General features: G+C 70.7%; 48 protein-coding genes (1 of these 48 only partly in view). 20 read left to right on the top strand and 28 right to left on the bottom strand.

What is annotated here, in order from left to right; all coding sequences use genetic code 11:
• Positions 1–745, top strand: partial view of an ABC transporter ATP-binding protein gene (locus ACFWYS_RS08690; RefSeq protein ID WP_384765058.1) — the 3' portion only. Its footprint begins 68 nt before the window's first position; the window shows 745 of its 813 coding nt (coding positions 69–813); its start codon lies off the left edge, out of view; it ends in the stop codon at positions 743–745.
• On the opposite strand, the gene ACFWYS_RS08685 is transcribed toward ACFWYS_RS08690, so the two are convergent.
• The 13 genes from ACFWYS_RS08685 to ACFWYS_RS08625 all read right to left on the bottom strand — a co-directional run bounded on the left by ACFWYS_RS08685 (position 714) and on the right by ACFWYS_RS08625 (position 15,586).
• Positions 714–2,855, bottom strand: a complete 2,142-nt coding sequence (locus tag ACFWYS_RS08685; protein ID WP_384765056.1) for a discoidin domain-containing protein — start codon at positions 2,853–2,855, stop codon at positions 714–716. The genes ACFWYS_RS08690 and ACFWYS_RS08685 overlap by 32 nt on opposite strands.
• A gap of 78 nt (positions 2,856–2,933) precedes the next feature.
• Entirely contained in the window at positions 2,934–4,538 is a 1,605-nt protein-coding gene (locus ACFWYS_RS08680) for a glycoside hydrolase family 13 protein (RefSeq protein ID WP_384765053.1), read from the bottom strand.
• A 33-nt stretch (positions 4,539–4,571) separates the two neighbouring features.
• Positions 4,572–5,432: a carbohydrate ABC transporter permease gene (locus ACFWYS_RS08675; protein ID WP_384765051.1), complete on the bottom strand. Its 861-nt coding sequence runs from the start codon at positions 5,430–5,432 to the stop codon at positions 4,572–4,574.
• Complete coding sequence (locus ACFWYS_RS08670; protein WP_384765049.1) at positions 5,429–6,385, bottom strand: carbohydrate ABC transporter permease; 957 nt, start codon at positions 6,383–6,385, stop codon at positions 5,429–5,431. Before ACFWYS_RS08670 ends, ACFWYS_RS08675 begins: the two co-directional genes overlap by 4 nt.
• A 6-nt stretch (positions 6,386–6,391) precedes the next feature.
• Positions 6,392–7,741, bottom strand: a complete 1,350-nt coding sequence (locus tag ACFWYS_RS08665; protein ID WP_384765046.1) for an ABC transporter substrate-binding protein — start codon at positions 7,739–7,741, stop codon at positions 6,392–6,394.
• A gap of 120 nt (positions 7,742–7,861) precedes the next feature.
• The gene (locus ACFWYS_RS08660; RefSeq protein ID WP_384765044.1) at positions 7,862–8,860 is read right to left on the bottom strand and encodes a LacI family DNA-binding transcriptional regulator; all 999 of its coding nucleotides are present in this window, start codon (positions 8,858–8,860) and stop codon (positions 7,862–7,864) included.
• Positions 8,861–8,963: 103 nt separating this feature from the next.
• The gene (locus tag ACFWYS_RS08655) at positions 8,964–9,668 is read right to left on the bottom strand and encodes a GntR family transcriptional regulator (protein ID WP_384765042.1); all 705 of its coding nucleotides are present in this window, start codon (positions 9,666–9,668) and stop codon (positions 8,964–8,966) included.
• Between the two features lie 85 nt (positions 9,669–9,753).
• Entirely contained in the window at positions 9,754–10,755 is a 1,002-nt protein-coding gene (locus tag ACFWYS_RS08650) for a proline racemase family protein (protein ID WP_384765041.1), read from the bottom strand.
• A 34-nt stretch (positions 10,756–10,789) separates the two neighbouring features.
• Positions 10,790–11,686: a dihydrodipicolinate synthase family protein gene (locus ACFWYS_RS08645; RefSeq protein ID WP_384765039.1), complete on the bottom strand. Its 897-nt coding sequence runs from the start codon at positions 11,684–11,686 to the stop codon at positions 10,790–10,792.
• A gap of 69 nt (positions 11,687–11,755) precedes the next feature.
• On the bottom strand, positions 11,756–13,279 hold the full coding sequence (locus ACFWYS_RS08640) for an NAD(P)/FAD-dependent oxidoreductase (RefSeq protein WP_384765038.1): 1,524 nt from the start codon (positions 13,277–13,279) through the stop codon (positions 11,756–11,758).
• Positions 13,272–13,562 carry a (2Fe-2S)-binding protein gene (locus ACFWYS_RS08635; protein ID WP_384765037.1) on the bottom strand — a complete coding sequence of 97 codons (291 nt, stop codon included), beginning with the start codon at positions 13,560–13,562 and terminating at the stop codon, positions 13,272–13,274. The genes ACFWYS_RS08640 and ACFWYS_RS08635 overlap by 8 nt, the downstream gene beginning before the upstream one ends.
• A gap of 62 nt (positions 13,563–13,624) precedes the next feature.
• Entirely contained in the window at positions 13,625–14,776 is a 1,152-nt protein-coding gene (locus tag ACFWYS_RS08630) for an NAD(P)/FAD-dependent oxidoreductase (RefSeq protein WP_384765035.1), read from the bottom strand.
• Between the two features lie 138 nt (positions 14,777–14,914).
• Positions 14,915–15,586 (bottom strand): hypothetical protein, encoded by a 672-nt coding sequence (locus ACFWYS_RS08625; protein WP_384765034.1) that lies wholly within the window; start codon positions 15,584–15,586, stop codon positions 14,915–14,917.
• 223 nt (positions 15,587–15,809) lie between these two features.
• Between ACFWYS_RS08625 and ACFWYS_RS08620 the strand changes: the two genes are divergently transcribed.
• Positions 15,810–16,460 (top strand): helix-turn-helix domain-containing protein, encoded by a 651-nt coding sequence (locus ACFWYS_RS08620; RefSeq protein ID WP_384765033.1) that lies wholly within the window; start codon positions 15,810–15,812, stop codon positions 16,458–16,460.
• Between the two features lie 39 nt (positions 16,461–16,499).
• Positions 16,500–17,024: a toxin-antitoxin system, toxin component gene (locus tag ACFWYS_RS08615; RefSeq protein WP_384765112.1), complete on the top strand. Its 525-nt coding sequence runs from the start codon at positions 16,500–16,502 to the stop codon at positions 17,022–17,024.
• Positions 17,025–17,063: 39 nt separating this feature from the next.
• Here the strand turns inward: ACFWYS_RS08615 and ACFWYS_RS08610 are convergent, their stop codons facing one another.
• Positions 17,064–18,107, bottom strand: a complete 1,044-nt coding sequence (locus tag ACFWYS_RS08610) for an alpha/beta fold hydrolase (protein ID WP_384765032.1) — start codon at positions 18,105–18,107, stop codon at positions 17,064–17,066.
• A gap of 234 nt (positions 18,108–18,341) precedes the next feature.
• Here ACFWYS_RS08610 and ACFWYS_RS08605 point away from each other — a divergent pair, with 234 nt between their 5' ends.
• Positions 18,342–18,572 carry a hypothetical protein gene (locus ACFWYS_RS08605; protein WP_384765030.1) on the top strand — a complete coding sequence of 77 codons (231 nt, stop codon included), beginning with the start codon at positions 18,342–18,344 and terminating at the stop codon, positions 18,570–18,572.
• Between the two features lie 6 nt (positions 18,573–18,578).
• On the opposite strand, the gene ACFWYS_RS08600 is transcribed toward ACFWYS_RS08605, so the two are convergent.
• Positions 18,579–19,259 (bottom strand): 4'-phosphopantetheinyl transferase, encoded by a 681-nt coding sequence (locus ACFWYS_RS08600; protein WP_384765029.1) that lies wholly within the window; start codon positions 19,257–19,259, stop codon positions 18,579–18,581.
• A complete protein-coding gene (locus tag ACFWYS_RS08595) occupies positions 19,256–20,116 on the bottom strand; it encodes a metallophosphoesterase family protein (protein WP_384765027.1) in 861 nt (286 codons plus the stop codon). Before ACFWYS_RS08595 ends, ACFWYS_RS08600 begins: the two co-directional genes overlap by 4 nt.
• A gap of 259 nt (positions 20,117–20,375) precedes the next feature.
• On the opposite strand from ACFWYS_RS08595, the gene ACFWYS_RS08590 reads away from it, so the two are divergent.
• Together ACFWYS_RS08590 and ACFWYS_RS08585 are read left to right on the top strand one after the other, a co-directional pair.
• Positions 20,376–21,500, top strand: a complete 1,125-nt coding sequence (locus ACFWYS_RS08590) for an ATP-grasp domain-containing protein (protein WP_384765025.1) — start codon at positions 20,376–20,378, stop codon at positions 21,498–21,500.
• 200 nt (positions 21,501–21,700) lie between these two features.
• On the top strand, positions 21,701–23,386 hold the full coding sequence (locus ACFWYS_RS08585; protein ID WP_384765023.1) for a carbohydrate binding domain-containing protein: 1,686 nt from the start codon (positions 21,701–21,703) through the stop codon (positions 23,384–23,386).
• 45 nt (positions 23,387–23,431) lie between these two features.
• Here the strand turns inward: ACFWYS_RS08585 and ACFWYS_RS08580 are convergent, their stop codons facing one another.
• From ACFWYS_RS08580 to ACFWYS_RS08550, 7 genes are all read right to left on the bottom strand, one after another.
• Positions 23,432–24,553, bottom strand: coding sequence for a hypothetical protein (locus ACFWYS_RS08580; protein WP_384765022.1), 1,122 nt, complete (start codon positions 24,551–24,553; stop codon positions 23,432–23,434).
• The gene (locus tag ACFWYS_RS08575) at positions 24,550–26,307 is read right to left on the bottom strand and encodes a hypothetical protein (protein ID WP_384765020.1); all 1,758 of its coding nucleotides are present in this window, start codon (positions 26,305–26,307) and stop codon (positions 24,550–24,552) included. Before ACFWYS_RS08575 ends, ACFWYS_RS08580 begins: the two co-directional genes overlap by 4 nt.
• Complete coding sequence (locus ACFWYS_RS08570; protein WP_384765019.1) at positions 26,300–27,424, bottom strand: hypothetical protein; 1,125 nt, start codon at positions 27,422–27,424, stop codon at positions 26,300–26,302. Before ACFWYS_RS08570 ends, ACFWYS_RS08575 begins: the two co-directional genes overlap by 8 nt.
• 402 nt (positions 27,425–27,826) lie before the next feature.
• A complete protein-coding gene (locus ACFWYS_RS08565) occupies positions 27,827–29,077 on the bottom strand; it encodes an alpha-L-fucosidase (RefSeq protein ID WP_384765017.1) in 1,251 nt (416 codons plus the stop codon).
• Positions 29,078–29,081: 4 nt separating this feature from the next.
• Entirely contained in the window at positions 29,082–32,141 is a 3,060-nt protein-coding gene (locus tag ACFWYS_RS08560) for an alpha-mannosidase (protein WP_384765015.1), read from the bottom strand.
• A gap of 88 nt (positions 32,142–32,229) precedes the next feature.
• Positions 32,230–33,570 carry a 6-phospho-beta-glucosidase gene (locus ACFWYS_RS08555; protein WP_384765014.1) on the bottom strand — a complete coding sequence of 447 codons (1,341 nt, stop codon included), beginning with the start codon at positions 33,568–33,570 and terminating at the stop codon, positions 32,230–32,232.
• Entirely contained in the window at positions 33,567–34,331 is a 765-nt protein-coding gene (locus ACFWYS_RS08550; protein ID WP_384765012.1) for a DeoR/GlpR family DNA-binding transcription regulator, read from the bottom strand. The genes ACFWYS_RS08555 and ACFWYS_RS08550 overlap by 4 nt, the downstream gene beginning before the upstream one ends.
• Before the next feature lie 127 nt (positions 34,332–34,458).
• On the opposite strand from ACFWYS_RS08550, the gene ACFWYS_RS08545 reads away from it, so the two are divergent.
• From ACFWYS_RS08545 to ACFWYS_RS08510, 8 genes are all read left to right on the top strand, one after another.
• Positions 34,459–35,478, top strand: a complete 1,020-nt coding sequence (locus ACFWYS_RS08545) for a carbohydrate kinase family protein (protein WP_384765010.1) — start codon at positions 34,459–34,461, stop codon at positions 35,476–35,478.
• Positions 35,479–35,547: 69 nt separating this feature from the next.
• Positions 35,548–36,834, top strand: a complete 1,287-nt coding sequence (locus tag ACFWYS_RS08540; protein WP_384765008.1) for an ABC transporter substrate-binding protein — start codon at positions 35,548–35,550, stop codon at positions 36,832–36,834.
• Positions 36,834–37,793, top strand: a complete 960-nt coding sequence (locus ACFWYS_RS08535) for a carbohydrate ABC transporter permease (protein WP_384765006.1) — start codon at positions 36,834–36,836, stop codon at positions 37,791–37,793. The genes ACFWYS_RS08540 and ACFWYS_RS08535 overlap by 1 nt, the downstream gene beginning before the upstream one ends.
• A gap of 12 nt (positions 37,794–37,805) precedes the next feature.
• A complete protein-coding gene (locus ACFWYS_RS08530; RefSeq protein ID WP_384765004.1) occupies positions 37,806–38,645 on the top strand; it encodes a carbohydrate ABC transporter permease in 840 nt (279 codons plus the stop codon).
• The gene (locus tag ACFWYS_RS08525; protein ID WP_384765002.1) at positions 38,642–41,602 is read left to right on the top strand and encodes a glycoside hydrolase family 2 TIM barrel-domain containing protein; all 2,961 of its coding nucleotides are present in this window, start codon (positions 38,642–38,644) and stop codon (positions 41,600–41,602) included. The genes ACFWYS_RS08530 and ACFWYS_RS08525 overlap by 4 nt, the downstream gene beginning before the upstream one ends.
• Before the next feature lie 82 nt (positions 41,603–41,684).
• On the top strand, positions 41,685–43,523 hold the full coding sequence (locus ACFWYS_RS08520) for a LamG-like jellyroll fold domain-containing protein (protein ID WP_384765000.1): 1,839 nt from the start codon (positions 41,685–41,687) through the stop codon (positions 43,521–43,523).
• Between the two features lie 18 nt (positions 43,524–43,541).
• Entirely contained in the window at positions 43,542–45,227 is a 1,686-nt protein-coding gene (locus tag ACFWYS_RS08515) for a PHP domain-containing protein (RefSeq protein WP_384764998.1), read from the top strand.
• On the top strand, positions 45,227–46,069 hold the full coding sequence (locus ACFWYS_RS08510) for a hypothetical protein (protein ID WP_384764996.1): 843 nt from the start codon (positions 45,227–45,229) through the stop codon (positions 46,067–46,069). Before ACFWYS_RS08515 ends, ACFWYS_RS08510 begins: the two co-directional genes overlap by 1 nt.
• Positions 46,070–46,080: 11 nt before the next feature.
• On the opposite strand, the gene ACFWYS_RS08505 is transcribed toward ACFWYS_RS08510, so the two are convergent.
• The 4 genes from ACFWYS_RS08505 to ACFWYS_RS08490 are packed head-to-tail and all read right to left on the bottom strand — an operon-like array spanning position 46,081 to position 49,859.
• A complete protein-coding gene (locus ACFWYS_RS08505) occupies positions 46,081–46,536 on the bottom strand; it encodes a MaoC family dehydratase (protein WP_384764994.1) in 456 nt (151 codons plus the stop codon).
• The gene (locus tag ACFWYS_RS08500; protein WP_384764993.1) at positions 46,533–48,044 is read right to left on the bottom strand and encodes a long-chain fatty acid--CoA ligase; all 1,512 of its coding nucleotides are present in this window, start codon (positions 48,042–48,044) and stop codon (positions 46,533–46,535) included. The genes ACFWYS_RS08505 and ACFWYS_RS08500 overlap by 4 nt, the downstream gene beginning before the upstream one ends.
• 10 nt (positions 48,045–48,054) lie before the next feature.
• On the bottom strand, positions 48,055–48,942 hold the full coding sequence (locus tag ACFWYS_RS08495) for an amidohydrolase family protein (RefSeq protein ID WP_384764991.1): 888 nt from the start codon (positions 48,940–48,942) through the stop codon (positions 48,055–48,057).
• On the bottom strand, positions 48,942–49,859 hold the full coding sequence (locus tag ACFWYS_RS08490) for an SDR family NAD(P)-dependent oxidoreductase (RefSeq protein ID WP_384764989.1): 918 nt from the start codon (positions 49,857–49,859) through the stop codon (positions 48,942–48,944). The genes ACFWYS_RS08495 and ACFWYS_RS08490 overlap by 1 nt, the downstream gene beginning before the upstream one ends.
• Before the next feature lie 246 nt (positions 49,860–50,105).
• On the opposite strand from ACFWYS_RS08490, the gene ACFWYS_RS08485 reads away from it, so the two are divergent.
• The 5 genes from ACFWYS_RS08485 (at position 50,106) to ACFWYS_RS08465 (ending at position 55,503) form a co-directional block, all read left to right on the top strand.
• Entirely contained in the window at positions 50,106–50,531 is a 426-nt protein-coding gene (locus ACFWYS_RS08485; RefSeq protein WP_384764986.1) for a MarR family winged helix-turn-helix transcriptional regulator, read from the top strand.
• A 7-nt stretch (positions 50,532–50,538) separates the two neighbouring features.
• On the top strand, positions 50,539–51,294 hold the full coding sequence (locus ACFWYS_RS08480; protein ID WP_384764984.1) for an IclR family transcriptional regulator: 756 nt from the start codon (positions 50,539–50,541) through the stop codon (positions 51,292–51,294).
• Between the two features lie 113 nt (positions 51,295–51,407).
• The gene (locus ACFWYS_RS08475; protein WP_384764982.1) at positions 51,408–52,601 is read left to right on the top strand and encodes a sensor histidine kinase; all 1,194 of its coding nucleotides are present in this window, start codon (positions 51,408–51,410) and stop codon (positions 52,599–52,601) included.
• Complete coding sequence (locus ACFWYS_RS08470; protein WP_384764980.1) at positions 52,598–53,266, top strand: response regulator; 669 nt, start codon at positions 52,598–52,600, stop codon at positions 53,264–53,266. The genes ACFWYS_RS08475 and ACFWYS_RS08470 overlap by 4 nt, the downstream gene beginning before the upstream one ends.
• A gap of 131 nt (positions 53,267–53,397) precedes the next feature.
• A complete protein-coding gene (locus ACFWYS_RS08465; protein ID WP_384764978.1) occupies positions 53,398–55,503 on the top strand; it encodes an MMPL family transporter in 2,106 nt (701 codons plus the stop codon).
• 43 nt (positions 55,504–55,546) lie between these two features.
• On the opposite strand, the gene ACFWYS_RS08460 is transcribed toward ACFWYS_RS08465, so the two are convergent.
• Positions 55,547–55,828: a DUF1905 domain-containing protein gene (locus tag ACFWYS_RS08460; RefSeq protein ID WP_384764976.1), complete on the bottom strand. Its 282-nt coding sequence runs from the start codon at positions 55,826–55,828 to the stop codon at positions 55,547–55,549.
• Positions 55,829–56,024: 196 nt separating this feature from the next.
• Here ACFWYS_RS08460 and ACFWYS_RS08455 point away from each other — a divergent pair, with 196 nt between their 5' ends.
• On the top strand, positions 56,025–57,419 hold the full coding sequence (locus tag ACFWYS_RS08455; protein ID WP_384764974.1) for a glycoside hydrolase family 16 protein: 1,395 nt from the start codon (positions 56,025–56,027) through the stop codon (positions 57,417–57,419).
• Positions 57,420–57,461 lie beyond the last annotated feature (42 nt).

Raw genomic sequence — 57,461 nt, 5'->3', positions numbered from 1 at the left:
CCTCACCTTCACCGTCGACGCCGGAGAACTGGTCTGTCTCGTCGGGCCGTCGGGCTGCGGCAAGACGACCCTGCTCAAGTGCATGGGCGGTCTGCTCGCGCCGACGAGCGGTGAAGTGCTGCTGGAGGGGCACAGGGTGAGCGGGCCGCCGCCCGGGATGGCGTTCGTCTTCCAGGAGTACGGGCGCAGTCTTTTCCCCTGGATGCGGGTGGGCGAGAACGTCGAACTCCCGTTGAGAAAGAAGGACTTGGGCAAGGCGCGGCGCCGGGAACTGGTGCGGGACGCGCTGGAGTCCGTGGGGCTGGCGGATGCCGTGGGGGCGTACCCCTGGCAGCTGTCCGGCGGAATGCAGCAGCGTGTCGCCATCGCCCGCGCGCTGGCGTACGAGCCCCGTGTGCTGCTGATGGACGAGCCGTTCGCGGCGGTGGACGCCCAGACGCGGGCCGATCTGGAGGACCTGGTGCGGGGGCTGTGGCAGGAGCGTGGCATCACGATCCTGTTCGTCACCCACGACATCGACGAGGCGGTGTACCTGGGCGAACGGGTGATCGTGCTGTCCGCCTCCCCCACCGTCGTCCAGGAGCAGCTGAAGATCGAACTGCCCGCCGAACGCGACCAGTTGCACACCCGCGTGGACCCGCGCTTCGCCGAGCTGCGGACCCGTGTGTACGCACAGATCCAGGCGGCGAAGCGCGGGGTGGTGCGGGACTCGGTCACGAAGTCCGATACGCCTCCACCTCACTGAACTGGCCTGCGGGCCAGCCGGTGTTGGCGCTGACGGTCAGCCGCAGATAGCGCAGGCTGGTGGAGTCGGGCAGGGAGACGGTGGCCGTGTTGCCGGTGGCCGGGTCGAAGCGGTAGCCGGCGGCGCCGACGACCGTCGAGTAGGTCGAGCCGTCGGTGCTGCCCAGCACCGTGACGGTCTGGGTGCGCGCACCCCAAGCCGAGGACGGCGGCAGTTTCAGCACCAGTCGGCGCACCGCCTCGGCCGAGCCGAGGTCGACGGTCCAGGACTGCGGGAAGGCGTTGTTGGTGGACTCCCAGTAACTGCCCGGGTCGCCGTCGACCGCCTTGCCCGGTGTGTAGACGTCCTGTGAGCCGGTGGCCGTGGCGGGCCGCCCCTTGGCGAGGTTGCGATTCGGATCCGGGTCCGGGTTGCCCTGGCCGGGCTGCGGCCAGGTCGAGCAGTCGGACCAGGTGCTGGACCAGCCGGAGTTGCCGCCGCCGTCGGTGAGGGTGAAGGTGCCGGAGTTGGCGGGGTAGGGGCAGTTGTAGATGCCGGCGGCCCCTACGCCGGTCGCGGTGACGTTGCGGAAGGTGGCGGCGCCCTGTGTCTCGGCCTGGACGACGACCGTGCCCGTGTTGCGCACGGTGGCGCCGTCGACGGTGATGTTCTTCGCCGCGAAGCCGCGCCCGCTCCCCGACACGAACTCGAAGGCGCTGTACGGGCTGTCGGTGACGGTCGTGTCGGTGATCCGGACGTTGGCCTCGATGGCGCTGTCGTACGAGTCGACCCGCAGGGCGCCCATGGGGTGGTTCCAGTTGGGGTTCATCGCACCGGTGCGGACCAGTGTGTTGCCGTCGACCGTGATGGTGCCGGCGAGCGGGTGGAAGGGGTCCAGGAACTTCTGGTTGGAGATCGCGATGCCGCTGCCGAGGGCGTTGGTGTCGGAGATCAGGTTGTCCTTGACGGTGATGTCGGTGCCGCCGTAGATCGCGATGCCGTTGGCCAGGTTCGGCTGGGTGATCGTGTTGTTCTCGAAGCTGCTGTTCGTGTCCGGCGCGTACAGCGACCACATGGCGAGCGCGTCGTCCCCCTGGTTGCGCAGGAAGTTGTGGCGGACGCGGACGCCGCGCGCGTTGCCGTTGAGGTCGAGGCCGTCGGCCGTCATGTCGAGGAAGCGGTTGTTCTCGACGACGAGGTTGTCGTTGCTGCCCATCAGCCAGAGGCCGACCTTGAGGTGCTGGAGCCACATGCCGGAGACGGAACTGCCGGGCCCCAGCGAGCCGTTGACGAAGTTGTCGGGGTTGGAGTCGACGCGTTCGGTGACCTCGCCGATGACCGCGAAGTCCTTGATGTGGACGTTGCCGGAGGAGCTGGACTGGTCGATGAAGCGGGAGGTGTGCACCACGGAGTGCCAGTGGCCGGCGCCCTGGAGGGTGACGTTCTGTACGCCGCTGAGGGAGGACGTCAGCTTGTAGTCGCCCGGCGGGATCCAGACCACTCCCCCTTGGGCGGCGGAGATCGCGTCCCGGAAGGCCTGCGTGGAGTCGCCGTTGCCGCTGGGGTCGGCGCCCTTGGAGGTGACCGAGACCGAGCCGGCGGGCTGGGTGGCGGCCGCGTCGGCCTGCTCGAAGTCGGCGACGTCGACGGTGACTTGGGTGCCGGTCGCCTCGAAGGCGACCTTGTCGCCCGCCTGGATGCTCTGACCGAGCAGAAGACGGGTGTTGTCGAAGAAGTGGTGGGTCTTGGCACCGGGGATCCAACCGGTGTCGATGTACGAGTACTTGGAGGTCACCGGGAGCCTCTTGGTGAGCTTGGTGCCGTTGACGTACACGTCGAGCGTGCCGGACTGGCCGTCCGGGACGCTGTAGGCGAGGTTCACGGCGTTGGCCGCGCGCGGCACGGTGAACTCGACGCGCTGGCCGGAGGTGAGCCGTACGGCCTGGCGTCCGGAGGCCTCGGAGGCGAGTGTGCCCTGGGTGTGGTCGGGGCCGATCCTGGTGCCGGTGGTGGTCGCCGACTCGGCCTCGACGGAGGTGAAGGGGAGGGTGGCGCCGGAGGCCGCTTGGGCGTACGGGGCCGTTGCGGTGAGCAGGCCGGCGGAGAGCGCGACGACCATTACTGCTGGCATGCCCCTGACAGTTCTGTGCATGTGCTGATCCCTTCGATGTGGGGGTGCGGGGATAGCGGGGGTGGATACGGTGCGGTCTCAGGCGCGCAGCCAGACCGCGGTGTCCTGCGGCAGCCGTCCCTCGGGGTCCAAGGGGCCGCTGGCCAGGAGCAGTTGGGTGTGGGCGGGCAGGTCGGCCGGAGTCTCCGCGAGGTTGACCACGCACAGGACGCCGCCGTCGGCGCGGGCGAAGGCGAGAACGCCGTCGGGTGCGGTCAGCCAGGTGAGCGGGCCGCCACCGAAGACGGGACGGATCGTGATCGCCGTACGGTAGAGGCTCAGCATCGAACCGGGGTCCTGGGCCTGGCGGTCGACCGCGTACGACGCCCAGTCCTCGGGCAGCGGCAGCCACGGCCCCTCGCGGGAGCCGAAGCCCGCGTACGGTGCGCCCGCTTCCCAGGGCAGCGGCACCCGGCAGCCGTCGCGGCCCGGATCGGTGCCGCCGGAGCGGAAGTGCATCGGGTCCTCGATGCGGGCGCGGGGGATGTCGGCCTCGGGCAGCCCCAACTCCTCGCCCTGGTAGACGTAGACGGCGCCGGGCAGGGCGAGCGACAGCAGCGCCGCCGCACGGGCCCGCCGGGTGCCGAGGGCGAGGTCGGTCGGGGTGCCGAAGGCCTTGGTGGCGAAGTCGAAGCCGGTGTCGGAGCGGCCGTAGCGGGTGACCGTACGGGTGACGTCGTGATTGCACAGCACCCAGGTGGCGGGGGCGCCGACGGGTGCGTGCTCGGCGAGGGTGGTGTCGATCGACGCCCGTAGCCGCTCCGCGTCCCAGGGGCAGGACAGGAAGGCGAAGTTGAAGGCGGTCTGCAGTTCGTCGGGGCGCAGATAGCGGGCGAAGCGCTCGGGGTCGGGGAGCCAGACCTCGCCGACGAAGACGCCGTCGTGGTCGTCGGCGACGGTCCGCCAGGAGCGGTAGATGTCGTGGAGTTCGTCCCGGTCGACGAAGGGGTGCGGGTCGGGTGCTCCGGCGAGGTCGGGCAGGGCGGGGTCCTTGGCGAGGAGGGCGGCCGAGTCGATGCGTACGCCGGCCACGCCCCGCTCGAACCAGAAGCGCAGGATGTCCTCGTGTTCCTGGCGGACCACGGGGTGGGCCCAGTTGAGGTCGGGCTGTTCGGGGGTGAACAGGTGGAGGTACCAGTCCCCGTCGGGGAGCCGGGTCCAGACGGGCTCGGTGGAGCCGGCGAACTGGGACGGCCAGTCGTTGGGCGGGAGTTCGCCGTGCGGGCCGCGCCCGGGGCGGAAGTGGAACAGCTCCCGCTCCGGGCTGCCGGGTCCGGCGGCCAGGGCCGCCCGGAACCACGGGTGCTGGTCGGAGACATGGTTGGGCACGATGTCGACGAGGGTGCGGATGCCCAGCTCGGCTGCCTCCGCGATGAGCTTCTCCGCCTCGGCGAGGGTGCCGAACGCCGGGTCGATCGCACGGTAGTCGGCGACGTCGTAGCCGCCGTCCTTCATCGGTGAGACGTACCAGGGCGTGAACCACAGCGCGTCCACGCCGAGTTCCGCGAAGTACGGCAGCCGGGCGCGGACGCCCGCGAGGTCGCCGGTGCCGTCGCCGTCGCCGTCCGCGAAGCTGCGGACGTAGACCTGGTAGATGACGGCGGAGCGCCACCACTGTGCGGCGGCATGACGGGGCTGTGCCACGGTGTGGCCCCTTCTGTGAGTACGGGTAGGACGTCAGCCCTTGGTGCTGCCCGCGCCGATTCCGGCGATGATGTGCCGCTGGAAGACCAGGAACATCGCGACCATGGGGATGCTGGCGATGACCATCGCGGCGATGAGCACGGTCAGCGGGATGTTCTGCGAGAGCTGGACGAGCGCGACGCTGATCGGCTGTTTCTCGGTGTCGGAGAAGACCATCAGCGGCCAGAGGAAGTCCTGCCACACGGCCACCAGGGCGAAGATCGACACCACGCCCAGGACCGGACGGGACATCGGCAGCACGATCGACCACAGGGTACGCAGCCGCCCGGCGCCGTCGATCTCGGCGGCTTCCAGGACGTCGCGCGGGAGCTGGTCGAAGAACCGCTTCAGCAGGTACAGGTTGAAGGCGTTGGCGACGGCCGGCAGCCAGATGGCGAGCGGGTCGTTGAGCAGTCCGAGGTCCGCCACGGTCAGGTACTTCGGCACGACGAGGGCCTGCGCGGGGACCATCAGCGTGGCCAGGATGCCGCCCAGGAGCACCTTGCCGAAGACGGGCCGCAGCTTGGACAGCGCATAGGCGGCGGCCGTACAGAACACGATCTGGAACAGCCAGGCGCCGGCGGCCTGGACGACCGTGTTCCACAGATGGGTCGGCAGCTGCATCAGGTCCCAGGCGTCGGTGTAGCCGCCGAGGTGCCACTGCTCGGGGACGAGTGTGGGCGGGGTCTTCGCCACCTCGTCCGGCGACTTCATCGCGCCCGTCACCATCCAGTACACGGGGAACAGGAACGCGAGCGTGAACAGCACCACTGTGGCGGTGAACACGGACCAGTAGGCGGCCCTGCCGCGCGGCCGGGCCAGGGTCGCCGGGGAGACGAGGGTACGGGTGCTCACGCGTCCTCACCTCCGGTGCGGGTCAGTCGCAGGTATACGGCGGAGAAGGCGCCGAGGAGGGCGAGGAGCAGGACGCTCAGCGCGCAGGCGCCGCCGAAGTCGTTGTAGAGGAAGGCGTACTTGTAGATCAGGTAGAGGACGGTCACCGTGGCGTTCTCCGGGCCGCCGCCCGTGATGACGAACGGCTCGGTGAAGACCTGCATCGTGGCGATGATCTGAAGGAGCATCAGCATCAGGATGACGAAGCGGGTCTGCGGGATCGTGACGTGCCGGATGCGTTGCGGCAGGTTCGCGCCGTCGAGTTCGGCCGCCTCGTAGAGCTCGCCCGGGATGGACTGGAGCGCCGCGAGGTAGATCAGCACGGTGCCGCCCATGTTGGCCCAAGTGGCCACGAGGACAAGGGAGATGAGGGCGGTGTCGGCTCCGTTCGACCAGTTCGAGGTCGGCAGGTGCACAAAGCGCAGCGCCTCGTTGGCGAGTCCGGTGCCGGGGTCGTAGAACCACTTCCAGAGCAGGGCGCTGACCACCGGCGGGATCATCACCGGCAGATAGACCACGACCCGGAAGAACGCCTTGGCGTGCCGCAACTCGTTGAGGACGAGGGCGAGTACGAAGGGGATCACGAAGCCGATCAGCAGGGCGAGCAGCGTGAAGACGAGGGTGTTGCGCCAGGCGGCGGCGAACTCCGGGTCGGCGAAGACGCGGGTGAAGTTGGCGGTGCCGACCCATTCGGGGTCGCTGCCGGGCGTGTACTTCTGGAAGGCGATCACGACGGCGCGGATCGCCGGGTACCAGGAGAACAGGGCGAAGCAGACGAGGCCGCCGAGGAGGAAGCCGTAGGCGCGGGCCTGGTCGGCGAGGCGGCGCCGCCTGCGGTCCCGTGCCGGGGGCGGCGCCTGCACCGGGCGGATCGGGACCTTCGGGACGGTCCGTCGCTGAGCCGTCTTGGGCATGGTCCGTCAGCCTCGGGCCAGGATGCCGTCGATCTTTCCGGAGGCGTCCTTGAGGAGTTGGTCGATGTCGGCGTCCTCCTTGGTGAGGACGGCGGAGACGACGCCGTCCAGGACGGAGTAGATCTGCTGGGCGTGCGGCGGCTCGATCTTCATGTCGAGGCTCTGGTTGCCGTCGAGGAAGGCCCGGTAGTTGTCCACGGGGACATTGGCGTTGGCCTTCTTGACCTGCTGGTCCTTGGCGTCGGCGGCGCCGGTGAACAGCCGGGGCTCGGGCAGGCCGACGGGGGCGTCGTTCTTCCTGGCGCGGGCGTAGTCGCCCTGGAAGCCGTCGCCGGGGGTGAGGAACATGTGGTCCAGCCACTTCAGTCCGGCACGGATCTGCTCGGGGCTCGCCTTCTTGTTGAACATATACCCGTCGCCGCCGATGAGCGTGCCCTGGCCGCCGGGCATGGGGGCGAGGGCGAGGTCCTGGTAATCGCCGCCCTTCTCCTTGACCAGGATCGGGATGTTGTCGGGGGCGGAGAGGTACATGCCGAGCTTGCCGGAGCCCATCAGCTGCTGGACGTCGTTGATGACCAGGAGCTGCTTGCTGCCCATGGAGTTGTCCGTCCAGCGCATGTCGTGCAGGTTCTGCAGGACGGCGCGGCCCGCGGGGGTGTCGACGGTGGCCTTCTTGCCGTCGGCGGAGACGACGTCCCCGCCCTGGGAGTAGACCTCGGCGGTGAAGTGCCAGCCGCCCTGGTTCTGGGCGCTGTAGTCGGCGTAACCAAGGGTGCCGTCGCCGAGGCCGGCGATCTTCTTGGCGGCGGTGCGCAGCTCCTCCCAGGTGGTGGGGGGCTGTTCGGGGTCGAGTCCCGCCTCCTCGAAGAGCTTCTTGTTGTAGATCAGGCCCATCGAATAGCCGGTGCGCGGGATGCCGTAGATCTTGCCGTCGACGGTGTAGATGTCGCGCAGCTGCTGCTGGATGGTGTCGTAGCTCTTCAACTCCTTGACGTACGGCGTGAGATCGGCCGCCTGGTTGATGTCGACCACGTGCCGGGCGTCGGTGAAGTACGTGTAGAAGACGTCCTCCATCTGCCCGCCGGCGAGTTTGGCGTCGAAGGTCTTCGGGTCCTGGCAGGGGAAGGCGTCATGGGCCACGACGTCGACGTCCGGGTTGGCCTTCTCGAAGGACGCGATGTCCTGCTCGAAGAACCGCCGGTCGACCTTGGCGCTCTTGGGCGGCATGCAGTTGACCGTGATACGGGTCTTGCCGCTCGCCGATTCGCCGCCGCCCGACCCGCAGGCGGTGACGGCGAGGGCGAGGGAGCAGACGCTGAGCGCGGCGAAGGTACGGCGGAACCCGGTGCTTCTCATCGGTGGACCCCTCTGGGCAGGAGCGGTGGGCGCCGCACACTCAAGCACCGGCGACATCTGTCCGCAAGATGTCGCGCAGAATCTGCAATTATTCGACATAGGGATGGTTCTGGTGGGCACCTACCCCCGGGGCGCTTGCGCGGTCGAGCCGCGAACCACCAACTCGGGCTCGAACAGGAGCTCTTCGGCCGGTACGGCACTGCCCGCGATCTGCGCGTTCAGCAGCTCCACGGCCGCCCGCCCCATGGCCTCGATGGGCTGGCGGACGGTGGTGAGCGGAGGCTCGGTGCAGTTCATGAACGCGGAGTCGTCGTACCCGACGACGGAGATCTCCGACGGGACGGCGAGCCCCTTGCGGCGAGCGGCCCTGACCGCCCCGAGCGCCAGCGGGTCGCTCGCGCAGATGATGCCGGTGACGCCCCGGTCGATCAGCCGGGAGGCGGCGGCATGCCCGCCCTCGATCGAGAAGATGGCCCGTGCCACCCGCTCCTCGGGCAACTCCCCCGCGATGCCCCGCGCGGCGGCCAGCTTCCGCGCCGACGGCACATGGTCGGCCGGCCCGAGCACCAGCCCGATCCGCTCGTGCCCCAGCGAGGCCAGATGCCGCCAGGCCTGCTCCACGGCCACCGCGTCGTCGCAGGACACCCCGGGGAAGCCCAGGTGTTCGATGGCCGCGTTGATCAGCACGACCGGGATGTTGCGGTCGGCGAGCAGCTTGTAGTGATCGTGCGGCGCATCGGCCTGGGCGAACAGCCCGCCGGCGAACACGACGCCGGAGACCTGCTGTTGCAGCAGCAGCGCGACATAGTCGGCCTCGGAGACACCGCCCTTGGTCTGCGTACACAGCACCGGTGTCAGCCCGAGCTGGGCGAGCGCACCGCCGATCACCTCGGCGAACGCCGGGAAGATCGGGTTCTGCAGCTCCGGCAGCACCAGACCGACGAGCCGGGCGCGTTCACCGCGCAACTGCGTGGGCCGCTCATAACCGAGGATATCGAGCGCCGACAGCACCGCCTGCCGGGTGGCCTCGGAGACACCGGGCTTGTCATTGAGCACCCGGCTGACCGTGGCCTCACTGACCCCGACCTTCTTCGCCACTTCAGCAAGTCGTCGCGTCATGAACGCAAGAATAGCGCAAGGAACGCAAACGGCTTGCGTAAAGGCGTTATCGGCGGTCTCGGTGACTGCGTCGGTGACTGTGTCGGCGGTCTCCGCGGATGCGTCAGCTCTCCCCGCGTGCGGCCCACAGACCGCGCACATGCCCCAGATGCCGGGTCATGACCTCGCGCACGGCCTTCTCGTCGCGGGCGATCAACGCGTCGAGGAGTTCGAGGTGCTCCTCGGCGGAGGCCAGCAGGCGGCCGGCCTCCACGAGTGCGGTGAGGCCGTAGAGGCGGGAGCGCTTGCGGAGATCTCCGACGACCTCCACCAGATGGGCGTTCCCCGCGAGGGCGAGCAGGCCGAGGTGGAAGCGGGTGTCGGCCTCGACATAGGCGATGAGGTCGGCGGCGACGGCGGCCTGGACGATCTCCCGGGCGGCGGGGCGCAGCGCCTCCAGGGAGACCTTGTCGGCGGTCCTGGCCAGCTCCACCACCGTGGGGATCTCGATGAGGGCACGGATGTGCTTGTACTCGTCCAGCTGTCTCTCGGAGACGGCCGTGACCCGGAAGCCCTTGTTGGGGACGGTGTCGACCAGGCCCTCCTTGACCAGGTCGAGCATGGCCTCGCGCACCGGTGTCGCCGAGACGCCGAAGCGGGCGGCGAGCGTCGGGGCGGAGTACACCTCGCCCGGGAGGAGTTCACCGGCGATCAGCGCGGCCCGCAGGGCGTCGGCGACCCGCTCCCGGTAGCTGCTCTTCCTTCCGCCCAGGGAGGGCAGCGCCGGGGCGGCTGCGGTGGACGGGGCGCTGGTGCGCTGGGCGGCCATGGGTCTCCTAGCAGGGCAAACAGTGCAATGCCTGGTGCAATGTCACGCGTTACCGACCTCATTATCCTCGACGTTCGAAGGACGCTCACAGCACGAACCCGGCCGGGAACGGGTCGGACGGGTCGAGCAGATACTGCGCGGTGCCGGTGATCCACGCGCGGCCGGTGAAGCTGGGCAGGACGGCGGGGTGCCCGGCGACCTCGGTGGTGTCCAGGAGCCGGCCGGTGAAGTGGGTGCCGATGAACGACTCGTTCACGAACTCGGTGTGCAGCGGGAGTTCACCGCGCGCGTGCAGCTGGGCCATCCGCGCGCTGGTGCCCGTGCCGCAGGGTGAGCGGTCGAACCAGCCGGGGTGGATCGCCATGGCGTGCCGGGAGTGACGGGCCGTGGCGCCGGGGGAGATCAGATGGACGTGGTGGCAGCCGCGGATGGACGGGTCCTCGGGGTGGACGGGTTCCTCCTCGGCGTTGATCGCCGCCATGAGGGAGAGGCCCGCCCGCAGGATGTCGTCCTTGCGGGAACGGTCGAAGGGCAGCCCGAACTGCTCCAGCGGCAGGATGGCGTAGAAGTTGCCGCCGTACGCCATGTCGTATGTCACCGTGCGCCCGTCGGGCAGTGCGATCTTGCGGTCGAGGGCGACCGCGAAGGACGGCACGTTGTGCAGGGTGACCGCCTTCGCGGCGCCGTCCTCCACCGCCACCTCGGCGACGACGAGGCCCGCCGGGGTGTCGAGCCGGATCGTGGTGACCGGCTCCACGACCTCGACCATGCCGGTCTCGACGAGCACGGTCGCCACGCCGATGGTGCCGTGCCCGCACATCGGCAGATAGCCGGAGACCTCGATGTAGATCACGCCCCAGTCGCAGTCGGGGCGGGTGGGCGGCTGCAGAATGGCGCCGCTCATCGCCGAGTGACCGCGCGGCTCGTTCATCAGGAGCTGCTTGATGTGGTCGCGGTGCTCCCGGAAGTACAGGCGCCGCTCGTTCATGGTCGCGCCGGGGATCGTGCCGATGCCGCCGGTGATGACGCGGGTGGGCATGCCCTCGGTGTGCGAGTCGACGGCGTGCAGGACGAGTTTGCTGCGCACGGTCCAGCCTCCTTTGCGATCGGCGCGAGTGCGGTTACGCGAGCCCGGCGGCGACGGCCTTCTCGGTGGCGGCGCGGACGGCCGCCTCCTGCTCGGGCAGCAGCGGCACCCGCGGTGGTCGGCAGCGTCCCCCGTGGCGGCCGACGATGTCCATCGAGAGCTTGATCGCCTGCACGAACTCGACCTTGGAGTCCCAGCGCAGCAGCGGATGCAGCTGCTCGTACAGCTCCCTCGCCGTGCCCAGATCGCCGCCGACGGCCGCGCGGTACAGCTCGACCGTGGACTTCGGCAGCGCGTTCGGGTATCCGGCCACCCAGCCCTTCGCCCCGGCGATCGCGAGCTCCAGCAGCACGTCGTCGGCACCGATCAACAGGTCCAGTTCCGGGGCTAGTTCGGCGAGTTGATAGGCGCGGCGGACGTCTCCGGAGAACTCCTTGACCGCGTGGATGTACCCCTCGCCGTGGAGTTTCGCGAGCAGTCCGGGCACGAGGTCGACCTTGGTGTCGATGGGGTTGTTGTACGCCACGACCGGCACACCCGCCTCGGCGACCTCGGCGTAGTGGGCGAGGACGGAACGCTCGTCGGCACGGTAGGCGTTGGGCGGCAGCAGCATCACGGCCCGGCAGCCCGCGTCACGCGCCTGCTCGGCCCAGCGACGGGCCTCGCCGGAACCGTAGGCGGCGACACCGGGCATCACCCGCGCCCCGCCGATCGCGGCGACGGCCGTCTCCACGACCTTGGCGCGCTCCTCGGGGGTGAGCACCTGGTACTCACCGAGCGATCCGTTCGGTACGACACCGTCGCAGCCGTTCTCGACGAGCCAGGCGCAGTGCTCGGCGAACCTGCCGTGGTCGACGGAGAGGTCGTCGTTGAGCGGAAGGGCGGTGGCGACGAGGACACCGCGCCAGGGTCGGTTCTCGGTGGCGGTCACGGGAGATCCCCTCTCAATAGGTGTGACATTGGGATGTGACATTGGGGTGTGCCATTAGGGTGTGACATTTCACTGATGGTGGTCGGACTCGCCGGCCCGGGCCAGCACCCCGAGCGGCACCGGACGGGCGAACGGCCGCAGGGACGAGGTGAGTTCGCACCCGGCGACCCCCGCGACACCGGGCCCGCACACCCGCCCCTGGCACCACCCCATTCCGGCCCGTGTCAGCAGCTTCACGGTCCGCAGATCACCGGCGCCGAGCTCCGTCACGGCCTCCCGGACGGCCCCGGCGGTGACCTCCTCGCAGCGGCATACGACGGTGTCGTCGGTGACCTGCTCGGTCCAGTGGGCGGGCGGGGCGTACAGGGAGTCGAGCGCAGCGGAGAAGGCGCGCATCCGGGCCCGGACCCTGGCGGCCGCCGCCCAGGCGCCCGGGTCGGGTGCGGTCCCGCGCAGGCGCGCCGCGGCCGAGCGTCCGGCGATATGGCCCTCGGCGCGGGAGAGGGCGGAGCCGCCGACGCCGGTGGTCTCGCCGGCGGCCCAGACGCCGGGCACATCGGTGCGCTGTTCGGCGTCGACGTGCACGTCGAGCCCGTCGAGCCGGCAGCCCAGGGTCTCGGCGAGGTCGGTGTGCGGGAGCATGCCGTGGCCGACGGCGAGGGTGTCGCAGGGGATGCGGCGCTCACTGCCGGGCCTGACCCGCCCGTCGCCGTCGAGTACCGCGACGGTCACGGCTTCGAGCCGCTCGGTGCCGTGCGCCTCGACGACCGTGTGCCGGGCCAGGAGCCGCACCCGGTGGCGCAACAGCCGGGCGGCGTACCCGGCGCCCTCGGCGACCTTGCCGGGCTGCCCCGACAGTGCGCGGGAACGCCGTACGAAGTCCTTGGGGTCGGCGGATTCGACCAGGGCGGCCACCTCCACGCCGGCGGCGGCGAGCCCGGTCGCCACGGGGAGCAGCAGCGGCCCGGTCCCGGCGACCACGGCGGTGCGTCCGGAGACCGCGAGGGCGCCCTTGAGCATGGCCTGCGCGCCACCGGCGGTGACCACGCCCGGGAGTGTCCAGCCCGGGAACGGCAGGACTTTCTCGTATCCGCCGGTGGCCAGGAGCACGGCGTCGGCGCGCACTTCGGCCGGCTCCTCCTGCTCGGGACCGATGAGCGCGTGAACGATGAACCCCGGCCCGGACGCCGCATTGGGCGCCCCACCAGACGCCGCCACCCCGGACGCCGATTCCGGCCCCGGCCCCGAACCCGGCTCCGTCCCCCGCCCCGTCCCCGGCCGCCCGGAACGGCGCTCCACGAGCCAGACATGATGCTCCGTCAAGTGCCGTACGGCACCCGCTCGTACGTACCTGTCCAGTCCGTCCCGCAGCCGCTCCCACGTCCGCCACTGGTGGTGCAGGGCCTGCGGCCGACCGGCGCGCAGCCCGGCCGCGGGCTGACGGTAGAACTGCCCGCCCGCCTGCGCCGCCGAGTCGACCAGCGTGACCCGGACCCCCCGGGCGGCGGCGGCCAGGGTCGCGGCGAGCCCCGCCGGACCCGCGCCGATCACGGCGAGGTGGGGCACCGTCCCGGGACGGCTCGGGTCAGTCATCGTGACCAGTCCCCTCCTGGGTGCGGATGGCGTCGCCCGGGTGCAATGGCACAAGGCAGGCCCGTTGGTTCGGGCGGTCGTTGACGGTGACGAGACAGTCGAAGCAGACGCCGATGCCACAGAAGACGCCACGCGGCCGCCCCTCGCTCCGGGTGCTGCGCCACGAGGTGACTCCGGCCGCCCAGAGCGCGGCGGCGACCGTCTGGCCAGGCCGTGCCTCGATCTCGCGGTCGTCCAGAGTGACGGTGAACGCGGGGCCCGGCCGGGCCTCGGCCAGTTCCACGGGGGATCTGTGAGATCCGGGGGGGCTGGGGGATCGGGAGGCTCTGGGGGCTCTGGGGGACCTCACACGGCCTCCTCGGTGAAACGGTCGGGGCGGAACGGGGCCAGGTCCAGATCGGGGGTCCTGGCCGTGAGCGCCTGTGCGATCAAGTGGCCGGTCCCGGTGGCGAGTCCGATGCCCGCGCCCTCATGGCCGCAGGCGTGGTACAGCCCCGGAACACGGGAGTCCGGCCCGATGGCGGGGAGGTGGTCGGGCAGATACGGGCGAAAGCCGAGGTAGGACCGCATCGCGCGCACCCGCTCCAGGAACGGGAACAGCCGGGTCGCCCCGGCGGCCAGCGCCCGTACGACCGGCAGCGAGAACGTCCGGTCGAACCCGACCCGCTCCCGGCTGGCCCCGATGAGGATCGGCCCCGCCGCCGTTCCCTCGACCACCGGCGAGGTCTGCAACGCGGCCGAGTCGCTCGCCACGTCGGCCACATAGTCGGCGGCGTACACCTTGTGGCGGACCCGGCGCGGAAGGGGTTCGGTGACGAGGACGAACCCGCGCCTGGGCAGGACGGGCAGATGCACGCCCGCGAGTGCGGCGAGCTCACCGCCCCAGGTGCCGGCCGCGTTGACGACGGCGGGGGCGTGGATGTCGCCCTTCTCCGTGCGGACCCCGCGCACACTGCCGTCCGGCGCGCGCAGCACGTCCGTCACCGTCCGCCCGGTGAACAGCCGGGCTCCCGAGGCACGGAGGAGGTGGGCGGCGGCCAGGGTGGGCATGACCTGGCAGTCCTGGGGATAGTGGACGCCGCCCGGCAGCCCTGGGGCCAGATGCGGTTCGAGATCGTAGAGACCGTCGCCGGCGACCGACTCGGCGACGACCCCTGCAGCGCGCTGCCCCGCGGCCAGCCGCTCCAGCGCGGCGAGCCCATCGGGCGACGAGGCGACGACCACTCCCCCCTTGGCCTCGTACTCGACGGCCTCCCCGAACTCCCGCGCCGCCTCACTCCACAGTCGGCCGGACAGCAGCGCGAGATCGAGCTCGGGGCCGGGCTCCTTGTCGGAGACGAGGAGGTTGCCCTCACCGGCCCCGGTGGTGCCGCCGGCCACCGGTCCACGGTCGACAAGGATCACGTCGAGGCCCGCGCGGCCCGCGTACAGGGCACAGGCCGCGCCCACCATTCCGGCTCCGACGACCACGACATCGCAGGTCAGTCGCATGCTCACGCCAGTACTATGTCACATATCTCTGGTCCTGGGAATGAGGCGAGGCACGGTGGCACGGCAATATGAGACACGGGGGCACAGGGACACGGCGATACTGACGGGGCGCCGTCGACGACCTGAACGCCGACGGTGCCCCGATCAGGCCTCGGGGGTGGGCACGACCCTCAGATGGTTCACGGTGCGTCGCGCCCCACGAGCCCTGGACACCCTGGGCCGGTCACGGCGCACCTCGCGCAGCACCAGCGTCAGCCGGGTGCAGCCCAGCTCCTGAAGGGTCCTGGGCGTCTCGTCGACAAGGCGGCACTCGGTCGCCCCCCAGCGCGGATCGGGGTGGAGCAACGGACGTACGGCACCGTCCTGCACGACGGCCCGCTCGCCGACCGCGCGGATCCAGTGCGGCAGGCCCTGCCGGTAGGCGGCCTCCATGATCGGGTCCTGGGCGATGTCCCGGCGGATGGCCTGCAGTCCGTGGTCGTGGCCGTCCCGCTCCAGGGCGGCCGCGAAGTGGGCGAGCATCGGCAGGCACCAGCTGGACTCGTGCTCGCCGAGGACCGTGCTCGCATCCGGATGGAAGAGCACGAAACGGAGGAAGTTGTCGTCGGGCATGGCCGTGGGATGCGGGCCCACGCCGCGGAAAAGTGACGCGAAAGCGGTGTTCGCCAGAACAACGTCCCAGCGGTGGTCGAGGACGACGGAAGGGAAGGGCACGGCTTCCAGGAGAGTGGCGTAGTCCCGGAGATACGCCTGGGCCTCGCAGCTCTCGGGGCCGGGCCGCGGCTCGAACCGCTGCCCACCTGCCTGATATGCCATCGGGAGGTCACCCCTCTTGCCTATGCGGCCTTCACGCGGCGCCTTGATCCTGCTGCCCGGGTCCGAGCCATGTCAACTATCGTGGCATTCCACGGCTGTTGACGGCTGAAATTGGCCACAGTTGTGGCGAGACCTGGATGTGAGTTCGAACCAGCGGGTAATCTCCACCAAGTTCACGGCAACCGCTTGTGAGAAGCCTGTGAGAGACGTAGGAGATCTGTCGGTGACGGATGGCTTCGAGGGTCCGAGCGCCACGCCGACGGTTGTGCTGCCGGCCGTCGTCGCTCGCGTCACCGCGCTCGCCGACCGGCTCGGCGTGCCGCACGCGGAGGTCTTCGACACCGGCCGCCTGTCCGTGGCCTCCGGCGTCCCGGAGCCCGTGGTCAAGGCCCTGCTGAGCGGCCGCCCCGCGGGTGAGCGCGATGTGCAGGCCCGCTTCCTGCAGCGCCTGGACCTCCTGCGCCGCACCCGGCTGAAGCCGAACGGCCGCAAGTACACCCAGCAGGAGATAGCCGACGGCGCGGCCATGTCCCGCCAGCAGGCAGGCGCTCTCATCAATGGCGACCGGCGCCCCACCATGGAGCACTGCGACGCCATACAGCGCTTCTTCCGGGTGCACGCGGGATTCCTCACGGCCGAGGACCCCGAGGCGCTCGCGAGCGCCCTCCAACGCACCGAGCAGGACCTCCTCCAGAAGCTGGCGGAACGCGAGGCGGCCCAGTCCGCCGAAGACCCCCTGGAGAAGCTCCTCCAGGATCACGGCGTGCGCGGCATCGCCTGGCGGGCCGCCCAACTGCCCACCGACCAGCACCGCGACAAGGTCGCGGAGTGGCTGGACATGCTCCTGGAGAGCGTCAAGCGGCCCGAGTCGTGATGCGGGGAGAACGGGAGACCTGTGGGCATCGGTAGGGAAATGCGCCGCCTGTGCGGCGAGTTGGTCGCGGAACTGACGCTGGTCGCACCCGCGCAGCCCGAGAAGCTGTACGGCGCCCTGTGCGACGCGATGAGCAGACGCCGCGGCCGTCCCGTCCACTTCCGTACGGCCGCCTTCCCGGTCGGTACCGCCAGCGGGCTGTGGCTCGACATGGCCGACCAGGACCTGGTCGTGATCGAGGAGCGCACCGCGCCCGGCCACCAATTGGTGATCCTCGGCCATGAGCTGTGGCACATGAAGGCCGGCCACTGCAGCCACAGCATCGAGGGCGCCACGGTGGCGGCCCGCCTCCTGGACGACGAGGCCGACCTGCGCTCGACGGTCCTGAAGGTCGCCGCCCGCAGCCACTTCGACCAGGCCGAGGAGAAGGAGGCCGAGGCCTTCGGTCTCCTGCTGGCCAGCAAGTGCCGCGCGTGGCTGGCGGTTTCCTCGGCACGGGGCCAGCGGGACCACTTGGCGGGCAGGATCGAGGCGTCACTGGGCTATCTCGGGCCACAGGGCTGACCTCAGGCACGGCAGCTCAGGTACCGGACGCGCCTCGGGTCATGTCGCGCTGCGCTCGCTCGCCTCACGCAGATCCCGCTCCACGGCCCGGTTGCGGGCCGTGTCGGGCCGGCCTGCCGCCGTGCCGGGCCGACCCGCCCGCAGCAGCTCACGCCAGGCCTCACGGCTCCAGTCGGCGGGGGCCGTGGCGCTGGTGAACTCCTCCACCAGGGCGACGAACCGGTCCGGATCGCTGTGGAACGGGAAGTGACCGGCCCCCTCGAAGACCTCCAGCCGACTGCCCGGCATGGCCTCGTGCGCCCCGTACGCGTGCCGCACCGGAACCACGCTGTCCCGGTCCCCCCACAACAGCATCGTCGGCATGCCCTCGGTCAGATAGCAGCGGTCCAGCATGGTGACCACCTGCCCCCGCCAGTCGACGACCGCCCTCAGCGTGCGGATGAAGGCGTAGCGCGAGGTCGCGTCGGGCAGCGCATCCACGAGGTTGAGCGCTACCGGCGCGTCCAGGCCGATGTCGGTGTCCAGAAGCCTCATCAACCGCACGGCCAGCCCGACTTGCAGTCTCATGCCCGGCAGCCGCAGTGCCGACAGCATGAGATGGGCGCCGGGCAGCGAGACCAGCCGCAGCACCGGATTGACCTCGCGGCCCACCCCGCCCGCGCTGACCAGGATGAGCCGCTCCGTGCGCTCGGGGAACTGGTAGGCGAACTGCATCGCCACTCCACCGCCCAGAGAGTGCCCGATCAGCGTCGCAGACTCGATGCCGAGCGTGGTGAGGAGATCGCGCACGCCGTTGGCGTACGCGGCCACCGAGTAGTCGGCGCGCGGCTTGTCCGAGGCGCCGTGGCCGAGGAGGTCGGGGGCGATCACCGTGTGCGTGCGGGCGAGGTCGGGGATCAGCTCGGCCCAGGTGTCGGAGGAGTCGCCGATGCCGTGGATCAGCACCAGCGCCGGCCCTTCGCCGGCCATCCGGAACGCGCGTCGGTAGCCGTGTACGACGCGGTACCGCAACCCGAGTTCTCCGTCACCCACCGGACGCAGCCGTACGGCGCGTGCCGGGCGCGGTCCTGGGACGTCGACCACGTTCTCTCGCCCCCCCGTTCCTGTTCCCGTTTCCTGGCCGCGAGCGCGGCCGCAGGGCCTTCCTTCCAGCGTAGGACGGCTTTGCCACAAGGGATTTCAAGGAGGTTTCGCCTCCGCTAAGCGGGCGAACGGACGTGTGCCCAGGCCCGATTGTCAGTGGTGGACGGCAAGCTGGTGGTACGCCCTCGTATGCGGGGCGTGACGTGACGACGCCGACTTGGGGAGAGCCGACCGATGACCACCGCCGTGCTGACCGACCGCGAGCGCACCGCCGTCCAGGCCTATCTGCGGCTGTTGCACACCGTACGAGCCGCGTTCGACGCTCCCCCCGGCTCGGGCCGACCACCCGTGGTCCCGCCCTCGGTCCTCGCCGAGGCGGAGCGGGCCCTGGCGGAAGCGGGCCTGAGCGGCAACGAGGAGGAGTTCTTCCGGCTGCTGCAGAGCTGGTGCCCCGCGGAGCCATGAGGCGTCTCAGCTGTGCGGCACGCACACCGCGGTGGCGACCAGCCCCCGCTGGACCGTCCACCGCCCCTCGAAGAGGTCGACCCGGTGGCCGTCCACCCACGGGCCCGGTACGAGGAGCCGGGCCCGCAGGCCTCCGGTGTGCTGCTCGCCGGGGTCGGCGAAGAGGTCGATGTCGGCCTCGGTGAAGTCGAGCCACTTTGCGGTGAGGGGGAACCACGCCTTGTAGACGGACTCCTTGGCGCTGAACAGGAGCCGGTCCCAGTGGATGCCAGGGTGCTCGTCGGCCAGGCGGCGCAGCCGGTCCGTCTCGGCGGGGAGGGCGACGGCGGGCAGGACGCCGTCCGGGAGCTTCTGGTGGGGTTCGGCGTCGATGCCGAGGGAGGCGAGGTCGGCGGCGCGGACCAGGGCGGCGGCGCTGTAGCCGTCGCAGTGGGTCATGCTGCCGACGAGGCCGGCCGGCCAGCCCGGGGCGCCGCGTTCACCGGGCAGGATCGGCTGCGGGGGCACGCCGAGCTTCTCCATGGCGCGGCGGGCGCAGGAGCGTACGACGGCGAACTCCCGGCGGCGCTTGTCGACGGCCTGGGCGACGACGGCCTCTTCCTCCGGGTACAGGGCCGTGACGGCGAGCTCGTCGTCGCCGTACGCCTCGACGGTGACGACGGAGTCCGGCAGCAGTTCCTCGATCAACGCGCCCCGTCCTCCTCGGGCAGAATCCGGCGCAGCCGCCCCGGCGGGTCCGGTCGCTTGCGCCACTCGCGGGGGTACCCCACCGACACCTCCTCGAAGCGGACGCCCTCGTGCCAGGTGGTCCGCGGGATGTGGAGGTGTCCGTACACCATGGTCTCCACGCGGAACCTGCGGTGCCAGTCCGCGGTGAGCCGGGTGCCGCACCACATGGCGAACTCGGGGTACCACAGGACCTCGGTGGGATGCCGGTCCAGCGGGTAGTGGTTGACGAGCACGGTGGGCAGGTCCTCGGGCAGTGCGGCGAGCCGGCGCTCGGTCTCGGCGACCCGGGCCGCGCACCAGGCCTCGCGGGACGGGTACGGGTCGGGGTGCAGCAGGTACTCGTCGTTGCAGACGATGCCGGTCCCGTGCGCGTACTCCAGTCCCTCCTCCTTGGTGGTGCAGCCGGAGGGCAGGAAGGAGTAGTCGTAGAGCAGGAAGAGCGGTGCCACGGCGACGGGGCCGCCGGGGCCGTCCCAGACGGGATAGGGGTCCTCGGGGGTGAGCACGCCGAGTTCCCGGCACAGGTCGACCAGGTGCTCGTAGCGGGCGACGCCGCGCAGGGTGGTCGTGTCCTTCGGGTGGGTCCACAGTTCGTGGTTGCCGGGTGCCCACAGGACCTTGCGGAAGCGGCCGGCGAGGGTCTTCAGGGCCCAGCGGATGTCGGCGACGGTCTCCGCCACGTCTCCGGCGACGAGCAGCCAGTCGTCGTCCGAGCCGGGGCGCATGCGTTCGACGAGGGCGCGGTTCTCCTCGTAGCCGATGTGCAGGTCGCTGATGGCCAGCAGCTGTCCGGTTCCGGCGACCGTCGACGTCACCCTCGCCCCTTTCCGATCACCCGAATGACACCACGAGAACACAGGCTGCGTTCACCGTACAAGGGCGGGAGTGGTCAGGAATGATCCGCAATTCCGTAACACGTACGTTGCACGCCGCACCCCTTGAAAGCCGTATGATCGCCCCAACACCACCGCTTTGAATGCCCCTTCGCACGGGGCGCTTTGGTGTCCCTCCATTCACCCTGCCCGGGTACGGGCCTGTTTTGCCCTGCCCGCGAACCCGAAAGGACGGCCCTGCATGGTCTCTCGCGTACGCGTCTGGCTCAACCGCACGTACGCGGAGAACGTGTTCTTCATGGATCAGCTACGGAGAAATCCCAGCGATCGGGCCGTCGAGATCCATGCGACGCACGGGGACGCCGACTCGCCCGTGCTGGCCGCCGCCGACACCGCCGAGCTGGAGCCGGAGGGCCTGTCCCCGGCCGGGTATGTCGAGTACGCGCTCGCCCAGTGCCGGCGCCGCGGGATCGATGTCTTCGTGCCCAGGATGCACCAGTCGGCGATCGTGGCGCACCGCGCGGAGTTCGAGGCGGTCGGTACGGCGCTGCTGGCGCCGCCGCCGGAGGCCGTGGCGGTCTTCCACGACAAGGTGATCGCGTACGAGGCCGTGCAGGCGATCGGGGTGCCGGTGCCGCCGTGGTGGCGGGTGCGCACCGCCGACGAACTCCTGGCCGCCGTGGAGGAGTTGGAGGCGGGCGGGCACAAGGCGTGCTTCAAGCCGGCGTCCGGTGCGGGCGGGGTCGGCTTCCGGGTGATCACACGCTCCCCCTTCTCCCTCATGCACCTCAGCGGGTTCCCGACGCCGTATGTGCAGCTGGATCTGGTGCTGGAGGCGTTGCGGCAGGCCGAGGAGCCGGTGGACTGGCTGGTGATGCCGCGCCTTGAGCAGCCGGAGGTGTCGGTGGACTGCCTCACCGGTCCCGACAACCGGGTGCGGCTGGCGATCGGCAGGCTCAAGAACGGCCGGCGGCGCGGGTTCACGTTGCAGGAGCAGTGGCTGGAGCCGGCGCGGCGGATCGCCGAGGGGTTCGGGCTGCACTATCTGTCCAACATCCAGTTCCGGATGTTCGGGGAGACGCCGGTGCTGATGGATGTCAACACGCGGCCGGCCGGCGGGTTGCACCAGCTGTCGTTGTGCGGGGTCAATGTGCCGTGGCTGGCTGTGCAGCTGGCGCTCGGGGAGGACCCGGGGGAGGTCGCTCCGCCGTTCCTCGGGCAGGACTACACGGTGGTCTCGGGGCCGCGGCCGGTGCGGCCGGTGTCGCTGCCGCAGCAGCGGACCGAGGGGTCGGAGGCGTTGCTGCCTGCCGTTCCGGCGCCGGTCGAGTCCCTTGGGGTTTCGGCTCAGGTACTGCCGCTCTAGGCGATCTGCCGGGTGCGGGTGGTGCGTGGCTTGTCGCGCCCATGCGACGGAGTCGAATATCGACACAGCCCCGCCCCTTGGGGTGTTGGCCAATCCCGGCATCCGGTCTTGACACCGGGATTGGTCCATACCAACTTGGTTGCGCACCGTTTCGCATGTCTCTGCACTCCCGAACCACCCCACATCCTCAGGGAGATCGCGTGCGCACCTCACCCTTCAGACGCTCCAGACGTCGCCTCCTCGCTCTGCTCGGCTCCGCCGCTCTCGCGTTCGCCGGAGCCGTCGCTCTTCCCGGTACCGCTCAGGCGGCCAACGTCCTGTCCAACGCCGGATTCGAGTCGGGCGGGCTCTCCCCGTGGTCCTGCACCGGCAACCTCGGCTCGATCGTCTCCTCCCCCGTGCACGGCGGTTCCAAGGCCCTTGCGGGGGCGGTGAGTTCGAGCGACAACGCAAAGTGCAGTCAGACCGTCGCGGTCCGGCCGAACACCACTTACACGCTCGGCGGCTGGGTGCGCGGATCCTACGTCTACCTCGGGGTGGACGGCGGTCCCTCCACCTGGACGTCGTCCCCGTCGGCGTACGCTCAGCTGTCCCTGTCCTTCACGACCGGCGCAGCACAGACCAGCGCCACCGTGTACGTCCACGGCTGGTACGCCCAGGGCACCTACTACGCCGACGACATCAACCTCGACGGGCCCGGCGGCGGTGGATCGGACAGTCAGGCGCCGAGTGTGCCGGGCAGCCTGCGGTCCACCGGCAAGACCTCGTCGAGCGTGTCGCTGGCGTGGAACGCCTCGACGGACAACGTCGGGGTGACGGCGTACGACATCTACCAGGGGTCGAGCCAGGTGCTCAGTGTCTCCGGCACGAGTGCCACGGTCGGCGGGCTGTCCCCGAGCACGGGGTACACGTTCACGGTGAAGGCACGCGACGCGGCCGGGAATGTCTCGGCGGCCTCCAACGCCGTCACCGTGACGACGGACGCGGGCGGCGGTGGCGGTACCGGCTTCAAGCAGGCCGCGCCCTATCTGTACCTGGGCTGGGGCGACCCGCCGAGTGCCACCTCGGTGATGAGCGCGACCGGGATCAAGTGGTACACGATGGCGTTCATCCTGTCCTCCGGCGGCTGCAACCCGGCGTGGGACGGTCAGCGCGCGCTGACCGGCGGGAACGACCAGAGCGTCATCAACTCCATCCGCTCCGCGGGCGGCGACATCGTGCCGTCGATCGGTGGCTGGAGCGGCAACAAACTCGGGCCGAACTGCTCCAGCGCCGAGGCGCTGGCCGGGGCGTACCAGAAGGTCATCGACGCCTACGGGCTCAAGGCGATCGACGTCGACATCGAGAACACCGACGAGTTCGAGAACGCGACCGTGCAGGACCGGATCCTGAACGCCCTGAAGATCGTCAAGGCGAACAATCCGGGGCTGCGGACCATCCTCACCTTCGGCACCTCGACGACCGGCCCGACCTACTGGGGCAACCGGCTCATCGAGCAGGCCAAGGCGCTGGGCGCCGACATCGACGTGTTCACGATCATGCCGTTCGACTTCGGCGGCGGCGCCGACATGTACGGCAACACGGTGAACGCGACGGACGGGCTGAAGAACAAGCTGAAGTCCACCTTCGGGTGGGACGACGCCACGGCCTACGCCCATGTCGGCATCTCCGGCATGAACGGGCTGTCCGATCAGCAGGAGCTCACCTCGCCCGCGATCTGGACCCAGATCCGCGACTGGGCGAACTCCCGGCACATCGCCCGCCTCGCCTTCTGGTCGGTCAACCGTGACCGGCCGTGTCCGGGCGGCGGCGTGACGAGCAACTGTTCCGGGATCAGTCAGAGCAACTGGCAGTTCACGTCGATCACGGCCGGGTTCACCGGCTGAGTGGTCCTGTGCTGTCCCCCGGTCGACGGCGGCCGGGGGACTCGCTCAGTAGGTCTCGCTGCCCGGCGGGAAGTAGTACGTCCGCAGGAAGTCCCGCACGCACAGCGCGGCGAACGCCGAGGACAGGAACTTCCAGTTGTCCCACTGCCGGGCGTCGCCGTAGTCGCTGATGCCGCGGAAGATCAGCCAGCGGCGCTCGCCGACGGCCCGGACGAATCCGAAGGCCTCCATGTCGGCGGCGCAGATGGTGTTGTCGAAGCGCTCGCGGAGGCCCTTGAGGAACTTCCCGTCCCGCAGGACGTTCTCGCCCGAGGCGATGGTGACATTGGTGCTGTGCACCTCGGGCACATGGGCGGGCTCCACCCCCTCAGGCAGCAGATGACGGGGCAGGCCGCGCAGGAACTGGGCCACCGAGCGGTCGAAGCCCGTGCGGCGGGGGTTGTAGTAGTAGAGCCCGTATCCGTAGGCGTCGGTGCCCTGGCCGTAGGCCGGGCGTGGCTGCCAGACGTCAGGGCTCGCGAGCCGGCCCGGCTCGTAGTAGTGCACGCTGTGGGTCGCCACCACGTCTCCGAGCCGCACCTTGCCCTTCACTCCGGCCGCCGTGCCGAGCAGGAACACGGCCTCGGGGGCGCACCGTTCGACGAGGGCCCGGGTGGGGGCGGCCACCTCCACGTTCCCGGCGCGGGCGGCCGCCGTGACGACGACGGACAGCGGCCGGTCGGGCCGGTGCCGGCTGGGCACCTCGGTGGAGTAGAAGCGCTGCCCGCCCGGTCCGGTGTCGAAGAGGCCGTCGTCGAGGCCGAAGACCTCAAGGACGGCCTCCAGTTCCTCGCGGATGACGACCACGATGCCGATGTCGGCCGCCGTGACCGCCTCGGTCGCCGTGGGCACGCCCTGCCAGGGTTTCGCCGGGTCCGGCGGCAGGAACGACTCGACGACCAGCCGGTCGAGGACCGTCTTGCGTTCCGGCGGCAGGCTCAGCGACCTGCGGGCGTAGTCGGCGATCAGCAGGCTGCGCTTGAGCTGGCCGCGCCCGTCGGGGGCGCTGCTCATCGGCTCCCAGTCCCTGCGGCGGGTGTACAGCAGGTGGACGAGCGTCCGGCACGCCTCCTCGGCCGTCTCCGCCCGTGCACCGGCCGTCTCCCGTGTCCCGTCCCGTTCGGTCATCGGGTGCTCCTCGCCGCCCGGATCCGGTAGAGGGAGTGGACGGGCAGACCGTCCAGGTCCTGCTCCTCGGAGAAGTCGATGACCGGGACGTAGGCGCGTGGCTCGATGCCCCAGTGGTCGAGGACGTCCACCATCGTGCGGGCCGTGGTGCCCGAGGCCCGGAACTCGTCGAGGAGTACGACCGGGTCGCCGCGGCCCTTCAGATGGCTGAGCTGCTTCTGCCACAGCTGGCCGTGCGCCTTGTCCAGGACCATCTGGGTCTCGTCGTGTTCCGGGTCCGTGCGGTGGTCCAGCACCTCGCCGGGGATGGTGATCACCATGGGCCGGTCCCCCATCAGGTCGGACAGCCGGGCGACCAGTGTCTTGATGGGGGGTTCGTCGGGGCAGACGATGACGACGCCGGGCGGCACACCGAGCATCTCGAACAGCGACATGATCTTGGTGGCCAGCCAGTTGCCGTGCTCGGCGAACACCGACTCCAGGTCGGGCGCGTAGTGGAAGCGGTGCCCGAACGGCGGCGGGGTGTTCTTCTCCGAACCCCACCGCGACCGCAGGAAGATGTCCCAGACGTCGTAGCTGCGCAGCGTGTGGCCGCGGTCCCGGAGGGGGTCGGTGTGCGGCAGGCCGATGGCGCACTGCTCGCAGTCCTCACGGCGTTTCATGCTCCGCTCCCGTGAGGCCTCGCTGTACACGGGCAGCGACGACTTCGCGAGGGTCAGCTGCGAGCTGGAGTCGGTGATGAGGACGGCCCAGGCGCGCGGCGCGAGCCGGATGTCCTGTCCGCGCAGGGTGTCCACGATGCCCTCGTAGGTGCGGGTGCGGTCGACGACCGAGAAGAACGGCACCACGGTCCCGTCGATCTCGTCGGCGTGCAGCGGGCGGGTCCCGGTGGCGTCGAAGATCCGGCCCTCCCTGTCGCATCTGCCGAATCCGCAGCCCCGGGCGGCGGCGATGCCCGCGATGGCCTCGTGCAGCCCCATCTGGTCGTCCCGGCTCAGCAGGAACAGCTTGGTGTCCTCGGCGGCGGCCCAGGGCACGATCACCCGCTCCAGCCAGGATCCGGCGAGTCGGCTGATCTCGGGGACCGCGTTCTCGACGTGGAAGAAGTACCGCCGGCAGAAGTCTCCCGGCCTGCGACGGCTCACCCCGTAGTGCCCCAGCCTGCGCACGATCTTGGCCGACAGCGGGGACCGTTCGGGTGCCAGCCTCGCCCGCAGGCCCTTGTACTCGGTGGCGAACACCCGCCCGGGGTCCGGTCCCTGGCCGTGGATCACCTCGCAGCGTCCGTCGTTGGCGAGCACGAGCAGCAGCCGGGACGGCCCGTCCGCGCTCTCCAGGGAGCGCAGCTCGATCCAGAAGGTGGAGGACTCCGGCGGCATGATGGGCACCGTGATCACCAGCAAGCGCTGCGGATGGGCTTTGAACCACTCGCCGGTCAGCCGGGCGACGTCGTACAGCAGCGGCTCGCCCAGCAGTTGGTACGGGTTGTCCCCCATGTCGACGATGAGCAGGTGCGGGCCCTCGTCGGCGGGCAGTGCCCGGGCGAGGTAGTCGCGGCTCTCGGACATCGGGGAGTAGAGCTCCTCCGGCCTGACGTAGACGGTCCGTTCGGTCGTCGGCGTCGCCACCTCGGTCCCGGTGAGGCGCTGCCCCAGCCAGCGGTACAGGCTGACCCGTTCCTCGGGCACCGACTCGGGTATCTCCCGGCCCACCGCGATCTTCCGCGCGGTGATCCGTATGCCGGGCTCAGACATCGTGCACCGGCAGCTGTACGGAGAACAGGCACCCGTTCTGCGTCGGGACCCCGGAGGCCAGGTCGACCTCGTAGCGGGAGCCGGCGCCTTCGGCGGCCCTGATCCGCAGGCGGTGCCGGCCTGAGTCGATGCGCAGGCTGCCCTGGAACGTGTCCACGGCGCACTTGTAGAGCGTGTACATGCGATGGCTTCCTTCCCCGTCCCCGACCGCGCCCCGGTCGCGCGGATTGCTCGCGATCAGGCTCGCCAGGAGCATCTCGGCGTCGCCGCCGTCCTGCCGTGGCGGTTGCTGAGCGTGGTACGTCTCCTCGGCGTCGCGCCCCTCGCGGCGCACTACGAACCTGTCCGTCCCCCGTGGACCGGTCCAGATCTGTTTGCTGAGCATGTCCGCGCGCAGCCCGCCGTCGTCCCACTCGCTGATCGTGAGGGTGCCGGTGCCGCCGGCCGTGCCGGGCAGTTCGAGCTGGGCTCCGATGACGGCCATCTGGGCGCCGATCCGCTGCAGCGCGCCGGACACCAGCTCCTGCACCAGGACGCGCAGTACGTCGGCGGCCGGGCCGCACAGGATGTGCTCCAGGAGCCGGCTCAGCGCGTGCCCGCCCCAGTGCGCGACCTCGCTCTCCAGCATGTGCCGGCGGGTCAGGCTGTCCTTGAGTTCGTACGGGCGCAGTCCGAAGCACTGCTGGGAGGTGAGGTAGGCGTGCACCGAGGAACGGGGGCTGTCGGCGGCGCCGGACAGCGGGTCGGTGGGCCATGCCTCACCGAAGTAGGCGTAGTCCTCGGGGACCACGAGGAGCCGGAACGGCATGCCGGTGACGGCGGAGACGGCAGTCGGGAAACCCCATTGGCGCAGCTGGTGGCGGGCCGCCGGCCCGATGGGTAAGCGAAAGCAGGTCTCCAGCCGTTTGCGGTCCCGTGCCGCCACCGCGGACAGCAGTTGCTGCAGGGCGACCACGTCGAAGGACTCCGCTTCGGTGAGGTCGACCAGAACCGTTCTGGCGGACAGCCCGAAGGACGCCATCTCCACGAGGGCCGCGTCCACCGTGGGCGTCGAGACATGTCCACCGACGCGCAGGCTCGGCATGTTCCGTGCGCGTGGTGCTCCCCGTTGTGCCATGCCGCCTCCCGGAACGGGTGACGCCGAGTGACTGAAATCCGGCTGTCGGTCACGTTGAGGGTCCAGCCTCGGCGCGGCGGCTGGCAAGCCCCGTGCACCGGGCAATTGCCACGCGGTGCGCTCTGTGCATTCCGGTCAAATCACCGGCGCGCCAAGTCGGTTGAGATTTTTTCGCGGGGAGGTGTATCAGGCGGCCGGGGGCGCGCTCATAAGAGTGAAAGACAACGGGGGACACGCAAAATACAACGGGGGACACGGGGATACACGGGGGAGCACGAACGGGGGACCCACGGGGGAGCAACGGGGGAAAACGCACCAGCCACGGGGGAAGGTACGGGGGCTTCGGATCGGCCGGCGCTGTCACGGGGGCAGCGGCCGGCCGGTCCGAAGGTGCGTTTGGAGTCAGAAGCGCCCCGCGCCGCGGTACAGCTCCAGCTCACCGTCCAGCTCCACCGCGAGCACCGTGGCATACGGGTCGAGGTCGGCCGCGGCGGGCGGTGCGATCCACAGCACGCCGGGCGTCTCGTGCAGTCCGCCGGTGATGCGGTGGGCGAGTTCGGTGCCGCTGCCGAGCACCGTGACCCGGCGCACCGAACCGAGCAGTCCGCGGACGTTGATCTCGGCGCGGGGCGCGTCGAAGAGGATCAGGTACAGGGTGCGGCGGTCCTTGGAGAGGGTGCTCGGGCCGTAGTGGTGCCCGGCCGGGAGGCCGCGTCCGGTGCCGTACACCGCCTGAGCGTGCTTGGCGATCCAGTCGCCGAGTCCCTCCAGGCGCTCGGCCTGTTCGGCCGGGATCGTGCCGTCCTCGCGCGGGCCGACACTGAGCAGCAGGTTGCCACCGCCGCCGATCGTCTCGGTGAAGTAGCGGATCAGCTGGTCGACCGACTTGTGGTTGTGGTCGTGGTGCTGATGGCCCCAGGAGTCGTTGACGGTCAGGCACAGCTCCCAGGGACCCTCGGGCGGGACGACCGGAGCGCCCTGCTCGGGTGTCGCGTAGTCGCCCTCGCTGAGCATGCGGGCGTTGAAGACGACGTCCGGCACCTCGGAACGGATCAGTGCGGCCAGCTCGGGAATGCGCCACTGCTCCTCGCTGCGGTCCCACTCGCCGTCGAACCACAGCAGGTCCGGCTCGTAGCGTGCCGTCAACTCCCTTATCTGGCCGTCCCGGTAGGCGAGGAAGCGGTCCCAGGCGGCCAGGTCCTCGAACTCGGCGGCGACTTCGGAGTACCGGTTGTCCTCCAGCTCCGGCGGGCGGCCGGGCTTGCGGGTGGAGGCGTAGTCGGGGTGGCTCCAGTCCGAGTGGGAGTAGTACAGACCGACCTTGAGTCCCTGCTCGCGCAGGGCGTCCGCGTACCCGGCGATCAGGTCGCGGCCCACGTTCAGATCGCCGTGGGCGGTGTCCCAGAGGGCGACGCCGTCGTGGTGGCGGCTGGTGAGGACGGCGTACCTGGCGCCGGCCCGCGCGAAGAGCTTCGCCCAGTCGCGCGGGTCGTAGCGGGCGGCGGTGAAGCGGTCGAACTGGGACATGTACTCGTCGTACGGGACGATGTCGTCATAGAACGACCAGGACTCCTGGACGCCGTCGACGGCGTAGATCCCCCAGTGGATGAAGATCCCCAACTTGGCGTCGGTGAACCAGGGTTGCATCGGCACCGGTTCAGCTCCCCTCGGCGCGCCGCAGGCGGAGGGTGAGGACCTGGAAGGGGCGCAGGGTCACGGTCACGCCGCCGTCACCGGTGAGGTCCGCCGCCGTCTCCTCCAGCGGGCGTTCCAGCAGGTCGGTGACCTGGGCGCCGGCGAGCGGGAAGCCGGTGCGCAGGACGCCGGTCGCGCGGCCGCCGCGGGACTCGTAGAGGCGTACGACGACGTCGCCGGACCGGTCGTCGGCCAGCTTGACCGCCTCGACGGTCACGCCGTCGCCGTCCACGCAGACGACGGGCTCGGGCGCGCCGGCCGCGTCCGCGACCCGCAGCGGGAGGTTGAGGGCGTAGCCCTCGGCGACGGCGTCGGCGATGCTCGCGCCGGGCAGCAGGGAGTAGGTGAAGCGGTGCTTGCCCTGGTCGGCCTCGGGGTCGGGCACGCGCGGGGCGCGGACCAGGCTGAGGCTGACCCTGGTGGTCGTACCGCCGTCCTCGCGGACCGTGCGGGAGACGTCGTGGCCGTACGTCGAGTCGTTGATGACGGCGACGCCGTAGCCGGGCTCGGCGATGTGCACCCAGCGGTGGCCGGAGACCTCGAAGCGGGCCGCCTCCCAGCTGGTGTTGGTGTGGGTGGGGCGCTGGATGTGGCCGAACTGGATCTCGGCGGAGGAGTGCGGGGCCCGGATGTCCACCGGGAAGCCCGCCTTGAGGATCTTCTCGGCCTCGTGCCAGTCGATCTCCGTCTCGAAGTCGATACGGGGGCTGCCGGCCCGCACGGTGATGGTCTGGACGAGCTTCGAGCCCTTGCCGAAGGCGCGCTCGACGCGGATCGCCGCGACGAGCGGGCTCTCCTCCACGACCGTGACGGACTCGGCTTCCAGCAGGTCGGTGAAGCGGTTCTTGTAGTGCTTGTCGATGTCCCAGGCATCCCAGTAGTTGGGGAGGTCGGTGTGCAGACGGAGCAGATTGCCCTGGTCGGCGAGGACTTCACGGCCGGCCCGCAGGTCCCGTACGGAGGCCAGCGTGCCGTCCTCGGCCACCTCGACCCGGATCAGGCCGTTGTCGAGGACCCGGCCGGAGACCGACACCGGCTGGGCGGGCTCGGCCGCCGCGAGGGGCGCGCTGCCGTTCGCGGGCACCTCCACATACGCCGGTGCGCCCTCGGCCGTACGGACCACCTCGGCGCGCTCGAACGGGCTCGTGTTGAAGACCCGGGTCTCTCCCCCGCCCAGCGCGGCGACCGCCTCGGCCGTCAGCGCCTCCAGTTCCTCGGCGACGCGGGCGTATTCGGCCTCCGCCTCACGGTGCACCCAGGCGATCGAGGAGCCCGGCAGGATGTCGTGGAACTGGTGCAGCAGGACCGTCTTCCACAGCCGGTCCAGCTTCTCGTACGGGTAGGCGTAGCCCGGCGCGTGCAGGGCGGCGGTCGTCGCCCACAACTCGGCCTCGCGCAGCCGGTGTTCGCTGCGCCGGTTCCCCTGCTTGGTGCGGGCCTGCGAGGTGTACGTCGCCCGGTGCAGCTCCAGGTAGAGCTCGCCGACCCAGACGGGGGCGTCCTCGTACTCCGCGCGGGCCTGGGCGAAGAACTCGTCGGGGTGCTCGATGACGACCTTGGGCGAGCCCTCCAGGTCGGCCAGCCGGCGTGCCCGCTCCATGATCTCGCGGGTGGGGCCGCCACCGCCGTCGCCCCAGCCGAAGGGGGCCAGCGAGCGCGTACCGCCGCCCTTCTCCGAGTAGTTGCGGACCGCGCGGTCCATCTCCTCGCCGCTGAAGCGGGCGTTGTAGGTGTCGACCGGCGGGAAGTGGGTGAAGATGCGGGTGCCGTCGATGCCCTCCCACCAGAAGGTGTGGTGGGGGAACTTGTTGGTCTGGTTCCAGGAGATCTTCTGGGTCAGGAACCACTCGTTGCCGGCGAGCTTGGCGAGCTGCGGGTAGGCGGCGGTGTAGCCGAAGGAGTCGGGCAGCCAGACGCCCTTGGTCTCGACGCCGAAGTGCTCGATGAAGAACCGCTTGCCGTGGATGAGCTGGCGGGCGATGGCCTCGCCGCCGGGCAGGTTGCCGTCGGCCTCGACCCACATGCCGCCGACCGGCGCCCACTGGCCCTTCTTGACCGACTCCTGGATGCGGGCCCACACATGCGGGTAGTTGTCGCGCACCCACTCGTACTGCTGGGCCTGCGAGCAGGCGAAGATGAAGTCGTCGTACTCGTCGGCCAGGGACGTCACGTTGGAGAAGGTGCGGGACGTCTTGCGCTTGGTCTCGCGGATGGGCCACAGCCAGGCCGAGTCGATGTGGGCGTGGCCGACACCGGAGATCGTGTGCGCGCTGGCGTGCGCGGGGCGGGCGAGGACGGGGGCCAGGACCTCGCGTACGGCGGTGGCGCTGCCGGAGATGTCGTCCAGGTCCAGGGTGTCCATGGCCTTGTCGAGGGTGTGCATGATCTCGTGGCGGCGCGGCTCGTGCTCGCCGAGGTGGACCATGAGCTCGCGCAGCACCTGGAGGTCCAGGTCGAGGTGCCAGACCTCCTCGTCGAGGACGGCGAGGTCGGCGCGCTGGAAGGTGTAGAGGGGCTTGTCGCCGGCCGTGCGGACGTCGCCGAGCAGGGTGGGGGCCGCGAAGTCGTTGGCGAGGATGTCGGGGTTGGAGGCGGCCTCGACCAGGTAGTCGATCTCCTCGCCGCCGGAGACCGGGTTGCCGATCGGCACGTACTGGTTGAGCGGGTTGACGGCCTTCAGGGGACGTCCGTCGGGCAGGTGGACCAGCGCCTCGGCCTGGTTGCCGGGCCAGTCGCCGACGAAGCCGAGGTCGATGACCGCCTCGACGCGCCGCCCGGCCCACTCGGCGGGCACCCGGCCGCGCATCCGGAACCAGGTCGTGCCCCAGGGCGGGCCCCACGGGGTGTCCATCGCGAAGGGCGTGTACGGGGCTGCCGCGGCCTCCTCGAAGGGGACCGGCTCGCCCGGCGCCTGCCAGGCCTCGACCTCGAAGGGGACGGTGGCCGAGTAGATCGCGGGCTTGATGCGCTGGTTGTGGAGGCGCTCGACGCGCTCTTCGATCCGGCGGCGTTCGTCGTGCATCAGGATCTCCAGGGAGGGAGCAAGCGGAGGGGAAGCGAGCGGCGACCGAGGGGGAAGCCAGGTGGGGAAGCGCTTTCCGGCGCGAATGCTACTTAAGGTACGCGAGGCCGGGATGCACCCCGGTGTAGCCGTCGACCAGCCTGCGGGCGACGCCCACCGAGTCGACCAGCGGGTGCAGCGCGAAGGCCTTCACCGCCGTCGTACGGGAGCCGGACTCCGCGGCGGCCAGCACCTCGCGCTCGACCGCCTTGACCGAGCAGACGAGGCCGGTGGCGTGGTCGGGCAGCGGGGCGACGGCGACCGGGTGGGCGCCGTTGGCGTCGACCAGGCAGGGCACCTCGATGACGGCGTCGGTGTCGAGGACGGACAGGGTGGCCTGGTTGCGGACGTTGAGGATCAGGGTGGTGCGCTCGTCGCGGGCGATGGCCCGCATCAGGGCGAGCGCCACCTTCTCGTACCCGCCGGACAGATCGTCGGCGTCGCGCTCGCCGGCGCCGGCCGTCTCCCGGTTCTCGGACATGTAGGTGGCCTCGCGCTCGGCGCGGGTGCGGTCCCAGACCTCCAGCGCGGAGACGTCCGAGCGACCGGCCTCCTGGTAGAAGGCGGCCTGCTGGTCGCGCAGGAAGGCGCCGCGGGTCTTGTCGGCCTCCTGGTAGGCGCGGACGGCCTCGCGGTTGAAGTAGTAGTAGTGCAGGTATTCGTTGGGGATGGCGCCCAGCGAGCGGAGCCAGTCGACGCCGAAGAGCTTGCCCTCCTCGAAGGAGCCGAGCAGGTCGGGGTCGGCGAGCAGGCGCGGGAGCTCGTCACGGCCGGCGACGCGCAGACCGCGCACCCAGCCGAGGTGGTTGAGGCCGACGTAGTCGATCCACGCCTCGCCGGGGTTCTTCACGCCGAGCACCCGGGCGATACGGCGGCCGAGGCCGACCGGCGAGTCGCAGATACCGATGACGCGGTCGCCGAGGTGGCGGGACATGGCCTCGGTGACCAGGCCCGCGGGGTTGGTGAAGTTGATGACCCAGGCGTCCGGCGCGAGCCGGGCCACGCGCTGGGCGATGTCGACGGCGACCGGGACGGTGCGCAGGCCGTAGGCGATGCCGCCCGCGCCGACCGTCTCCTGGCCGAGGACGCCCTCGGCGAGCGCGACCCGCTCGTCGTTCGCCCGGCCTTCGAGGCCGCCGACGCGGATCGCCGAGAAGACGAAGTCGGCTCCGCGCAGGGCCTCGTCGAGGTCGGTGGTGGCGGTCACCTCGGGCGCGTCGGGCACCCCGGCGGCCTGTTCGGCGAGCACCCGGGTCACCGCGGAGAGCCGCCCGGCGTCCAGGTCGTGCAGTACGACGTGGGTGACCCGGCCCTCGGCGCGGTCCGTCAGGAGCGCCCCGTACACCAGCGGCACCCGGAACCCGCCGCCGCCCAGAATCGTCAGTTTCACGCTTGCACCTTTCCTGCCACGACGACCGCGACGCCCGCCTCCTCCAGGGAGGACCGCGTCGGCCCGTCGACGGGCGCGTTCGTCACCACCACGTCCAGGTCCTCCGGGCCGCAGACCTTCGCCATGCCCGTGCCCGGGAACTTCGCCGCGTCGGCGAGCAGGACGACCTTCTCACCGGCCTTGATCATGGCCCGCTTGACCGGCACCTCGACGACCGTCGTGTCCATCACCTGCCCGCCGGGCCGCACTCCACTGGTGCCCAGGAACAGCCAGTCGGCATGCAGCTGGCGCAGATTGTCCTCGGTGAGGAAGCCGACCAGGGAGCGGTACTCGCGGCGGACCATGCCGCCGAGCAGCACCAGCTCGATGCCCTCGTCGTCGGCGAGCTCCTCGTAGACCACCAGATTGCTGGTGATCACCGTGAGGCGGCGGCCGTGCAGCTGCCGGGCCAGCCGGAAGGCGGTGGTGCCGATGTCGAGCAGCACCGACTGACCGTCCTCGATCATCGCGGCGGCGTGCGCGGCTATCGCGTCCTTCTCTGGCACGCGCATCTCGGCGACCTCGGCGAAGGGCTGGTCGCCCTCCTCCACGACCGCGCCGCCGTGCACCCGGGTGAGCAGGCCGTCCTCCTCCAGTTTGAGCAGGTCACGCCGGATCGTGGCGGGGCTCACACCCAGCTGCTCGGAGAGATCGGTCACGGCCGCGGGGCCGCCGGAGCGCAGGGCCCGCAGGATGAGTTGGTGTCGTCGTTCTGCCAGCACGACGTGAACACTACTCGTCATCTTCAATCATCGCCATGCTCATTTCTGCTCGGGTATTGACCAATCTCGCGGAGCGGCGCACGATTCCGGTCACCGAAATGAAGAGTTTTGACGAGAGGACGTTGCGGTGGACGACGACCGGCCCGATGTGCTGCTGACCGGGCTGCTCTTCTACGACCTCGTTCTCACGGGGCTCGGGAAGCCGCCCACGCCGGGTGAGGAGATCTGGACCGACGGCATGGGCTGCGGCCCGGGCGGCATCGCGAACCTGGCGGTGGCCGCCGCCCGCTTCGGCCTGAGCACCTCGCTGGCCACGGTGTTCGGCGACGACCTGTACGGCGAGTACTGCCGGGACGTCCTGTGCGACCAGGAGGACATCGACCTCTCGCTCTCCCGCACCGCGGACGGCTGGCCCACCCCCGTCACCGTCTCCCTGGCCCACGGCCACGACCGGGCGCTCGTCACCCACGGCCAGGAACCCCCGTACTCGCAGGACGTGCTGATGGGCGACCCGCCCGAGGCGCGCACCGCCCTCGTGCACATCGAGGCCGAACCCCGCGAGTGGCTCGCCAAGGCCGCCGCGAACGGCACCCACATCTACGCCGACGTCGGCTGGGACCCCACCCAGCAGTGGTCCACCGACCTGCTCGACCAGCTCCGCCTGTGCCATGCCTTCCTCCCCAACGAGACCGAGGCGATGGCCTACACCCGCACCGACAGCGCGGTCGCGGCCCTCGGCACGCTCAGCGAGCTGGTGCCGGTGGCCGTGGTGACACGCGGCGGTGACGGCGCGGTCGCCGTGGACCAGACGACCGGCGAGTACGCGGAGGTGCCCGCCCTGGACGTCGACGTCCTCGACGCGACGGGCGCCGGGGACGTGTTCGGGGCGAGCTTCGTGGCGGCCTCGCTCGGCGGCTGGCCGCTGGCGGAGCGGCTGAGGTTCGCCGTGCTGGCGGCCGGTCTGTCCGTCGGACGGCACGGCGGCGCTCTCGCGGCCCCAGGCTGGTACGGCGTCGACCGCTGGTGGCGCTCCCTGACCGACCCCGAGCTGCGCCGGAGGTACGGCTTCCTCGCGGACCGGCTGCCGGCGGATCCCGGCCCCTCGGTCGCGTACGCCCCGGTCACCCCGCCCGCACGGCAGCCCTGACTCCCCCACCTCCCCCCACTTGCCCCTCTCATGCGAAGTCCCGAACAGATCCGAAAGGCGGTGGGAGCTGTGCGGCTCTCACGAAGAGGCCTGCTGCGCGCGGGCCTGGCCGGTACGGCCGCCACGGCGCTCGGCGGCCTGGCGTCCGGCTGCGCCGTACCGACCGGCTCGACCGGCCGGAACATGGTCCTGTGGTACTGGAGCGGCGGCCTGAGCGACACGGTCGTCAAGAACGCCAAGGCGCGTTACGGCAGCTCCGTGGAACTCGACGCCATCCAGATCGGCGGCTACTACCGCTCGAAGCTGATCACCACGATGGCCGGCAACGCCCACATCCCCGACATCGCGGGCCTCAAGGGCGAGGACATGGCGTCCTACCTGCCCAACGCCGGCCAGTTCGTCGATCTGCGCACGCTGGGCGCGGAGAAGTACAAGAGCCGGTACCTGGGCTGGAAGTGGGACCAGGGCATCGCCGACGACGGATCGATGGTCGGCTTCCCGATCGACTGCGGGCCGGTCGCGCACTTCTACCAGTACGCCGTGTTCCAGAAGGCGGGACTGCCGTACGAGCCCGACGACGTGTCGAAGGAACTGAACACCTGGGAGAAGTTCTTCGCGGCGGGCGAGCGGCTCAAACAGCGGATCCCGGGGACCTTCCTGCTCACCGACGTGGGCGCCGTCTTCGAGAACGCGGTGCAGCAGGGCAGCAAGCGGTACGTCGACAAGGACCGCAACTTCATCGGCGACCAGCGGCATGTGCGGGACGCCTGGGCGCTGGCCGTGGAGGCCAAGCGGCGGGGCATCGTCTCCAGCATCGTCAACGGCACCCCGGACCAGATCTCGGCCAAGGAGAGCGGCAGGCTGCCCAGTCAGCTCGGCGCCTCCTGGGCCACCGGCGATCTCAAGAACGAGGTGCCCAGGACCAAGGGCAGGTGGCGGGTCGCCCAGATGCCGGTACGGCCCTCCAACAACGGCGGTTCGTTCCTGTCGATCACCAAGGCGTGCCGGGAGCCCGAGCGGGCCTTCGAGATCATCACCTGGCTGCTGGACGCGGACAACCAGGCGCAGGGCTTCGTCGACGCGGGCCTGTTCCCCTCCACGCCCGCCTCGTACGGCATGAAGAAGCTTCAGGAGCCGGACCCGTTCTTCGGCGGCCAGGTCACGATGGACGTCTTCGGGCCCGCCGCGCAGAAGATCGCGGTCGCCTACAACAGCCCGTACGACTTCGCGCTCGGGCAGCCCATCAAGGACGAGATCAAGAACGTCGGTGTCCTCGGCAAGGATCCGAAGAAGGCCTGGGAGGACGCCATGAGCAAGTGCCGGCGTATCGCCAAGCACCTGGGGGTGGGCATCTGATGGCCGTCATCGAGCAGACGCCGCCCGCCGTGAACCGGCCGCAGCCCCCCAGCGCCGCGCCCAAGAAGGGCCTGCGGGAGCACTGGCACCTGTACGCCGCGATCTCCCCGTTCTACCTCCTCTTCCTCGCCTTCGGCCTGATCCCCGTCGGCTTCTCGCTCTACCTCTCCCTGCACCGCTGGGACGGCCTCGGCTCGATGGAGTGGGCCGGCCTCTCGCAGTACCAGTACCTGCTCAGCGACAGCGACTTCTGGCAGTCGATCGGGAACACGCTGATCATCTGGGCGCTGGCCACCTTCCCCATGATCTTCCTGGCGATGGTGACGGCCGTGATGCTCAACTCGGCGGTCCGCTTCAAGAACGCCTACCGGTTCGCGTACTTCCTGCCGAACGTCACGTCCGTCGTCGCGATCGCGATCGTCTTCGGGTCGATCTTCTCCACCAACTTCGGCCTGGTGAACGCCCTGTTGCAGGCCGTGGGCCTGGACCAGGTGGCCTGGCTGAACACCCCGTGGGGCATCAAGGTCGCCATCGCCACGCTGATGACCTGGCAGTGGACCGGCTACAACGCGATCATCTTCCTCGCCGGTCTGCAGACCATCCCGAGCGATCTGTACGAGGCGGCCCGGATCGACGGTGCCGGCGCCGTGCAGACCTTCTTCCGGGTCACCCTGCCGCTGCTGAGGCCGACGCTGCTGTTCGTGCTCGTCGTCTCCACCGTCACCGGTCTGCAGAGCTTCTCCGAGCCGCAGGTGCTGCTCCAGACCACGGCCAACGAGTCGACGTTCTCGGGCGGCCCGGACCACGCCGGCCGGACGATGGTCCTCTACTTCTTCCAGCAGACCTTCGACAACAACGACTTCGGGTACGGCGCCGCCGTGGCGTGGGGCATCTTCCTGGTCGTCGTCCTCTTCTCGATCATCAACTGGCGCCTGGTGCAGCGCCGGGGCGAACAGTAGGAAGGCCGCGACATGGCATCCATCAAGGGCTCCGGACGCCGGGGCATCGCGCTGCACGCGTCCCTGATCATCGGTGTGCTGCTGTCGGCGTTCCCGTTCTACTGGGCCGTCATCATGTCGACGCACACCTCGTCGGAGATCTTCTCCTACCCGCCGAAGCTGCTGCCGGGCTCGCACTTCCTGGAGAACGTGCGCAGCCTGTTCGACACGATCGACTTCTTCGGGTCGATGTGGAACTCGCTGCTGGTCGCGACGGTGGTGACCTTCCTGGTCCTCTTCTTCGACTCGCTCGCGGCGTTCGTCTTCGCCAAGTTCGACTTCCCGGGCAAGAACGTGCTGTTCGCGGTGCTGATGCTGATCTTCATGGTGCCGGCCCAGATGGCGGCGATCCCGCAGTTCGTGATCATGGCGAAGATCGGCTGGATCGGCTCGATGACCGCGCTGATCGTGCCGGCGGCGGCCAACGCGTTCGGCATCTTCTGGATGCGCCAGTACATGCGCAGCGCCATCCACGACGAACTGCTCGACGCCTCCAAGCTGGACGGCGCGAACTTCCTGCGCCAGTACTGGCACGTCGCGCTCCCGGTCGTCCGCCCGGGGCTCGCCTTCCTCGGCATCTTCACCTTCATGGGCCAGTGGAACGACTACGCCTGGCCGTTGATCGCCCTGACCAACCCGGACAACGTCACCCTCCAGGTCGCGCTGTCCCAGCTCAACGGCACCCACGGCACCACCGACTACGGCATGGTGATGACCGGCGCGGTCCTCGCCCTGATCCCGCTGCTGATCGTCTTCGCGATCGGCGCCCGGCAGATCATCGGCGATCTCGCGAAGGGAGCCGTCCGCGGATGACGAGCGACCCTCTGCTCGCCCTGCGCCCCTGGGAGGCACCCGAGGTGACCTCCTGGGGACGGCTCCCCATGAACGCCGTCGACCGGCGCCCCGGAGCACTACCCCTCGACGGCGACTGGCGCTTCCAGCTGCTGTCGGCTCCGGACGCGCCGGTCGGCGGTACCTGGGCGACGGCACACGTCCCCGGCGTCTGGACGATGCAGGGCACGGACGACCTGCCGCAGTACACCAACGTCCGCATGCCGTTCCCCGACTTCCCGCCCCACTCCCCCGCCGCCAACCCGACGGGGGTGTACGAGCGTGCGGTGGACGTCCCCGCCGAGTGGGCCGGACGCCGGATCGTGCTCCAGGTCGGGGCCGCCGAGAGCGTGCTGCTGGTGCACGTGGACGGACGGCCCGTCGGCATCTCCAAGGACTCCCACCTGGCCGCCGAGTTCGAGCTGACGGGACTCGTGCGCCCCGGCGCGCGGGCCACCATACGGCTGACCGTGGTGAAGTGGTCGGACGCCTCGCACATCGAGGACCAGGACCAGTGGTGGCACGGCGGCATCACGCGGTCGGTGCTGCTGTACGCGACGGACCCGCTGTATCTCGCGGACGTGACCGTGCGGGCCCGGTACAGCGGTGAGCTGCGCGTCGACTGCAGGGTGCGGGACGCGGGCGGTGCGCTGCCCGGGGGCTGGTACCTCACCGGCGACCTGGACGGGCGACCTCCCCCAGCCTTCGGCCGGGGGGACCCCCATCTCGCTTCGCTCGCGCAGGACGCGGAGTTCGACCGCGCGAACACCGAGGACGAGCGCGTCTCCGACTTCCTCGGCGAGGCCCGGCTGCTGACCACCGTCCCCGAGGTCCGCACCTGGAACGCGGAGACGCCCGAGCTGTACGACCTGACCATCCGGCTGCACCGCGCCGACGGAACAGTCGCCGACACCTCCCGCCACCGGATCGGCTTCCGCGACGTCGAGATCGCCGGCCCGGACCTGCTGGTCAACGGCGAGCGCGTGTTCATCCGGGGCGTCAACCGGCACGACTTCCACCCGCTGACCGGGCGGACGGAGTCGTACGACGACATGCGCGCCGATCTGGTCCTGCTGAAGCGGTTCGGCTTCAACGCGATCCGCACCGCCCACTACCCGAACGACCCGACGCTGTACGACCTCGCCGACGAACTCGGTTTCTACGTCGTCGACGAGGCGGACATCGAGTCCCACGACCACGCCCATGAGATCGCCGACGACCCGCGCTATCTGAACGCCTTCGTGGACCGGGTCTCGCGGATGGTGCTGCGCGACAAGAACCACCCGTCGGTGATCGTCTGGTCGCTGGGCAACGAGTCCGACTACGGCGCCAACCACGACGCGGCGGCCGGCTGGGTGCGCCGGCACGACCCGACGCGGCCGATCCAGTACGAGGGCGCGGCCAAGCTCGGCTGGGCGGACCCGGACGTCGCCTCCGACATCGCCTGCCCGATGTACGCACCGCTGGAGGACTGCGTCGCCCACGCGCTCTCCGGCGAGCAGACCAAGCCGCTCATCCAGTGCGAGTACTCGCACGCCATGGGCAACAGCAACGGCACGCTGGCCGACCACTGGGCTGCCACCGAGGCCACCCCAGGTCTTCAGGGCGGGTTCATCTGGGAGTTCTGGGACCACGGAATTCTTCAGCGCGTGAGCGACGGAAGACCGGCCGGGCGTGGGGGCGCCGGGCTCCATGACAACGGTGTCGCCGCGCCCGGACATCGGTGGGCGTACGGCGGCGACTTCGGCGAGCCCATCCACGACGGCGCCTTCATCGCGGACGGCGTGGTGTTCCCCGACCGCACGCCCAAGCCGGCGATGTACGAGCACCGGGAGATCGCGGCGCCGGTGCGCATCGAGTGCTACCGGCACGAGGGCATCGTGCTCGGCAACCACCAGCACTTCCGCGGCCTGGACTGGCTGACCGGCGAGTGGCGGCTGGAACTCGCCGACGGCACGACGCTGACCGCACCGGCCGAACTGCCGAGCCTGTGCCCGGGCGAGACGGCCGCCGTACCGCTGCCCTTCGAAGTGCCGCGCGACGGCGGCGAGGCCTGGCTGACGCTGCGGGTGACGGTGGCCGAGGACCAGCCGTGGGCGCCGCGCGGCACCGAGGTGTGTGTGCCGCAGGTGCGGCTGCGCGGGCCGGCTCCGGCCCAGGATGCTCCCGTGGACCGGAAGGTCGGCATCGACGGCGAGGGGCTCCTCGTCCACCCGCTGCTGACGGCCGCGCCCACGCTCTCCCTGTGGCGGGCGCCCACCGACAACGACGAGTTGGGCGGCATGGCCGGGCGCTGGCGGGGTTGGGGGCTCGACGCGCTGGTGCGCAAGGTCGTGGCCGTGCGTGAGGACTCCGGCCGGGTGACCGTGGAGGCCGAATACGCGGGCACGACCGGTGTCGTACGGCACCGGCAGGTGCTCACGCCCGTCGAGGGCGGCGTCCGCGTGGACGAGGAGGCCGAGCTGCCGGAGGTGTTCGACGACGTGGCGAGGGTCGGCACGGTCTTCGAGACGGTCGCCGGACTCGACCTGCTGGAGTGGTTCGGGCAGGGCCCCTGGGAGTCGTACCCCGACCGCGCCGCGGGCGCGCCCGTGGGCCATCACCGTGTCCCCGTCGAGGAGTTGTTCACCCCCTATCTGCGGCCGCAGGAGAGCGGCGGCCGGCACGGCGTACGGCGGTTCACTCTGTCGGCGCCGGACGCCACCGGACTCTCGGTCGCGCTGGACGCACCGCGCCAGGTCTCCGTGACCCGCTACCGCGCCGAGGACCTGACCGCCGCCGCGCACCACGACGAACTGGTGCCACGGCCCGGCTGTGTGGTGCACATCGACGCCGCGCACCGGGGACTCGGCACGGCGTCGTGCGGCCCCGACACCTTCCCCTCCTACCGCGTCGCACCGGGCATCCACCGCTGGAGCTGGACCCTGCGCGTTCTCTGACTCCCCCACGCCTCCCCCTCCCCCCACGCCTTCCCCCTCCCTCCCACGCCTCCTCTCCCCTGTCACCCTTCACGGAGCACACGTGTGTACTTCGCATGACCATGCCCAGGGCGAGGCCGCGCAGGCCGGCGCCGGACGACGCGGATTCCTCCGGGCCACCGCGCTGCTCGGCGCCGCCGCGGCGGCCTCGGTCGCCGTCCCGGCGGTCGCCGAGGCATCGCCCGCCGAGGCCGTGTCCGCCGACTGGCGGCCCGACTCGAACAGCCGTCGCTTCACGCTCGCGGTGATGCCCGACACCCAGTACCTCTTCGACGGGCCGAGCATCAACGCCGCCCCGGTCCAGGCGTCGCTGCGCTATCTGCTGGAGCACGGCCGGGACGAGAACATCGTGTTCCTGTCCCACCTCGGCGACCTCACCGAGAACGGCGCGAAGGACGAGTTCGCCGCGATCGGCGAGGCGTTCGAGCTGCTCGACCGGCGGGGCGTCGGCTACAGCGTCCTGGCCGGCAACCATGACGTGAAGTCGTCCACGAACGACCAGCGCGGCCCGACGCCGTACCTGGACGCGTTCGGACCGCGCCGCTTCCAGGGCAAGCCCACCTTCCAGGGCGCCTCTTCGGACGGCTACAACACCTACCACCTGTTCAGGGCGGCCGGCCGTGAGTGGATGGTGCTCGCGCTGGACTGGCGGCTGTCGGCGCAGGGTTACGCGTGGGCGAAGGACGTCCTGGCCCGGCACCCGAAGACGCCGGTCATCCTCACCACGCACGAACTGGTCGTCGAGGACGACACGTTGTCGTCCTACGGGCAGCAGCTGTGGGACCAGCTGGTCAAGGACCACGACCAGATCTTCCTCACCCTCAACGGCCACTACTGGCCGGCGGGCCGGGCCGTCCGCAAGAACGCGGCGGGCAACGACGTCCACCTCCACCTTACGAACTACCAGAACCGCTACTTCGGCGGCGCTGCGATGATCCGCCTGTACCGCTTCGACCTGGACCGCGACGTGATCGACGTCGAGACGGTCTCCCCGTGGATCCTGGGCCGGGCCGCGAAGGGCCTCAACGAGCTGGAGCGGCAGGAGATCGAACTCAGCGGCGACGCCGACCGGTTCTCGGTCGGCATCGACTTCGCGGACCGCTTCTCCGGCTTCGACCCGGTGCCGGACCGCCGGGCGCGCCCCGCGTCGAAGATGCTGGTCCGGGGCACCGCCGCCTACTGGCGCTTCGACTCCGCCGTCTCCGGGACCGTCCGTGACCTGTCCGGCCGCGGCAACGACCTCACCGTGGTCTCCGTCGGCGGCGGCACGCTCGGCTGGTCCGCCGACCACCACCCCGACCAGCCCGGGCACGGCAGCCTGGAGTTCACCGGCTTCAAGTCCCCGCTGAAGGGCGCCTACCTGCGCACGGTCGACGGTGCCCCGCTCAACTCGGCCACCTTCCGGAACGGCTACACCATCGAGGCGTTCTACCGGCTCCCCGCCGACTGGGACGCCTCGCACCACGCCTGGTCCGGACTGGTCGGCCGCACGGGCACGGGCGGCGGCGCCGGCAAGACCGAGGGCGACCCCGACGAGCCGCTGGCCACGCTGTCCCTGTCCGACGGGCCCGGCCCGCAGTGGGCGGTGCGGCCGCTCAACCAGCAGGGCATCGCCACCAACTGGGGCGACGAGACCGCGCGGGAGACCTGGTGGCACGTCGCCGTCGTCAACGACGGCCGGCACACCACGATGTACGTCCAGGGCTGCCCCGTCGCCCGCAACCCGCACGCCACCGCGATCGGCCTCACCTCGGTCGGCCTGCCGTGGCTGCTCGGCGGCTACGAGTACGGCGGAAAGATCGACCAGATCCTGCACGGCCGCCTCGGCGACGTCCGCATCGTCGAACGGGCACTGCCCGTCACGTCCTTCATGACTCACTGACCCCTGCCGAGGATGACCATGACCAAGCAGCAGCTGCCCACCTGGGCCGACCCCTCCGTCTCCCCCGCCGACCTCGACCCGCAGGGCGTCTCCAGACGCGGACTCCTGCGCCGCGCGGGCCTGTTCGGCGCCGCGTTCGCGCTGGGCGGCGCGGCCGTGCCCGCGACCGCGGCACCGGCCTCAGCGGCCTCCGACCGACGGCTGGGCGGCGACGACCCCCGCCTCGCCTACCTCGTCGGCGACCACCACATCCACAGCGTCTACAGCCACGACGCCAAGTACACGTTCGCCCAGCTGGCCGCCGCGGGCGCCCAGTACGGCCTGGACTGGATGGTGTTCACCGAGCACTCCAACTTCGGTCACGCCAGGTACGGAGCCCAGCTGGAGCACCAGGAGATCCTCAAGGCGCGTGCCGAGAACCCTCGCCAGCTGATCTTCCAGGGCCTGGAGTGGTACATCCCGGCCGCCGAGCACTGCACGGTCTTCACGGCACCCGGCCCGAACGAGGTCGATGTGCTCACGAAGTTCGAGAGCGCCTACGACGGCAAACTGCTCGGCTACACCGAGGGCGCCGCCGGGGCCGCGGACACCGCCCGCAACGAGGCGCACGCCGTCAAGGCCATCCAGTGGCTGGCCGAACAGCGCCGCACCGGCCAGGTCGACGACGTGCTCGTGCTCGCCAACCACCCGCTGCGCCTAGGCATCGACTCCCCGCACGAGATGCGGGCCTGGCGGGACGCGGCCCCCGAGATCATGATCGGCATGGAGGGCGCACCCGGCGCCCAGGGCGCGGCGATCCCCGGCCGGCGGGGTGCGACGTCGATGCGCGGCGAGTACGAGAACAAGCCGTCGGCGCAGTCCTGGCCGGGCTACCCGGCGGAGGCGTTCCTGACGTACGGCGGCTTCGACTGGGCGACCGCGACGGTCGGCGGCCTGTGGGACTCGATGCTGGCCGAGGGCAGGCTGTTCTCGATCACCACCAACTCCGACGCCCACCGCATCGTCTTCGACACCTGGAAGAACGGCGACTGGCCGGCGGGGCAGAACTTCGACAACACCGGCAGGCTCCCCGACCCGGTCGACACCACGACCCCGCAGCCGGGCAGCGACTTCTGGCCGGGCCAGTTCAGCCGGACCCACGTCGGTGTGACCCGGTACGGGTACCGCGCGGTGATGGCGGGCCTGCGCGCGGGCCGGGTCTGGCTCGACCACGGGCATCTGCTGGACGGTCTCGACGTGCGCCTCAAGCGGGACTGCGACTTCGGCCGGGGCGTCACGCTGGGCGGCAGGCTGCGGGTGCGCAAGGGCGAGAAGCTCACGCTGTACGTGACGGTCACCACCGCGTCCCGTCCCAACGCCCAAGGAGTCGTCCCGGAGTTGGCGCACGTCGACGTCATCCGGGGCGCGGTGCGCGGTCCGGTGACGGACCGGGACGTCTGGCGGGCGCCCGACACCAAGGTCGTGCAGACCAAGGACGTCAGCGGCCGCAAGGGGACGTACACCCTGCGCATCCCGCTGACCGCCGGAAGCGAGCCGTTCTATGTGCGGCTGCGCGGCAGCGACGGCAAGCGGCACGGTGCGGGCTATCTGGGGGCGTCGGTGGACCCGCACGGTCCGATTCCGCACGAGCCCGGGAACGGTGACCCGTGGGCGGATACGTGGTTCTATTCGAACCCCGTATTCGTCGACGTGGCAGGTGTCTGATGAAGCGTCATCTCCTCGCCCTGGCTTGCTTATCGGGTGCGCTCGCACTGGGCACGGGGACGGCGTCCGCCGCCGGTGACCCGCACTGGGTGGAGACCGGCAGGGCGTACACCGACACGCTGGGCGGCGGGCAGGGCCTGGCGAGCCGCGCGGACGGCAGCCTGCTGTACCGCGGGCTCGCCTCCGTCCCGCTGGACCTGCGCGTCAAGGGCTGGAACCACATCGGCGACCCGGACATCGCACGCGGCCATGCCTTCGACGCCTATCAGGGCCCGGACACGGCCACGTCCAAGATGTTCGCGGTGACGACACCGGCCGGGAAGCGCTACGAGTACGTCCACCGGCTCAACCCGGGCGAGAAGCTGAACAACTCCTTCGCCACCGTCTCGCCCGACGGGCAGTGGCTGGTGTCGGGCGAGTGGGGGGAGCAGCGAAGACTCCAGGTCTTCCCCGCTCCCCTGCTCAACCCGGCCACCCCGCCGACGGGCGGTGACCTGACGGAGGCCTGGCAGATCACCCTGGACAAGCCGGGGCGCGACATCCAGGGCTGCGACTTCGTCACGGACACCCGTCTGCTGTGCGCCTCGAACGACGCCACGGGAACCCTTTTCCCCGAGATCCGCCCGCTCCTCCAGGTCGACCTGCCGCACAAGGTGGACGGCCGGCCGGTCACCGGCACGGTCAAGAGCCTGTTCGCCCTGCCGCAACGCAGCGTGTGCAAGGGCACCTTCGAGACGGAGGGCGTCGACTACGACGTCAGCAGCGGCACCCTGCGCGCGGAGGTGATCCCGCCCGGGGTGTGCGCGGTGGCGACCGCCGTGTACTCCTACAAGCAAGGCTGAGGGGCAGGCGGTCAGGCGTAGAAGCGCGACAGGCTCTGCAGGACGGCGGCGGGCTTTGCGCCGCCGTCGATCTCTATCGTGCCGTCGACGGTGATCTGGACGCCGCCCGGTACGTCCTCGACCTCCGCCAGCTTCCCGACCAGCCGGATACGGGAGCCGACCTTGACCGGTGAGGGGAAACGCACCTTGTTGAGGCCGTAGTTGACCTTGGTGGTGACGCCCTGGACGTCGAGGAGTTCGGTGAACAGGGGGATGAAGAGGGAGAGGGTGAGGTAGCCGTGGGCGATGGGAGCGCCGAAGGGGCCCTCGGCGGCCTTCTCGGGATCCACATGGATCCACTGGTGGTCGCCCGTGGCGTCGGCGAAGGTGTCGATGCGCTCCTGGGTGACCTCGATCCACTCACTGGCGCCGAGGTCGCCGCCCGCGAGCTTCTTCAGTTCGTCGAGGCCGTTCACGGTGATGCTCATGCGGTTCCTTCACTGTTGCCGTACCGGGTACGGACACGGGACTTGAGGAGTTTTCCGGAGGCCGTGCGCGGGAGTTCGTCCGCGAGGACCACCGATTTGGGGATCTTGTACTTGGCGAGGCGGCCGGAGAGGGACGCGAGTATCTCGTCCGGGTCGGGGGTGGTTCCCTCCCGGGGGACGACGACGGCGCGCGGCACCTCGCCCCACTTGTCGTCGGGCACCCCGATCACCGCGCACTCGACGATGTCCGGGTGAGCGAGGAGCAGGTCCTCGATCTCGGCGGGGTAGATGTTCTCGCCACCGGAGATGATCATGTCCTTGATGCGGTCGACGATGTAGACGTAGCCGTCCTCGTCGACGCGGGCCGCGTCCCCGCTGCGGAACCAGCCGTCCGCGAAGGAGGCGGCCGTCTCCTCGGGCAGCCCCCAGTAGCCGCGCATCACGCTGGGCCCGCGCACCAGCACCTCGCCGTTCTCCCCCGGCTCGACCGGGCCGAGGTCGGGTCCGACGACCCGTACGTCGCTGAAGAAGTGCGGGACGCCGGCCGAGCCCGCCTTGCTGACCGAGTGCTCCCCGTCGAGGAAGAGCACCCCGAGCGCCTCGGTCATCCCGTAGCCCTGCAGGAAGGTCAGGCCGCGGGTCTGGTAGGCCTCGATGAGCGGTGTCGGCACCGGGGCGCCGCCGCAGCTGAGCATGCGCAGACTGGACAGGTCCGCGGCCGCCCAGCGGGGATGGCGGGCGACCTGCTCGAACATCGCCGGCACCCCGAACATGTAGGTGATCCGGTGCCGTTCGATCAGTTCCAGGGTCCCGCCGGGGTCGAAGGCCTCGACCAGGACGCAGGTGCCGCCCTTCAGCAGGACCGGCAGGGTGAGCACGGTGAGGCCCGCGATATGGAACAGCGGGGCCGAGACCAGGGCCCGCTCGTCGGCGTGCAGGTCCTTGTCGATCAGGAAGTTGACGGCGTTCCAGGTGGCGTTGGCATGCGTCAGCATCGCGCCCTTGGGGCGGCCCGTCGTACCGGAGGTGTACAGGATGAGACAGGTGTCGTCGGCTGCGACGGGCTCGTCGATCGGCTCGTCCACGGCGCCCGCGACCGCGTCGTCGTACTCGCTGCCCACCTCCAGATACGTACGGACGTCGGTGCTGCCCGGCAGCCCGGCGACGAGTCCCGCGTGCGAGGGGCCGTAGACGAGGGCCTTGGCGCCGGAGTCGGCGAGCTGGTAGGCGATCTCGGGCCCGGCGAGACGGGTGTTGAGCGGGACGAAGACCGCGCCGAGCGTGCCGGCCGCGAACAGGGTCTCCAGGAAGGAGGGGTGGTTCGGGCCGAGGTAGGCGATGCGGTCGCCGCGCCGGACGCCGCGCTCGCGCAGGGCGTGTGCCAGGCGGGTGGTGCGGTCGTACAGCGTGGCGTAGTCGACGGACGTCCCGCCGTGGATCAGGGCCGTGCGGTGCGGAGTCTTGCGGGCCCGGCGTGCGGGCCACGACCCCAGTCCCTCGTTGCGCATGTCACGCCCCTTACGGTTTCGTCAGCCCGAGCAGCCGGGCGGCGTTCTCCTTGAGGATCTTCGGCCTGACCTCGTCCTTGATCGACAGCTTCGCGAAGTCGGCGAGCCAGCGGTCGGGGGTGAGCACGGGGAAGTCGGAGCCGAAGAGGACCTTGTCCTTGAGCAGGGTGTTCGCGTACTGCACCAGCTGGGGCGGAAAGTACTTCGGCGACCAGCCGGAGAGGTCGATGTGCACGCCGGGCTTGTGCGTGGCGACGGCGAGGGCCTCGTCCTGCCAGGGGAACGACGGGTGCGCCAGGATGATCTTCAGATGCGGGAAGTCGGCCGCCACGTCGTCCACGTGCAGGGGGTTGGAGTACTTCAGGCGGATCCCGCCGCCTCCCGGCACTCCCGCGCCGATGCCCGTCTGACCGGTGTGGAACAGGGCGATGGTGCCGGTCTCCTCGATCACCTCGTAGAGGTCGTACGCCACCGAGCGGTCGTTGGGGAAGAAGCCCTGGATGCTGGGGTGGAACTTGAAGCCCTTCACCCCGTACTCCTCGACCAGGCGCCGGGCCTGCTTCACACCCGCCCGGCCGCGGAAGGGGTCGATGGACGCGAAGGGGATGAGGACGTCCGCGTTGGCGGCGGCCGCCTCGGCGACCTCCTCGTTCGGGACCGGGGCCGTGCCGGTCGCGGACTCGGCGTCGACCGTGAAGATCACGGCGGCCATCTTCCGTTCGCGGTAGTAGGCGGCCGTCTCCTCCAGGGTCGGCTTCCGCTTGCCCTCGACCTTGAAGTAGGCGGAGGAGGCGTCGTGCAGATCGTCGTCCAGCGAGGAGTGGCCCTTGGACGAGACCTCCGCGTGGGTGTGGACGTCGATCGCGAGGAGTTCCTCCACGTTCAGCGAGCGGGCCATCACGCCTCCGGGAACTTGGGCGCCGGAACGCCGACCGACTGGAGTTCGGCGCCGACCGAGGTGGGCCAGACGTCGGCCAGCGTCTGCGGGCTCCAGCCGCCGTCCGCGAACGCCGCCGCGATCTCCTGCGGATGGGACCAGAGTGCCACCTTGTCACCGCCGATGCCGATGGCCTGCCCGGTGATGCCCCGGGCCGCCTCGGAGGCGAGGAACGGCACCAGGGCGGCGCAGTCCTCGGGGGTGCCGAAGCCCTCGCCCTTGCGCAGGAAGTCGGGCAGCGGCTCGCCGTTCTTCATGGCCTCGATGTACGGGGCGAAGGCGGGGATGGTCTCGGTCATCGCGGTCGCCGCGACCGGCACGATCGCGTTGACGGTGATGTTCGCGCGGCCCAGCTCCATCGACCAGGTGCGGGCGAAGGCGGCGATGCCGGCCTTGGCGGCGGAGTAGTTCGTCTGCCCGAAGTTGCCGCGCTGCCCGGCCGGGGAACCGACCAGGATCAGGGTGCCGCCCTCGCCCTGCTCACGCATCCGGACGGCGGCGGCACGGGCGCAGGTGAAGGTGCCCTTGAGATGGGTGGTGATCACCGCGTCGAAGTCGTCGTCGGACATCTTCCACAGCACCTTGTCGCGCAGGATGCCGGCGTTGGTGACCAGGATGTCCAGCCGCCCGAACTCCTCGACCGCGCGGTTCACCAGCCGGTCCGCGGCCTCGGTGGTGCCGACCGGGACGACCTCGGCGACGGCCGTGCCGCCCGCCTCGGCGATGGACTTCACGGCCGCCTCGGCCACGGCCTCGTCGACGTCGTTGACGACCACGGAGGCGCCGTGGGCGGCCAGGGCGTGCGCGTAGGCGAGGCCGAGGCCCCGGCCGCTGCCGGTGACGACGGCGGCCTTGCCGGTGAGATCGATGCTGGGCACGGGTGGGTCCCTTCACGAGCTGATGCGGGTGGTGCGGCTTCGAGATCGAAGCTAAGAGCAATAATTGTTGACGTCAATAGTTGTTGGAGACCCGTGGGTGCGTCATGCTGGAATCACCGGAGCGCAACACCCCCGCACCACCCCGCATGACCCCGCCTCACTCCGCAGTGAACCGAGACCAGGGAGTCCGCCATCACCGGCCAGCACACGAAGAACCCGAACCCGATCGACGCGGACGAGCCGTGGATGCGAGGCCTGCACGCGGACACCGGCTACCTCCTGTACCGCCTGGGCCTGCGCTCGGGTCAGTTGTTCAACACGTTCCTGCAGGAGTCGGGGCTGCGGCTGCGCCACTACGCGGTGCTGCGCTTCCTCGCCGGCTCCGAGGGCGCCCTGCAGCGCGAGCTCAGTGCCCGGCTCGGCTATGACCCGAGCGCGATCGTCGGCCTCGTCGACGACCTGGAGAAGCAGGGTTTCGCCGAGCGCCGCCCCTCCCCCGACGACCGCCGCAGCCGGATCGTCGTCCTGACCGAGGACGGCCGTGCCTTTCTGCGCGACACCGACGAGGCGGGCCTGCGCGTGACGAACGACCTGCTGGGCCCGCTCGACGCGGCCGAGCGGCAGACGCTGCACACGCTGCTGCTGCGGATCGCGGAGGACGGGCTCGGCTGAGGACGCCATGACCACCCGCTCCGCGCCCGACCGGCTGCTGTCCGTGCTCGGGGCCTTCGACCTCGCCCATCCGTCGCTCAGCCTGACGGACATCAGCCGGCGCGCCGGGCTGAGCCTGAGCACCGCGCACCGCCTGGTGGCCGCCCTGACGGAATGGGGCGCCCTGGAGCGGGACGACGCCGGCCTCTACAACGTAGGGCTACGGCTGTGGGAGCTCGCGGCGCTGGCCCCGCGCGGGCTGGCCCTGCGGCAGGTCGCGCTGCCGTATCTGGAGGACCTGTACGAAGCGACGCATGAAAACGTGCAGTTGGCGGTGCAGGACGGGCCCGAGGTCGTCTACATCGAGTGGCTGTCGGGACGCTCGGCGGTCGGTGTGCACATCCGCGTCGGCGCGCGCTGGCCGCTGCACGCCACCGGGGTCGGGCTCGCGCTGCTCGCCCACAGCGCCCCCGATGCCCAGGAGGAGTACTGCGCCGGACCGCTCGCCTCCTTCACGCCGTACACCGTCACCGACCCGGCCCGACTGCGCCGCATGCTGGCCGAGGTGCGCCGCACGGGGGTCGCGGTGAGCAGCCGCCAGGTCACCGACGACGCGCTGTCCGTCGCCGCCCCGGTGCGCGGCCCGGGCGGGTCGGTCGTCGCCGCCGTGTCCGTGGTCGTACCGCAGGCCGACGCACAGGTGCCGGTGCTGGTGCCGGCGGTGAGGCTGGCGGCGCGGGGGATTTCGCGGGGGCTGGGGTGGCGGCCGGAGAAGGGCACGTAGGCCGCCTCACGGCAGGGCCCTCGCGGCAGGCCGCGGATATCCCTCTCGTCGGTGAGGACGGGGCGTGAGGTCGCTCGCGATACTGATAGGGCCCTTGCCCCGAGGAGCCGCCCGTGTCCGCCCAGTCCTGGATCTCCCCCGTAGCCGAGCGCCTGCGCACGGCCAACCCCTACGTCGTCGACTCGGCGCTGGCCGCGCTGGTGCTGTTCGCCGTCTCACTCCAGTGGATCTTCCCCGACGAGGGCGACGACCGCCTGACCTGGCAGGGCTGGCTGATCGGCGCCGCGACGGCGCTGCCGCTGGTGTGGCGGCGCAAGGCCCCCTTCGCGACGGCGTGCGCGGTGTCGGTGGCCACCCCGGCCCAGGCCGTCTACCACGCGCCGCCGCCCGACGTGATGTACGGCGGCATGGTCGTCCTGTACACGATGGCCACCCTCGGCAAGCCCTGGCAGCGGCGCGCGATGCTGGTCGGCTGGCTGGCCGGGGTCTCCCTCACGATGATGCACAAGGAGGAACCGCAGCCCTTCGAGTACGCCTTCCATCTGCTCAGCGTGGTCTGCGCATACGGCTTCGGCGTGCTCGCCCGGGTGCAGCGGGCCTACACCGCCGAGCTGGAGGACCGGGCCCGGCGCCTGGAGCGGGAGCGGGCCGCCGACACCGCGCGGGCGATCGCGCAGGAGCGTTCCCGGATCGCCCGGGACATGCACGACATCCTCGCGCACGCGGTGAGCCTGATGGTGGTGCAGGCCGAGGCCGGTCCGGTGGTGGTGCGCAGCGACCCGGATCGCGCGGAGGCGTCCTTCGACGCGATCGCGGCGGCCGGGCGGGACGCGATGGCGCAGCTGCGCCGGATCCTCGGCGTACTCAAGGAGCCGGAGGCGGGCGGCGGTTCCTGGCGGTTGCCGCAGCCGGGCGTGGCCGAGCTGCCCGGCCTGGTCCGCCAGGTCGGCGAGTCCACCGGCCTGCACGTGGAGCTGCGCACCTCCGGCGCACCCCGCCCGCTGCCCCCGGACACCGAGGTCGCCGCCTTCCGCGTGGTCCAGGAGGCCCTCACCAACACCGTCAAGCACGCGCACGCCACCTCCGCTACCGTCGAACTCGACTGGACGGAGGGCGAGTTGACACTCACGGTGACCGATGACGGACGGGGGCCGGTGTCCGGCCACGGCGGGCACGGGCTGATCGGCATCCGGGAGCGGGCCGCCGCGTGCGGGGGCAGCGCACGGGCCGGGCGCGGACCGGAGGGCGGCTTCCGGGTGGTCGTACGGCTGCCCGCGGCCGTCGACCGGGAAGCGGCCCTGGGATGAGCATCCGGGTGGTGGTCGCCGACGACCAGGAACTGGTGCGGGCCGGTTTCAGCATGATCCTGGAGGCGCAGCCCGACATCGAGGTGGTCGCCGAGGCCGGGGACGGTGCCGACGCGGTCGCCGCGGTGCAGCGCCACACGCCCGACGTGCTGCTCCTCGACATCCGGATGCCGGTCATGGACGGCCTGGAGGCGGCCCGGCGGGTGTGCGGGCAGTCGAGCTGCAAGGTGGTCATGCTGACCACGTTCGACCTGGACGAGTATGTGTACGAGGCGCTGTGCGCGGGGGCCAGCGGCTTCCTGCTGAAGGATGTGCGGCGCGACGACCTGGTGCACGCCGTACGGGTCGTCGCGGCCGGGGACTCCCTGCTCGCGCCGACGGTGACCCGGCGGCTGGTCGCCGACATCGTGCGGCGCCGCCGCGAGGAGGCCACCGCCGAGGTCACCCCGCAGTGCCTGGACGCCCTGACGGCACGCGAGGTGGAGACACTGCGGCTGCTGGCGCGCGGGCTGTCGAACTCCGAGATCGCCACGACCCTGTTCGTCAGCGAGCACACGGTGAAGACCCATGTCAGCAACGTGCTGAGCAAGCTCGCTCTCAGGGACCGGGTGCAGGCGGTGATCTGCGCCTACGAGACCGGGCTCGTGACTCCCGGATCCCCCTAGCGAGGGAGTTGCGGGCACCCCTCCCCCGAGCGACGGAGGCCCGCAAACCGCTCCCACCGGCGATCCGGCGACCACCCCCGTGGCACGAGTCTGAGGGCGATGGCAATCAGACCGTCCTGCCGGGAGGGACCGTGCTCACCACGCTCGCCCGGGCGGCGACCCGCCGCCCGCTCACCGTCATCGCCCTCTGGGTGCTCTTCCTGCTGCTCGGTTTCGGCCTCGGGACGGGCGTCTTCAGCCGCCTCTCGGACAACGTGGCCGACATCCCGGGCACCGAGTCCGAGGCCGCCGCGCAGTACCTCGACCGCGCCGATCCCACCGGGGAGTCGATCACCGGCGTGGTCGAGGGCACCGCCGTGGCCGACCCCGCGCTGCGGGCCCAGGTCGAGCGGGCCGTCGCCGACGTGCGGTCCATCGACGGAGTGGCCGCCGTGCCCGACCCGTACGCCACCCGTGGCCTGACCGCCGAGGACGGGCGGGCCCTGATCATCCCGGTCACCCTCGAAAGCGGCCTGGACGACGAGGCCGAGGAGACGGCCGTGGACACGGCGGCCGACCGGATCCGCCAGATCGACGCGCCCGGGGTGCACGTCAGCGGCGGCCCGTTGCTCGGCACGCAGATCGCCGAGCGGGCACAGGAGGACGTACGGAACGCGGAGTTGATCTCGCTGCCGGTCGTGCTCGCCCTGCTGCTGGTGGTGTTCGGCGGGCTGCGCGCGGCGACGCTGCCGCTGGTGATCGCGGTCAGCGGCATCGCGGGGGCCTTCCTCGCGCTGTTTTTGTTCAGCGGGGTCACCGACATCTCGGTGTACGCGATCCAGGTGACGACGATGCTGGGGCTCGGACTCGCCGTGGACTACGCCCTGTTGATGGTGGTCCGCTTCCGCGAGGAGCGCCGGACCACCGAGGACGTGGCGGAGGCCGTACGGCGGACGGTCGCGGCGGCCGGCCGTACGGTGCTCTTCTCCGGGATGACGGTCGCGGTCAGTCTGACCGGACTGCTGGTGTTCCCGAGCGTGTTCCTGCGCAGCATGGGCCTGGCGGTGGCCGCCGTGGTGGTTGTCGACATGCTGGCCGCGCTGACGCTGCTGCCCGCGCTGCTGGCGAAGTTCGGGGGCAGGATCGCCCCGGCGAAGAACCGGCCGGAGGCCGAGGAGGGCCGCGTCTTCGCCCGCCTGGCCCACTTCTCGGCCCGCCGCCGGGTCGCCGTGGTGGCCACCGTCGTCCCCGTCCTGCTGGTCCTGGCACTGCCCGTCACCGGCATGAGGATCAACCTCGGCGACGCCGAGCAACTGCCGTCGAGCACCGAGGCACGGCAGTTGTACGACACCGTCGACGCCCATTTCCCGCCCGGGACCGGCGTCTCCCCGATCACCGTGGTCCTCAGGCCCGGCACGGACGCCGCGACCGCCGACCGGATCCGGGCGCTGTCCCCGACGGCCGAGTCCCGCCAACTGCCGGGCGGCACAACGGTGGTCAGTATCCGGCCGCCGGGCAGCGTGGACGGCAAGGAGGCCACCGCCCTGGTCGAGCGGATACGGGACGTCCGCGCCGACGAGCCCGTCGAGGTCACCGGATCGGCCGCCCGTCTGGTCGACTTCAGGGAGATGCTCGCCGAGCGGGCACCCTGGGCCGCGGTCACCGTTCTGGCCGGCATCTTCGCCCTGCTGTTCGCCTTCACCGGCTCGCTGCTGATCCCGCTGCGCACCATCCTCACCACCCTGCTCAGCCTGGGCGCCGCGCTCGGCGTGGTGGTGTGGGTCTTCCAGGACGGGCACCTGGTCGAACTGCTGGGCGGCGAGGGCCTGGACGCGCTGAGCCTGACCGCGCCGCCGCTGATCGTCGCAATTGCCTTCGGACTGGCCATGGACTACGAGCTGTTCATCCTGGCCCGGATGCGCGAGGCCCGGCAGCTCACCGGGGACGACCAGGAGGCCGTGGTCAGCGGCCTGCGCCGCTCCGGCCGCGTCGTCACCTGCGCGGCCCTGCTCCTCGCGGTGGTCTTCGGCGCCTTCATGACGGGCGGCTTCGCACCGATCCTGCAGATCGGCCTGGGCCTCACCCTCGCCGTACTGATCGACGCGACGGTCGTACGGATGCTGCTGGTCCCGGCGACGATGGCTTTGCTCGGCCGCCGCGCCTGGTGGGCACCGAAGCCGCTGCGCCGGGTGCACGACCGGTTCGGGCTGCACGAGGAGGCGCCGACGCCCACGGCGCCCGTGACGACGAAGGCCTGACGCCTGCTGGGCACCGGCACCGGCACGTCACCCGTGCCGGTGCCTAGAGGCGCACCGTCATCTCCACGGCCACCTCGTCGCCCGACCCGAGCCGCCCCCGCACCGCCTTCTTCAGCGGCAGCAGATAGCCGCCGTCCTTGGGAAAGAGCGACGTCTCGAAGGCGAGCTCACCGATCCTGATCTCGACCGGGATCACGCCCCAGCCGTAGGTGGCCATCGCGGCCACTTCCCGGATGTCGGCGGACTCCTCGTCCGGCACCCGGACGAAGTAGTACGGCGCCGGGCCGCGCCATTCGATCACCGGGCCGGTGAAGACGAGTTCCATGCGGTCGGGCCCCTTCTGTCGCGCTCACGCCTTCATAGGGTGAACTTCCATGTGACGCAAGGGTTTTCTCTGCTTCACCTCTTGACGACCGGAACGACGGAGAGCACATTGGCGACACTTTGAGAGCGCTCTCAGGCCGCGTTCTCAGACGCATGTGCACCCACTCCCCACTCCGTACACCGAGAGGCAGCACCCCATGAGCGATCCCTCCGGCATACACCGCAGACGCCGGTCCGCCCGGCGCGCGCTGCTCGCCGTGCTCGGCACCCTCGGTCTGGTGGCGGCCGCAGCCACCGTGGCCGTCCCGTCCGCGAACGCCGCCGCGCCGCCGCCCCCGTCGGGCTGGACGCAGGTCTTCCTGGACGACTTCAACGGCGCCGCGAACACCGGCGTCAACACCTCCAACTGGCAGTACGACACCGGCACTTCGTATCCGGGCGGCCCCGCCAACTGGGGCACCGGCGAGGTCGAGACGATGACGAACAGCACCGGCAACGTCTCGCTCGACGGGAACGGCAACCTGCGCATCACCCCGCTGCGCGACTCGGCCGGCAGATGGACCTCGGGGCGTATCGAGACCGTGCGCACCGACTTCCAGCCCCCGGCGGGCGGCAAGCTGCGCATCGAGGGCCGTATCCAGATGCCGAACGTCACCGGCACCGCCGCCGAGGGCTACTGGCCGGCGTTCTGGACGCTGGGCGCGCCCTATCGCGGCAACTACCAGAACTGGCCGAGCGTCGGCGAGCTGGACATCATGGAGAACGTCCAGGGCATGAACCGGGTGTGGGCCACGATGCACTGCGGCACCAACCCGGGCGGCCCGTGCAACGAGACCACCGGACTCGGCAACTACACGGCGTGCCCGGGCTCGACATGCCAGTCGGGCTTCCACACCTACACGATGGAGTGGGACCGCTCGGTGAGCCCCGAGACGATTCGCTTCTACGTCGACGGCACCCAGTTCCATTCGGTCAACGCGGGCCAGATGGACGCGGCGACCTGGTCCAACGCCACCAACCACGGCTTCTTCATCATCCTGAACGTGGCGATGGGCGGTGCCTTCCCGGACGCCCTCGGCGGCGGCCTGGACGGCGACACCCAGCCCGGCCACCCCATGGTCGTGGACTACGTCCAGGTGCTGTCCAGTGGGAGCGGTACCACGCCTCCGCCGACGGGCAACCGCGATGCCTACAGCGCCATCCAGGCCGAGTCGTTCGACGGCCAGGGCGGCGTGAGCACCGAGTCCACCGCCGACTCGGGCGGCGGACAGAACATCGGCGCCCTCGCCAACGGCGACTGGGCGCTCTACCGGGGCGTCAATTTCGGCTCGACGGCGGCCACACAATTCGTCGCCCGGGTCGCGAGCGGTGCGGCGGGCGGCGTCAGCGGTCTGGTCGAGGTACGCCTGGACAGTCGCGGCAACGCGCCCGTCGGGAGTTTCGCGGTGGGCAACACGGGTGGCTGGCAGTCGTGGCGGACCATCCCGGCGAACATCAGCGGGGTGACCGGCACACATGACGTGTATCTGACCTTCACCAGCGGGCAGCCGGCGGACTTCGTGAACGTGAACTGGTTCAACTTCTGCCGGTAGGGCGGCGGAGCCGCACATCGATACAGCCCCGCGCCCCTTTCG

Source organism: Streptomyces sp. NPDC059010 (genome assembly GCF_042740355.1).
Classification (GTDB): Bacteria; Actinomycetota; Actinomycetes; order Streptomycetales; family Streptomycetaceae; genus Streptomyces.
The sequence above is the reverse complement of the archived record's forward strand: the minus strand, read 5'-3'. Positions and strand labels throughout refer to the sequence as shown.

Excerpts from the sequence above, each read along its gene's own strand:
- ACFWYS_RS08655 (WP_384765042.1), bottom strand. The coding sequence starts at position 9,668 with ATGGCCGCCCAGCGCACCAGCGCCCCGTCCACCGCAGCCGCCCCGGCG.
- ACFWYS_RS08670 (WP_384765049.1), bottom strand. The coding sequence starts at position 6,385 with ATGCCCAAGACGGCTCAGCGACGGACCGTCCCGAAGGTCCCGATCCGC.
- ACFWYS_RS08470 (WP_384764980.1), top strand. The coding sequence starts at position 52,598 with ATGAGCATCCGGGTGGTGGTCGCCGACGACCAGGAACTGGTGCGGGCC.
- ACFWYS_RS08495 (WP_384764991.1), bottom strand. The coding sequence starts at position 48,942 with ATGGCCCGCTCGCTGAACGTGGAGGAACTCCTCGCGATCGACGTCCAC.
- ACFWYS_RS08685 (WP_384765056.1), bottom strand. The coding sequence starts at position 2,855 with ATGCCAGCAGTAATGGTCGTCGCGCTCTCCGCCGGCCTGCTCACCGCA.
- ACFWYS_RS08525 (WP_384765002.1), top strand. The coding sequence starts at position 38,642 with ATGACGAGCGACCCTCTGCTCGCCCTGCGCCCCTGGGAGGCACCCGAG.
- ACFWYS_RS08515 (WP_384764998.1), top strand. The coding sequence starts at position 43,542 with ATGACCAAGCAGCAGCTGCCCACCTGGGCCGACCCCTCCGTCTCCCCC.
- ACFWYS_RS08605 (WP_384765030.1), top strand. The coding sequence starts at position 18,342 with ATGACCACCGCCGTGCTGACCGACCGCGAGCGCACCGCCGTCCAGGCC.
- ACFWYS_RS08640 (WP_384765038.1), bottom strand. The coding sequence starts at position 13,279 with ATGACTGACCCGAGCCGTCCCGGGACGGTGCCCCACCTCGCCGTGATC.
- ACFWYS_RS08505 (WP_384764994.1), bottom strand. The coding sequence starts at position 46,536 with ATGAGCATCACCGTGAACGGCCTCGACGAACTGAAGAAGCTCGCGGGC.
- ACFWYS_RS08500 (WP_384764993.1), bottom strand. The coding sequence starts at position 48,044 with ATGCGCAACGAGGGACTGGGGTCGTGGCCCGCACGCCGGGCCCGCAAG.
- ACFWYS_RS08480 (WP_384764984.1), top strand. The coding sequence starts at position 50,539 with ATGACCACCCGCTCCGCGCCCGACCGGCTGCTGTCCGTGCTCGGGGCC.
- ACFWYS_RS08625 (WP_384765034.1), bottom strand. The coding sequence starts at position 15,586 with ATGGCATATCAGGCAGGTGGGCAGCGGTTCGAGCCGCGGCCCGGCCCC.
- ACFWYS_RS08485 (WP_384764986.1), top strand. The coding sequence starts at position 50,106 with ATGCGAGGCCTGCACGCGGACACCGGCTACCTCCTGTACCGCCTGGGC.
- ACFWYS_RS08575 (WP_384765020.1), bottom strand. The coding sequence starts at position 26,307 with ATGTCTGAGCCCGGCATACGGATCACCGCGCGGAAGATCGCGGTGGGC.
- ACFWYS_RS08665 (WP_384765046.1), bottom strand. The coding sequence starts at position 7,741 with ATGAGAAGCACCGGGTTCCGCCGTACCTTCGCCGCGCTCAGCGTCTGC.
- ACFWYS_RS08530 (WP_384765004.1), top strand. The coding sequence starts at position 37,806 with ATGGCATCCATCAAGGGCTCCGGACGCCGGGGCATCGCGCTGCACGCG.
- ACFWYS_RS08460 (WP_384764976.1), bottom strand. The coding sequence starts at position 55,828 with ATGGAACTCGTCTTCACCGGCCCGGTGATCGAATGGCGCGGCCCGGCG.
- ACFWYS_RS08615 (WP_384765112.1), top strand. The coding sequence starts at position 16,500 with ATGCGCCGCCTGTGCGGCGAGTTGGTCGCGGAACTGACGCTGGTCGCA.
- ACFWYS_RS08660 (WP_384765044.1), bottom strand. The coding sequence starts at position 8,860 with ATGACGCGACGACTTGCTGAAGTGGCGAAGAAGGTCGGGGTCAGTGAG.
- ACFWYS_RS08455 (WP_384764974.1), top strand. The coding sequence starts at position 56,025 with ATGAGCGATCCCTCCGGCATACACCGCAGACGCCGGTCCGCCCGGCGC.
- ACFWYS_RS08590 (WP_384765025.1), top strand. The coding sequence starts at position 20,376 with ATGGTCTCTCGCGTACGCGTCTGGCTCAACCGCACGTACGCGGAGAAC.
- ACFWYS_RS08535 (WP_384765006.1), top strand. The coding sequence starts at position 36,834 with ATGGCCGTCATCGAGCAGACGCCGCCCGCCGTGAACCGGCCGCAGCCC.
- ACFWYS_RS08510 (WP_384764996.1), top strand. The coding sequence starts at position 45,227 with ATGAAGCGTCATCTCCTCGCCCTGGCTTGCTTATCGGGTGCGCTCGCA.
- ACFWYS_RS08560 (WP_384765015.1), bottom strand. The coding sequence starts at position 32,141 with ATGCACGACGAACGCCGCCGGATCGAAGAGCGCGTCGAGCGCCTCCAC.
- ACFWYS_RS08580 (WP_384765022.1), bottom strand. The coding sequence starts at position 24,553 with ATGACCGAACGGGACGGGACACGGGAGACGGCCGGTGCACGGGCGGAG.
- ACFWYS_RS08570 (WP_384765019.1), bottom strand. The coding sequence starts at position 27,424 with ATGGCACAACGGGGAGCACCACGCGCACGGAACATGCCGAGCCTGCGC.